We start from the raw sequence: 57,671 nt of genomic DNA on the forward strand, positions 1-57,671 counted from the left end.
TTCGCTATCTACGCCGTTAGGGACGCAGATCAGCTTTTGTTTCAGCTCCGGGTAAACGCCCAGGAGATAATTCCTGGCTTCTTCAGTCTCTACAGAGAACAGGTCCGTTAGCCTGAAATGAACTTGCGTCAGAACTTTGAGCAAATAATTTTTCAGAACGAATTTGGAATAAAAAAAGCTGTTGTAGTCCCGGAAGAAATTCAGATCAATATCCAGTTTTACATAAGCCTTGCCTTGCGGGTTAAGGATCTTGTAGAGCAAAAGGTACAGGATATTACCTTTTTTAAAATGGAAAAGATTCAGGACATCTATTCTTTTAGCGGCCGACCTAAGAAATTTAAGGACCCCTTTTTCAGCATAAAGGACCCTCCCGGTATTTTCGATGAATGAAAGTTTCAAGCCTTTAACCTCATCCTTAAGATAAGGATATTCCGGGCTGTTCCTATAGGTAACCAATTCTGCCTCATAAGCCCCGGCCCGGTACATAAAATAGGGGATCTGACCCACATCTTTTACCAGGTGAAAGTTTTCCGTATCCGTAAAGACTGTAACGAATGATTTTTTAGACTTCATGGAAATCCGGCGAAGACTTGTTTTAATTCTTAATTTTGGGACGATTTTAATCCGCTGCAATTTAGTTAATGCCGGACGTAACACAAGCCTTATATAAAAAAAACGAACGGTCAATGGATCATCAGACGCCTGGTATTACGCATCTCCCGCCTGTTTCGGTCGCCATGGCGACCTATAATGGTGCGAAATACCTGGAGGAACAGCTGGACTCTATTCTTGCTCAGAGCCTGCCGCCCCGCGAGATCATCGTGTGCGACGACCTTTCTTCGGACGGCACCCCTGAGATACTTGCGAGGTACCAGTCGGAAGGCTTGCTCCGCTATTATGTCAATGATAAACGGCTGGGCTATCTCGGGAATTTCAGGAAGGCTGTTTCGCTCGCCCGCCCAGGTCATTATGTTGCCCTTTCTGACCAGGATGATGTATGGCTTCCCGGGAAAATTGAAGCGGCGATGAAGATCATGCTCGGCCTGGAAGATGGCATCAGGCCAGCTATGGTTTACTCCGACCTGGTTTTGGTTGACGAGAACAAGCAGGTACTTAATCCCTCGTTCCGGAATGAACTGGGGCAGGACGGTTACAGGCATTGCCTGGAAACACTGCTGTTCGGCGGTTTTGTGAACGGCTGCACGATGCTGATGGATCCTTTAATGGCATCTTATTTTGCCACGATCCCCGAAGGTGAATTTATTACCCACGATACCTGGATAGCCCTGATCGCTAATACCTTCGGGAAGGCAGGAACTGTGCCTGAAGCGCTGATACATTACCGGAGTCATGGTAATAACACCACGGACCTGGCCGGCCTGAAAAAGAAGAGCAGATTCGAAAGGATCAGGGCTGAAGTGGCCGCTGCTTTTCAAAAGCCTGCCTTATTTGAAAAGGAGCTGGCTTGCGCAGAGAGTTTCTATCACACATTTGAGGAAAAACTGGACAAGAACCAAAAGGAGTTGATCCTTAAATTTTTGAGGCTAAAGAATAAGACCTACCTGGAGAAGAAAATTGGTTTGAGGTTGTTTTTCAGGGGGAAGTGGGTGTAGGTTTCTTCCCCGATTTAGTCCTACCGTGTGGACGCAAATTTATCTTATTTAAACACGGTAACCAACCGACCCCGAAGGTGGTCGCATATTTATAGCAAAACATTCATGAATTTTTCGACCCCGAAGGTGGTCGTATGTGTGGCTTTATTACATGCGACCACCTTCGGGGTCGGGATTTCGGACTAAAATGATGTTCTATAAACATTTGACCCGTTCCGGGTCATTACAATGCATTAAAAATAAAAAGACGTGAGTACCCGATAGGATCAACGGAAGAGTCCTGATTACTTCCTAACCAGCAACAAATACAAGGCATAAATAAAGCCCAATAGCAAACCACCCAAAACCATCGATTTCAGGTACCCCGTCCGGTTCTTTTTAAGCGGGAGCTCCGGTTCGTCTACGATCTGGAAGGTGGGGGTTTCCTGGATGAGCATGGTCCTGCTTATCTCGAGGTTTTTTACGATCTCCGCGTAGATGGTCTGGAGTACCATTTTATCCCGCTCCTTTAATTCAACGTTAACGTTAGCGGTCGGGTACGCCGGGTTTATGTCCAGCAATACATTGTTGGCTGCCGATGCGGAATAGGTTTTCCGGTTCAGCAATCTCTCAATGCTGTCGGCGCGTGCCTGGAGCCTGTTGACATTAGTCCGCTGCCTCAGGGTTTTAGTGTCGATATAGAAGCGCGTTGCCTGGTCGATAAGGCGGGTTGTGAAGAGTTGTGCAACCTCCTCGTCCGCCATAGTCACGGATGCCTCGAAGAAGCTTAGTTTCTTATCTGTTTTACCTACTGCAAGCTCAGACTCGGTGATGGTTTTCATCATTACCTGCAGCAAACTGTCCTGCAGCCGGTTGTATTTTCCCTCAGCAGGAAAACGGATGACCTTCCCATTATTATATTTTTCTGCCCAGGGCTTGCTCAGCTCCGATGTTTCCGCATACCTGTCGGCAAGAGTGAGGTTACTGTCTGCAGGATAAGGTGTGAGCAGCGTGTTTTTGATCATCTTATTACTACGCAGCAGCTCCTGGACGTTATCGCCGGCAAGTACACCCCCTGTGCCCGACATTCCTCCCAGGTCAAAGCCGAACTGCCCGGCCAGGCCTGACAGCAGCGAGCCGCCGCCGGCACCGCCTTCTTCGACAACAAAGGTGAGTTTAGACGTATAGGTTATAGGTCGTGTCCAGGCATATAAAGCCCCGAGGGCGGCGCCAATGATGCCAAGCACGATAAATTTGTAGCGGTGCTTCCAAAGCATCCGGAAATCCTCGCGGCGTTTGGCCAATAATTGCTTAAAAGAGAATTCAGGCTCGTAAGGATATTGTTCCTGCTTCATTTATTTTGAATTAAGAATAGCGATCAATCCTACAAGCGCTGTAATGGCCGAGGTAATGCCTGATATCTCCGCAAAGCCGAGCCTGAACCGGTTGTCCGGGTTCTTTTTCGGAACCATGATGGTGCTGCCGGGTTTTACGGCAGGGTAATTCCTGAAAACCAGGAAATTACGAACCGGTTTATTCAGGCCATTGGGATACTGAACATAAGCGCCTTTTATTCTTGCATCTTCCAGGGCGCCGCCTGCCGAGTTAATATAATATTTAAAGCGCCTTCCCTGGTAGCTGATGTACTGCGGGTTATTGACGGCGCCTGATACTTGTACAAAGGAGATCACTCTCGGTATAAAGATACTGTCGCCTGGCAGAAGCATCATACTCTTCCGGATCACCGGGTCAGTTCCTGCCCGGGTCAGGTCGAGGTCCACCCGGATATTATTCCGGTAGATCTGGGCGCTTTCCAGCGAGCCGTAAGGGCTCAGGCCGCCTGCCCGCTGTATAAAATCAAGCGCAGTCTCGTCCCTCTTCTGCACGGCATATTCGCCCGGGAATATAACCTCCCCGGTAACAGCAATATTCCCCAGGGGCTTGAAATTTACCAGCCGCGGGATGTTGATATAATCAAGGGGCTGGAGCTCGATATCCGGGCCGCCCTTAGTGATATCCACGTTGAATGTCTCGACAAGCTGGTTGGCCACGCTGTCTGTATTGTTCCTGATGATCCGGGATACCTCAACATGATGCCCTGCTGCCTGCTCATTCAGGCCGCCTGCGATTGCGATGAGGTCTGCTAACTTCATTCCCTTGCGGTAGATCACCGGCCCGGGGTTCCTGACATTCCCCCCGATGGTAACGTACTGATCTGTTATGAACTCAGCCCGGTTCTGAACCACGATGGAGTCCTCCCTCAACAGGGGAATGTCCGTTCTGCCATTCAGCACATCGGCCGGATTAAAAGATATCAGCTCTTTATCCAGGTTCGGCAGCGTCCGTTTAATGTATGCTCGCTCCATATAAGCTTCCGGCTTCAGGCCGTCGGCTTTTTTGAGTAAGCTGGACAGACTCAGCCCGGCGCTAAGCTCATAAGGCCCCGGCCGGTTCACCGCCCCCTCGAGTACAACGCGGTTGGCATACCTGTTTTGAATGGGACCTATCGTAACCTGGTCGCCGTTCCTAGGCAGGAAGTCGTCAAACATCCCGGACGGCACATCCTTTACCGCTCTTTCCAGCTCGGTAACCTGGTCAACCTTGGCGATGCTTTGATAGGCGATATCGGTAAAGCCGCCGGCATAGCGGATCAGGTCGGAAAGCCTTTCTTCCGCTTTAAGCTCATAGATCGCCGGGCGCTTAACTTCGCCGCTTATGGAAACGCGCTTGCGGTAGACCGGGAAGTTGATCACATCCTGGTCCTGAAGGCGGATGTTCCCCTCAAGAACGCCCTGCTGAAGGAACGTATAAAAATCGACCGTCCGGTATATTTTGTTATTACGGATGATCTCGATATTACGGAGCGTACCGTTAGGCGCCGGGCCTCCCGAAAGGTATAGGGCATTGAATAAAGTGGATAACGAGGAGATGGTATACGAGCCCGGGGTTTTCACTTCACCTACCAGCGTTACCTTAATGCTGCGCGTATTCCCTAAATTGACAGTGAGCTGGCTCTGGCCGCTGCCAAGCGCGGGGTAAATTCTCGCCATTTTATTCCGGATCAGCGAGGTTGCCTGTTCTATCGTGAACCCGTTCACGTATACAATCCCGGCATAAGGGATCTGAAGGTTACCCTCAGGGCTGACTCTGGACCGGACAGTACTTTCATTTAAGCCGGTCAACAAGATAATCAGCTCGTCACCGGGGCCAAGGACATATCCTTTTGGTGTGGCAACATTAAAGTCGGGATCAAATTTTATCGTGGTTTGGTTAAAAAACTCTGAGCCATAAATAGTCAGTGGGACTTCAGGGTTAACCTTATCAGGGGCTTTTGCAGCAGGTTTTTCTACCACGACGACGGTATCCCTTCTAAAGTCTATATCTTCTTTTTTAGCTGTTGCTGAAACTTTATTTCCGCCCTTGTTTAATCCCAGTAAATTTACCCTTTGCTTAAAAAGATTGACCTCTATGGGATCCATGCCCTTTTGCTCCATGAGCTTATAGGCGTCCTGCTCGGTTATACCCATATCCTGCATTTTTTTCCAGGCTTCCATGATCTGCGCGTCGGAAAGCTGGCTGACTTTAACATTCCGGATCTGGTCCAGGGAGAAGCTTTGGGCTGAAGCAGCCTGACCGGATAGAATCAGTGCGGCCAGAAGTATATATAGAACAAATTTGATGCGCATGAAAGCTATTCTAAGATAAGTGATAAATGCAAATATAAAGATTAAAAGGATATGAGAAATGAGATGTGAGAGATGAGATATGTTGTACTTATATGATGAAGATTAGCCTCTGCTTGCATTCCACTAAAACCCGTATGAGACTCCGATCCTGAATTCATTGGCGACTGCTTTCGGCTGAAGCGCCGGGCGGATTATGCCTGCTTGTTTCAGGTAAGATCCGGCTACCCGCAGCTGGTTGATAATTTCATATTTGACCTCGACAAGCATTTGCTTTTGGGTAGTTACACCGCCGTCGAGGAATGCGGGCTGGGGTTCGGCATAATATTGGTCTTCCAGGCTTCCGTCTTTGCCTTTCCGTGTGTAATTAAGCTGTATGCCTGTGCTTAAACGCGGTGCGGGATTGTAACGTATCCAGGCAGTCAGCCGGTCGGCGTTCTGGCCTATCCAGTCGCCAAGCGTATAGGTTTGATTTGTATAATTCTGTGCCGGGATCAGGTTCTGGTAAACAAAAGGATTTAGCCGGGTATATTCCAGTCCGAGGGTCAGGTAGGGGACGAAAACATCCGTAACCGATGCACCGAGGTTAAACCCGACCTGGTTGCGGCTCTTCGCCTTGTTAAAGACCTCCGACAAACGGATCTCGTCGATAAAAAGACTGCCATAAAGATGCGTGCGCGGAATATGGTTGCGTGAGCTTGCCTGTAAAAAGAACTGCCCGTTGGACCCGGAGTTTATTTTATACCTGCTGGCATACTGGTCGTACGCTTTGAAGAACATAACGGGAATAAGATAACCTACATCCAGTTCGTCGCTGTAGATCATTGATTCACCTATGCTCAGTGCCAGGCCCTTAACGGGAAAGAAATTAAAGCTGTGGGTGGCCATGAACTTCGGGATATAAATTTCGCGCTGATCGCCATATATGGTATTGCCTTTCGGATAAGTTGCAGCGGAGTCGATAATTGCGGACTGCAGCCAGGAATGTGCATAATGAAAGCGGAACCACTTTAAAGGCTGGTAGTCGAGGCGTATAAAGGGGTAAGCAGGGGACTTATCGGAGAGAATGATCCGGCCATTTTCACCATATCCCAATAGCAGCTGGTCATTGCCGAGGGTTACTGCTCCATTCCCCCAGTTATAGGCCACACTTCCCCTGAGGTCAGTATAATTAAGCGTTTTGGCATTTGCTTTTACGTTGGCTGTTCTTACGATCCCTGTCTCGTTACTGAACTGGCGTATTGTATCTATCCCGCTTCCTGACTCAGTGATATCGGAAAAGGATGCCTGGAAAGAGAATCGTTTCCCTACATGGCCCCAGAACCTGATGCCCGCCCTATTTTTCAGTATGCTCTTGTCTTTGCCCTGGATGGTTTCAAGACCGATAATTGGGTCACCCCTGACCAGGAAATCGGGATTGTCCACAGCCAGGAACCTCAGGCGCCCGGACTGGTCTTTTTTCAGAAAGGTGGTAGAGTCAACTAACTGCCCGTTAAACTCGGCGTATTCTTTCAGGTAAAACTGAAGTTCCTTTTGCTCGGTCACAGACAGCCGGTGAAGGGAGTCGTTCAGGATAGTAAGGTCCCGGGCTATTTCCTTGCGGCTTAGCGGAAGGATAAAATCGGTGATCTCAATATTGCCCTTTTGAGCCTGCCTGCTTAAAAATTGGTGAATTGAGTTCTTCGGATCTTCCCACACCACCTGGGCCTGGGATGCGGAGCTTAAAAGTTGAAATAGTCCGGTACAAACGCAAAGTATAAGTAGTTTACAGTTGTTCTTAATAAGCATTCGGATTTCCTTTGATAATATTAATAACTGTTTGAAGGATTATCTGGCAATCCAGGCGAAATGTCCAGTTATGTATATAATATAGATCATGATTGACTCGTTTCTGCATGTCGTTCGCGGTGAGCGTTTCGCCCCGGGCGCCGTTAACCTGTGCCCAGCCTGTAATTCCCGGCTTGACAAGGTGGCGCAGCATATACCGGTCCACCTTATGCATGGAGGAAAGATTCAGGGGCGTCACGTGCGGCCTTGGCCCTACAACCGACATATTTCCCAGTAATACGTTCCAGAACTGCGGTGTTTCGTCGAAATTCCATTTTCTGAGAAATTTGCCGATCGGTGTAACCCGTGTATCGTTTGGAGATGCTTGTATAAATTTACCATTAGTGTCTGTTTCAGGACTGTCGTGGTACATGCTTCTGAACTTATAGCAAACGATAAGCTTATTGTTAAGGCCCCAGCGTTCCTGTTTAAAGAAAACAGGGCCTTTGGAGCTCATCTTGATAAGCAGCGCAATAAGCGGGAACAGCCACCAGCCTGCTAAAAGAAAAAAGCATGCCGAAAATATAATATCGAAGCCCCGCTTAATGATCTTGTTCGCTTCACGGTCCTGGGGAAGCGAACGCAGGTTGATAACCGGCAGCATGCCAATATTATTGATCTGGATATTACTGGAGGCATAGGTATACAGATCGGGAATGATACGTACCCTTCGCCCGTACAGGTCGCAGGCTTCCATACATAGCCGCAGCTCCTGGTGCTTTGAATTAGGAAGGGCAATAATTACCTCGTCTACTGTATTCTCTTCCAGCACCTTATTAATGTCGTTTATTTCACCAAGGTAAGGGCAGCCATTCAGCTTGGTTACCTCGTTATCAAGGAAGCCAATACATTTATAACCGTAGTAGAAGTGGATATTGATCGTATCATAGAAATCCTTCGCGGCCTGTGTTGCCCCGATGAGCAGGATATTATCATTCAGCCTGCCGGTATATAGTATCTTGTGAAGGTGTTTCCTTAATATATACTTGTTAAAAATGACAAGCGAAGTCAGAACGGTAAAATACAGCAGCAGGAACTTATCCCTGATATAAAGCTGCTCCCTTAACATGAAGAGAAAGAAGCTTAAAAGGATGACGAACAGGAAAACGGTGAACAGGATATAAATGATCTCTTCCGAGAACTTCTTGGACCTGAGATCGGCATATACACCTGAAAATTGCGCTGCGATATACCAGGCAACCACGGAGAACAGGAAAACGATCGAAATGAAGGGCCTGCCGGGATAGATGAATTCCGGTTGGGGAAAATAATGATAGGCGATGTAGAGCGCGGCCAGGATGACGGGTACCTCGATCAGGCAGCGGACTACCCTGTATTTTAAATGTCTCTGATTCATTTATCTGGCGTCATTAACCTGGCAAATTCAGAAATATATTGCCCGGTAATACTATCCCAGTTATATTTCTGGCCCAGACCTGTCTGCACTTTTTGTCTTAGATCATTCAATTGGTCGGGCGCTTCCTCTATATCGTCAATCTTTTTAGCAAGGGATGCGCTGCTTTGTTCGAAAAACATCCCAAATTCTCCATCATTCAGCATTTCACGGTTAAAGGAAGTGTCAAGTGCAAGTATAGCACATTGATTTGACATCGCCTTCAACATTGCCGGGTTTGTGCCGCCGAACTGGTGGCCGTGCAAATATATGAAGCAGTGCTGGTATAGCGACATCAGGACTGTCTGGTCCCTGACGTACCCCGTAAATATGAGTCGCTCGCTGCCGAGGTTCTTCAGATTTTGCGCATAACTATCCTGGTAAGGTACATCGCCGACAATTACGAGTTTCCGGGCCGATGAGGAAGCCAGGAAGCCCCGGATCAGCAGGTCGGCATTATTGTCGGGTACAAGTCTTCCGATGATAAGGTAATAAGCGCCCTTTTCCAGGCCGAGATCTTTTAAGAGGTCCGGGCTAACCGGATTAAACGGCGGTGCGCCGTAGGCAATCACCGTGGATGGGGCATTAAACTCCTTTATATAGACCTTTTGCATCTCATCCGCGTCGGTTATGATCTTATCGTATAATTTTGTTGCGCACCATGCGCCGAAATAGAAATATTTTGCCCCCAGGCCTTTCCATTTTGGCCGGAGCCACTCCATACCATCGGTATTGATCATGGTTTTTTTGCCGGAGAGTTTCGGGATCCAGCCCATCGGGCCGGCGGCAAGGTTAAGCACGAGGACGATATCAGCCGCTGAAACGGCGACATGAAACAGTGACAGCAAACAATGAACGATCTGATTTAAGGACTTTCCCGGTAAGGTTGGAATGTAATGAAGATGGATGCCGTTTACCATGGCAGGCCTGTCTTTGAACAGGTTTCTCTGGCAGTAAACATGAACCTCCACATCCCGTTTTACAAGCCGCTCGCTAAGCTCCCTTACAAAGGTTTCGAACCCGCCATATACATACGGATAACCTCTTGTACCAATTATGGCTACTTTCATTGAATTGGGAGGGATCTGTTATTAACTATCAGGTGCGGCTTTGCAGATATCGGAAAGATGATGTACGGGGAAGTAAGCATTCAATTGTTTTGCTGATCCTGAAAGCCCGGTTTAGCTTTATTGCTGACAAAAGTATTTAAATAATTCATAATAAAGGAATGTTTGGTGTGCACTCTTCCCCGACTGGATCGGGGATCTCGTCAATGACACGCGGCTCCAGCCGCTGGTGTCGACGGGGACTAGTCGTCTGTTATAGATCCTGCAACCAAACTACAGCTCCGCCGGAGGCTCGAACCCGGTTGATTCGAAATTTCCAGAGGACGCGAGCTGCGCCGCGTCTGCAAGAGATCCCCGATCCAGTCGGGGAAGAGCCGGGCCGCTTATCTTAATTCAAAGAGACTTATACAATTCCAAAATCTTCCCCTCATGCAATTGCAAACTAAATAAATTCTCCATTCTTTCGGTTGACCGTCTTCCGAATTCCTTAAGCTTCTGAGGATCATCAAATAAAAGCTCAATCTTTGCGGCTAAGTCTATTGGATTTTTATTCTCGAATAAGTATCCATTCCATCCATCTTCAACCTGCTCGGGGGTACCTCCTAAGCTTGATCCTATGACGGGCAAGCCCATGCTCATAGCTTCCATCACAACACCGCCAAAGGGTTCAGGTTCGCCGGAGGGCAGTACAAATGCATCAAACAGGGAGTAGTAGGGTAAAGGATCATTCAGGTGACCCAGAAAATGAACCCTTTGTTCAAGCTTATATTTCTTAATAAGGCCCTCCAAAACTTCCTTCTGATACTCATACCCAGGCACATAATCACCTATTAAGACCAGATGTATCTTTTTTCCTGTTTGCTCAGTCAGCATCCCGATGGCTTCGATCAGGTATTCCTGCCCTTTTCTGACCAGCCTGATCCTCGAGGTACAGCCCAGTACGAGATCAGCCCCATCCAGGGTTTTTTGCAGCTCCCCGACAGCCGGCGGTATATCTCCGATTTCCGGGATGGGAAATCCATTGTAAATGGCAATTACATTCTTTTTATCACTGAACTGGGACGCCATTGTTTCAGATACACAGATGACCCTGTCCGAAAGGCTTGTCATGTAGCTTGAATAGTATGGCCAGAACTTTTTAAAGTCGCCGAACCATTCCCTGATATGCCACAGATGCTTTTTCCCGGTAAGCCTGGCTGCGAGCGCCCCCGCGGGGATCACTCCCGAATTGGTATGGACGATATCGATCTGCTCCTTCCGGATAATTCTCGTTATCGACCGTATATTCTTCAGGAACTGAAATAGGGTGCTAAACAGGTAGCGCAGCTTGAACGATCTTCTTGTGAAGATATACAGGTCCGGGTTCAATATTATCCTGCCCTGCGGGATAATCCCCTTTAATACATCGTAAAGCAAGCCCTCAGCGGGCAGCATTACGTATACCAGGTGATCTTTGTCCAGTATCCGGACTAACTTACTAAGGGAACGGCTGGCACCGTACATATCAGCACTGTGACCGATCAATAGGATACGTTTGCTCATGGTTTCAGGCCAAAATGATTGTTATGCTGCCTGTACCATTCCAGGAAACAGAAAATGTTCCATATAAGCCGGTTGTTCACCCCGGGTTTCTGTTTCCTGAAATCGTGCCATAGTCCAGCCACTTTTATATTATCAAGGCAGGGATTCTGCCGGAGATTCTCCTCTGAGAAAAGGAGCGAGGATAATTCCGACAGGTTAGTATTGAGCCATTTTACTTTAGGCGTTTCAAACCCCTGTTTGGGACGTCCCGCTATCGTCTCTGAAACTGAGGCGGGTAATTTCCTTTTTAAGAGCTGACGAAGATAATTTTTAGATTGAAACAGGTGCTTGTTAAAACTTCCGGATGACATCAGCACTTTCTCTACCAGTTTATGGTCAAGAAATGGGGTTCTTGCTTCAACACTGCAGGCCATCATCATCCTGTCGGTTTTTACAAGCAAATCGTCAGGAAGCCAGGTAAGCAGGTCCAGCATCAGGCTGGACTCTAATTTTCCCGCGTTTTTGCGGAACCCGGTAAGGTATCTATGAAATTGCTGCTCGTATGATTCCGCCGGCCTTTTGGCCCTGTGCATAAAGTCCCTGCTCAGTGCGGGACTTAAAATGGAGGTCCACCTGGATACGCCGGTATCTCTCTCAAAGGAGTTGATGCTCCGGAGCTTTTTCTTAACTTTTTCGAGCTTATTTATCCCGGCTTCCGGTACCATATCAAGCAGGCGCCCGGCGCTTTCGAAGGATATCTTTCCCAGCCCGTAGTAGTATTTTTCATAATTATAGTGGTCGTAACCATGGAACAGCTCGTCTGCTCCCTCTCCCGACAGGACAACCTTAACATGCTGCTTAATGGATTTGGCGATCAGGTAGGTCGGAATGATAGCCGAGTCGCCGAGGGGCTGGTCGGCATGGTAAACTGATTCGATGAAGTTGTCCGGACTTATTTCCTCTACGTTTAAAGTGACCAGGTCAAGCCCCAGTGATTCAGCAACCTGTTTCGCGTAGGCCGACTCATCCAGGGATCTGTCTGAAAAACCGACATTGAAAGCTTTTACCTGTTTCCCCGCTACCTCGTGCATGTATGCAGCCAGCAGGGACGAGTCTATCCCCCCGCTTAACAGCAGGCCGATATCAACGTTTGCAACAAGCCGGTATTTGATACTTTGTGTAAGCAGCTCGTCTATCTCCTCAATTTCAGGCATTCTTTGGTCCCTGCCAACATGATCGAGCATATTCCAGTAAAGGCTGCTTGTGCTTTTTTTGCTGTTAAGGTCGTGAATTAACAGTTCCGCGGGCTGCAGCTGCCGTATCTGATGATAGATCGTTGCAGGTCCGGGAATGTACTGAAGCGAGAGAAAATTGAGGACACTTTCCTCATTGATCTCCAGGGGAATATTAAATGCGTGAAAAAATTTAATCTCGGATGAGAAGATTATCACCTCGTCATTTTCAAAAATGAACAGCGGCTTTTTACCCAGTCTGTCACGGCTAAATACGATCAGGTTTTCTTTCCGGTCGAATATAACCACGGCGAACATGCCTCTTAGCCTGTTGCAAAAATCGCTGCCATATTCACAGTAAGCGGCTATGATAACTTCAGTATCGCTCTCTGTCCTGAATACATGGCCAAGTCTGACGAGGTCCGATCTTAACTCTTCAAAGTTGTAGATCTCTCCATTGAAAACAATAACATACCGCTCGTCCGCAGACTTGAAGGGCTGGTTCCCGTCGGGCGACAGATCAATTATTGACAGCCGCCTGTGACCCAGGCATATCCCGTTTTCACACCATACACCCCGGTTATCCGGGCCACGGTATTCCATCCGGTCTAAAGCGTATTTCAGCGGATCAAGGTAACTTGCTTCGAAATTCAGCTGCTCTTTTTTTGAAATGACACCGATCAGGCCGCACATGGTGAGTTAAATTATGAAATTACAGGGAGTAAGGAGCAAAGAACAAGGACCTGACCGCAAATGCTTTCCCTTACATATATCGTTTCCCATTTCCCATTTCCCATTTCCCATTTCCCACTTTTCGCTTCCCGCCTCTCGTTTCTCGCATCTCGTTTCTCGCATCTCGTCTCCCTATTTCCTACTCTTTATCACTTTTGCCGGAACCCCACCCACAATACTATAGGGCGGAACATCCTTAGTTACCACGCTTCCCGCAGCGATCACTGATCCTCGTCCTATAGTTACGCCGGCGAGGATTATTGTATTAGCTGCGATCCAGCAGTCGTCTTCTATCTTAACGAACTCTCTTTTGACACCCTGTTCCTTGATGCTGAGGTTGGGATCGTCAAACAAATGATTCTCTGCATAAATACTTACCCTGGGAGACATCATTACATTGTCGCCAATTTCTATATATCCCGAGCATCCAATATATGAATAAGGGCCGATGCTGGAGTTGTTCCCTATTTTCAGGCCCTCGCCGATCGCCGACCCGTAAATATTTGTAGGCCTTATTATGGCATGTTTTCCTATGGTTACGCGGTCGCCCACAACGATGCCGCGGTAGGTCATGCAGTTTACCTCGGCGTAGTCTTCGACGATAAAATCCCTGCCGGCGCTCAGATGCCGGGCGTAACGGATGGATGCGCCTTTGCCGACCAGTACCCAGCCGCTGGATCTTTTAAAGAATAACCGCTGAAACATACCGCGCAGGTAAAAGAAAGAAAGGCGGTAAAGTGTTGCCAGGATGTCCCGGCTTTTCCATTCACCGGGAAAGCGGTCAACGATAAATTTATAACTGTGTAAAAAGGAAGTGTCAGACCTCATAGATTATTTCAAAACTATGATATTTTTTTATTGTGCGAAGATATTTCTGCACAGGAAAGCGCAGGAACTGTATGCTAGCGGCGGAAACTTCCCTTGCCGGCAGCAAGATGAAATACTTTTACCAGCTCTTCAGCATTTTTTTGCCAGGAAAACATTTTCAGGCGCTCAGTACCTTTTTTTACCAGTGCTTCAGCAAGGCCGGGATCTTCAACTACCTTCCTGATCTTGTCGCAGATGTCATGGCTGTCAAAGGGGTCGAAGCACAGTACGGCATCACCGCCGATTTCCGGCAGGCAAGTATTGCCGGCCACGAGTACAGGCAGCTTGTAATGAAATGCTTCGAGCACCGGGAGGCCGAAGCCTTCGTTCAGTGAAGGAAATACATACAGGGAAGCAGTCCTGTAAAGCTGCGACAGTTCCTCATCGCTCGCATATCCATACATCATAACGAAATCCTCCAGGTTTTCCCTCTTAATGGCGGCCTTTAATTCTGCAGACCCGTCGAGCTCATCTTTTGAGCTTGATTGCCCGACGATTACCAGGGAATACCCGGTATGCCCGGCCTGGTGCAAAGCCTTAACAGCCTCGACGAGCTTTACCAGGTTTTTTCTTTTTTCAAGCACCCCGACATGTAAAATAAATTTAGAAGTAGGTGTGGTGATGACGGGGCCAGGCTCATCAGGGGGTCTGGCCGGAGACTTTTTAACGCCGTTGTATATAGAAATGATTTTCTGCGGCTGGATGCCGGTGAAATGGGCAAGCCTGGTTTTGGAGTATTCGGATATGGTCACCAGGTAAGGCGCCCTTTTTGCTGCGCTTACCCCGAGAGTACGGAACATTTTTAGCCACAGGGGGTTAACTTGTTCAGGATATTCGTAAAAGAAGGCATCGTGGAACAGCGGTATAGGCTGATAGCCCAGGTGTATATATGGAACAAAATAATCCGGGCAGAAAAGAACGTCACAGTTATTAAGGTAAGCCTTTACAGGCAATACTGCCTGTTTCCAAAAAAAAAAGCGAACATGCTCTGCTAGTTTCAGAACTTTATTCCTGCCCCCGTACACGGGGAAGGGAGAGTCGAAGAACTTTATTTCGCAGCCGTGATCATTATTTTTAAACTCCCTGAGTATTTCTTCCAGGTAAGTCCTGGCGCCGGTTTTCGCCACCCTTAGATCCCTTATGTCTATACCGACTACCAGTTTGTTTGCCATAGCATGCAAATATAATAAATGCCGAACCGGCGACGGGGATTATAGATTAATTATCGCTGCAGGCTTTCGCTGGATCCGATAGCTATCGGATGACAGAGCTTTTTTGGGAATGGGGAATTCCAGCCATAGTGTTGTCATCTGAAAAACAAATCTTTTTCCCGGACACTATTGATTAATTATATCTTTGCGGCTTTAGTATTTGCCTCAATAGCGGACCTCCAATGTCTATAAACGATATATTTGATTCTTCCGATAAGCCGCAATCCTGGGGCAACAGGTTCAGAAACAGGAGATTCGGTTTTTTGAAAGAAAAACTAGACAGGTTACCCAAGCCTGTACGGATCCTGGATATCGGCGGACTTGAGTCGTTCTGGACCAACCGGGGCTTCGGAGAGGATCCGGATTACCAGATCACTATCCTAAATCTTGAAAAAGCGAAGACCGGCTGTTCAAATTTCAGCAGTTTAGCGGGTGATGCTACTGATCTTGGTGCGATAGGCGATAAGGAGTACGATGTCGCTTTTTCAAATTCGGTGATCGAACACCTCTATACTTTTGAGAATCAAATGCTCATGGCCCGCGAGGTTCAGCGTGTCGGGAAATATCACTTTATCCAGACGCCGAACAAGTACTTTCCAGTAGAGCCTCACTATGTGCTTCCCTTTTTTGATCTGTTACCGGCATCATCGAAGTATGGCATACTGACTAAAACCAAACTCAGCAGGCTGAAAAAATGGAGTCACCAGGATGCCCGGCAGTATGTTGATGAGATCCGGCTGATATCTTATTCGGAGTTTAAGCGCCTTTTTCCTCAAAGCCGGATGTATAAGGAAATGTTCATGGGGCTGGTAAAATCATTTACGGCTCATAATTTCTAACAGGGGCATCGTCGCCCGGCGGTTGCTTATGCATGATCATATTGACAAGCACGCCGGTCAGGAACCAATTGATATAAGTGATGTAGGAGTATGAGTCTAAGTTTGCGGTGAACAAAGGCAGAGAGATCCCGATCTTTAGCAGGAATACGGTCAGCGCTACCATCCGCTCCTTACCTTCAAGATGAGGGAACCACTTATAGGCATATATTATTGTCGTCAGATGGATGAAAATATACAGCATGACGCCAATTATGCCTATCTGGACACCCAAAATAATAAACTGGTTCTCTCCGCCGATACTGGTGCCGAGGCTGCCTGAGACTCTTCCTGAAGCTCCGAGGCCAAGTCCCAGCGGGTTGCTTACCATTGCTTCCAACCCAGCTAACCATGCCACCACGTGGCCCAGTCCCGATGCATCCTGTAGAGTCAGCGTTGACAGGATATATTCGTACAGGCCTTTATCAGCTACGACATATCCCAAATAGATAAAGCCGGCGGCAATAAGTATATGGCATCCGTGCAGGATGTATTTTTTATCGGTGATAAAAGCATAAACATAGATCACCAGGAAATAGCTTGCCATGGATGAACGCGAGATGGAGAACATTACCGACGTAAGTGAAGCCATAATAGCAAGCATTCCCAGCTTACTCGGGTTGAACAGGTTATTTTTCTGTGTAAATAATCCCGCGATCACAGAGATAGAAAGCAGGGCTGCGGAAGCATGCTCCAAAGGATCGGAGAAAAAACTTGCAAAGCGCTTAAGTCCGCTTTCCGCGCGTTCAAAGGTCCACGTGAGGCCATAGTTTCCCTCGGGCTCCTGGCCAAAGAAGTCGTAGATATAGTCTGAATAGCCGGTCAGCGATTGAAAGTGTGTATCGATAACGCTTTCGTAGAGTACGAGGATCGCTGCCGCAATAGCCAGAACGAGAATAAAATGAAAGTATTTCTTTATTTCTAAGGTCCGGATGTCTATAAGCCGGCCTGCACAATAGATAAGCGCGAAAAAAGAGGTGCTTTTGAAAGCAAGAAGGCGTGCGGAGAATCCAAATTCACCGATCGGAAGCAGAACATACAACCCGGTATAGACCAGGTATGCCACCACCGCGTAGTCGATCACATGAGGCCGGATCCTTTCCTTCAGATGCCAGACCATCGTACCGAGCATGGCCAGAATGATGATCTCCTTAAAGGGCTGAAACAGGAATATAAACGACCGGTAGCCCGCCTGGTACAGGATTGATAATGTGGTATTATAAATTGATAATCCAAAGATCAGGAAGATGAACCCTCCCTGCGGGTTTTTATTGAAAATATCTTTTAATGCAGACAGGAAAGCAGAAATATAAAGCAGCGGAAAGATCAACATACCGGTACATCATAAATGATCCCTGCACGGTGGAGTAGGAAAGGGACTGGGGGTAAATAATGCATATGCTTCTCAAAGGTAATTATTCTTCTATTTTTGCAGGGATATATGAATGCAATTTATACAACCTTCCCAATAAAACATTTCCTGTGCGAATTTTTCCCGGTGAACTTACAGAAGGCCCTTAATTGCAGGGAATTACAAATCAGGGTCGGATGATAGATAAGAATATAATAATTGCGGCTCTTGCGAGGGATTGCGAAGATTCTTTGAGGAATAATATCCCGGTGATCGAGGATCTGAGGAGCCGGTTCTTATGGTCGCAGGTTGTGGTTGTTGAGAACGATAGTAAAGACGGAACCAAGGGTTTGCTAGATCATTGGAAGGCAAATTCGACTAACGTTACTATTGTTTCCAACGATTTCGGGACAAAGACAATTCCGGATAAAAGTGACCTGATAGCAGACCCCTGGACGTGTTACCAGCGAATTGATAAGATGGTTGCCTACAGGAATATTTACCTGGATTATATCAGCGAGGTCGACCACCCGATCGACCTGGTGATCGTGATCGATATCGATGTGGTAGAAATTTCTTTAAGCGGTTTACTTAATGTAGTGAACTCTTTTGATAATAAGACCGGGGCAATTTTTTCAAATGGGGTAAGTATAAAGAAAACCCTTTTTGGCTTATCGGAAATTTATTATGACACGTTCGCTGTGTGGGAATACCCTTTGCTGGATGAATTCAGCCATTCGCCTGACTCCCTGGCAAGAACATTTAAATCCATTAATAAAAATGTTAGAAAATCACCCCTTTATAAGGTTATTTCTGCTTTTGGCGGGGTGGGTGTATACAATTATCAGGCAATTAAGGGCCTGCGATACCGAACTGTCTTGAATCCTTTAAATCAGCGGGAAGCTATTTGTGAGCACATCCCCTTTCATCAGGAAATGATTAACCGCGGATTCGACAATTATATAGCCCGGGATTTCCAGGTTGTCTACCAGAAACATAATTGGATCCTGATATTAAAACTGGTGCTGCCTGTAAAGGTTTTTAACATTCTGCACCCTCTTCTTCTGAAAATTAAAAAGTAAATATCACTCTTCTGCCGAATACCTGAAACCCCGATAGGAGGCAAGCAGCTCCTTATCACTCAACAGGTAGCCTTTCTCCTTTCTGCCCAAGAAATAAAATCCGCTGGCCGCATCAATACTGCCCCTGGTTTTATTCAGGATAAGATCAAAGTATTTCACCCAGAAGAACAGGAAGGTTCCCCCATAGCTTAAAACACGATCTACTTTCTTGCTATTTGCGAAGCTGGTTAGGAAATATTTTAACGACCATACCAAAGCAGATCCCGCTCCGGCAATCACGCCGCTGTTAATTTCATTGAAGTTACGGAACATGCGCCGGTGACCGAGATGGGTAAATCTCATAAAATCATACTTTCCCCCGTGTACCTGCTGCATGAAAGGAGTTTCGGCGTAGATGAGGCCATTTTCCTTAAGAACACGGTTCATCTCGCGGACGCATAAGAAGGGGTCTAACACGTGCTCCAGTACAGCCTGGGCTATCACCAGGTCGAAGCTCTCATCAGCAAACGGAATTTCATGAGCGTCACATATTACGGTCGTATTGGGGCCGTATGAAACATCGGTTTCTACGAGGAGGTCCTCTTCCTTGAGAATGTTCTTCAAATGTGTAATACCAACGCCATCAACACTGCCGCCCAGTACCAGGATACGGATAGGCTTTTCTCCCTTTAGCAGGGAAGCAATATCTGCGTAGTTTCTCTCGCTGACATTATTATAAGTAATGTCAGGCTGAATGCGTTTCAGAAAGCGTATCCCGGGGTTAGAGTAAGTCTTAAAAAATATATCTCCCTCGGTTTCAAAATCCTTCTGTTCGAAAAGATCATTGTGAGGATTTATCAGGATCGGTATCCCGTTAAATACGGGATAAGTAGAATTACATCCTTCACTTGTGCATTTATAATGGCCTCCATCTTTTGTCAGCTTGTTTTTGCAGCATGGGCAAACTATGATTTGCTCTAAGGAGGAAAGATTCATTGTAAACTTATAAGGGTGATTTAAGATACGCCTGTTGAAAAGGTTGTCGGGGAAAAAATAACGCTGTGAAGCAAGAGATCAGGATGCTATAGTTTTGGTTGCCCGGGGTACAGCTAGTTTTTCCACAGCTTTAGCTATCCCCTTTGCATCGTACCCGCATTCAGCCCATAGCTCGGGCTGTTCGCCATGTTCAATTATCTTATCGGGGATCCCAAGCCGGGTGACATTACAGGCGTAATTATTATCGGCCATAAATTCGAGTACGGCGCTTCCCATTCCGCCCTGGATGCAGCCATCCTCGACAGTTATCACATATTTGAACTTTCTAAACACCTGGTGGAGAACCGCCTCGTCCAGAGGTTTGGCAAAACGCATATCATAATGTGCCGGATGGATACCTTCGGCATTCAATTCCATGCATGCTTTAACAGCTTCGTTTCCAATGTGCCCGATACTTAAAATGGCCACGTCTTCACCATCGCAGATCATCCGGGCTTTTCCGACTTCAATTGCTTTCATGGGCCGGCGCCAATCGGTCATGACACCATTCCCCCGCGGATAGCGGATACTGAAAGGGCCCATATTCTCCTGCTGGGCAGTGAACATCAGGTTCCTGAGCTCCTCTTCATTCATCGGCGCTGAGACGATCATGTTTGGAATACAGCGCATGTAGGCAAGGTCGTAAGCTCCATGATGAGTGGCGCCATCTGACCCGGCGAAGCCTGCGCGGTCAAGGCAGAAAACTACGTTCAGCTTCTGAATAGCAACATCGTGTATAACCTGATCATAAGCCCTCTGCATAAAGGTGGAGTAGATATTGCAAAAAGGTATCATGCCCTGTGTGGCAAGGCCCGCGGAGAAGGTAACCGCATGCTGCTCGGCAATTCCGACGTCAAACGCACGGTCGGGCATTGCTTTCATCATAATATTTAAAGAAGATCCCGAGGGCATTGCCGGGGTAACTCCCATGATCTTCGAATTTTGCTCTGCAAGCTCGACAATGGTGTTCCCGAAGACGTCCTGGTATTTCGGCGCCAGGGGCTTGTCGGTAACAGTTTTCTTTATTTCGCCGGTAATTTTATCAAAAAGGCCTGGTGAGTGCCATTTTGTTTGATCTTTTTCGGCCAGCGCATATCCTTTGCCTTTAACGGTAACGCAATGCAGCAGCTTCGGGCCGGGAATATCCTTCAGGTCGTTGAGTACCTTCACCAGGTGTTTCACATCATGGCCGTCGATAGGTCCGAAATACCTGAACTTCAAAGCTTCGAAGAAATTACTGCGTTTCAGCAACCCGCCTTTGATGGTCTTCTCAACCTTCTTAATTATTTCATGGGCGTTAGGGCCAAGCTCGGAGATCTTGCTTAATACATGGGAGATATCATCCCGGAAACGGTTATAAGGTTTGGAGGTTGTAATGTCTGTGAGGTATTCTTTTAAGGCGCCTACATTGGGGTCTATCGACATGCAGTTATCATTCAGGATGACCAGGATGTTGGAGTTTTCAATTCCGGCATGGTTCAGAGCTTCGAAGGCCATTCCTCCTGTCATCGCCCCGTCGCCGATAACTGCGACGTGCTGGCGGTCTTTTTCTCCCTTATAATTAGAGGCTACGGCCATACCTAATGCTGCAGAGATCGAGGTCGATGAGTGGCCTACGCCAAACGTATCATATTCACTTTCAGCCCTTTTTGGAAATCCGCTGATGCCTTTGTAGATCCGGTTGGTATGAAAGGAATGTCTTCTTCCGGTGAGTATCTTATGGCCGTAAGCCTGGTGGCCCACATCCCATACCAGCTGGTCGTAGGGCGCATTAAGTACATAGTGAAGGGCGACGGTGAGCTCTACCACGCCGAGGCTTGATCCAAAGTGACCTCCGTTAACGGAAACAGTATCAACAATGAATTGTCTCAGTTCATCACAGATCTGAACCAGATCGGTGTCTTTGAATTGTTTCAGATCAGCAGGATAGTTTATCTGCTCCAGAAATTCGCCCGCCTTAACTTCCATGTAGGGTTTGTGATAAATGATCATGCAAAAATAACTTATTTATGAAACTTTTGGTTAATGATTTACGAAATTGAGGTTTGAAGTCGAGGTCGGGGGCGGACGTCAGAGGTCGGAGATCAGAGGTCGGATGTCTGAAGTCGGAGATCAGAAGTCGTGGGTATGAGCTGGGCGGAGAGACTCTTCCCCGATTTAGTCGGGGATCTCGTCAAACGGCACGCGGCTATAGCCGCATGTGGCGCCAGTTTCCTATCGTCTTCACGGCAATTAACATCTATGCACGCTGAATGTCCCGGTAATACCTGCGGCGGAAGCCGCGGTATCATAACGAGATCCCCGATCCAGTCGGGGAAGAGTCTCTCCGCCAAGCACCCGGTTATGATCGAAATACCTCATACCTCCAATTACCGAAATTCCCGTAACTTTACTTCACATCATGTTATCAACCGACAATTTCGAAATCCGCCTTCCGCAGTTTGAAGGCCCCTTCGACCTGCTTTTATTTTTCATCGAGCGGGATGAGCTCGACATACAGGATGTTCCTATAGCCAGGATAACGGATGATTTCCTGGATTATCTCCATCATTTGAATTCCCTGAACATAGAAGTTGCCAGTGAGTTTATTTTTGTAGCGGCCACCCTGATGCGGATCAAGGCTAAGATGCTTTTGCCGCGGCCCGACCTTGATGAAGAGGGGAACGAGGTTGATCTTAAACGGGACCTCATCCGGAAACTGATCGAGTACAAGAAGATAAAAGAAGTAACGGAAGAGTTCAAGTTACTTGAACACGAGCGCTTTCAGTTGGAGAAGCGGGGCAATATCAGTTTCGATATGCAACAGATCGCTCTTACGTCGGAGCCCGGGGAAGAACTTGAGTCGTTCGATCTGTATAAATTAATGATGACCTATGCCAGGGTCATTAAAAGGAGTCAGCAGCGCGACGATAAACAGGAACATATTGTTGAGAAGTATCCTTATAATATAGAAGATCAGAAGACTGTGATCCGGCAGCTTCTTGAAATAAATAAAAGGCTGGACTTTAAGGGTTTGTTATCGACCTCCGATAATAAGGTCCATTTTGTTTACAATTTCCTGGCCTTGCTTGAGATGCTTCAGCAGGACCTGGTCACTATTCAGACCGGCCTTGGATTTAATAATTTTTGGATTGAAAGTAAAGTGCTGAGGGAAGCTTAAACGCAGAATGTTGAAGGAAGCTTAAACGCAGAGTGCGAAGGAAACTTAAACGCAGAGGACGCAAAGTACAACGCAGAGTTCGCAAAGGTTTGCGCCCGCTGGCCGCAAATCCCCCCCCCCCCCACCACAGACACTAAAATATCGTTGTCATCCCACGAAAGTGGGGACCTACCATTTATTCTTTGAGATCGCAAATGCTTTTGTCGAAACTTTGCGTCCTTTGCGCGCACTTTGTGTTCTTTGCGTTTAACCCCTGCGTAGGTAGTATACCATACGGATCTTAATTTGTATTTTTGTCTGCAACATTTTTAATTTACATCCAAACACCCTAATAATTCATGAAGAGAGATAAACTTATATTCAACCTGATCGATGAGGAACAAGAACGTCAGGAAACCGGCCTGGAGTTAATTGCGTCAGAAAATTTTGTAAGCAGGCAGGTAATGGAAGCTGCAGGTTCAGTGCTGACCAACAAATACGCAGAGGGTTTGCCGGGGAAGAGATATTATGGCGGGTGTGAGGTTGTTGATGAAGTTGAAAATATTGCTATTGAGCGTGCCAAGGAGTTATTTAATGCCGTGTGGGTTAATGTTCAGCCGCACTCCGGGGCACAGGCGAATGCTGCGGTGCTGCTGGCGGTGTTAAATGCGGGGGATAAAATATTAGGTTTCGATCTTTCGCACGGCGGGCACCTGACCCATGGCTCACCTGTAAACTTTTCGGGTAAGTTATACCAGCCTTTCTTTTATGGGGTGGATCGTGAAACAGGACTTATAGATTATAAGAAACTTGAGAAGGTAGCTTTAAAAGAGAAACCGAAGCTGATCATTTGCGGGGCGTCGGCCTATTCAAGGGATTGGGATTATAAATTTATCCGTTCGGTTGCTGATAAGATCGGCGCCCTGGTAATGGCTGATATTTCACATCCTGCGGGCCTTATTGCCCGTGGCTTGCTGAATGACCCGCTTCCGCATTGTCATGTTGTTACAACAACCACTCATAAAACCCTCAGGGGCCCGCGCGGCGGGATGATCATGATGGGCCAGGATTTTGAGAACCCTATGGGCCACAAGACTCCTAAGGGCGAGATCAGGATGATGTCGTCGGTACTGGATATGGCCGTATTCCCGGGCACCCAGGGCGGACCCCTGGAGCATATCATTGCCGCGAAGGCGATCGCTTTCGGCGAAGCTCTTAGTGAAAGCTACATGAAGTATATTATCCAGGTAAAGAAAAATGCAGAGGCTATGGCAGAAGCATTTGTAGCCCGCGGATACCAGCTTATTTCGGGCGGAACGGATAATCATATGATGCTTATCGACCTTCGTAATAAAAATATCACCGGAAAAGATGCCGAGAACGCATTGGGTGAAGCATCGATCACCGTAAATAAGAACATGGTGCCTTTTGACGATAAATCTCCGTTCGTGACATCCGGGATACGTGTAGGAACAGCTGCTGTAACTACCAGGGGTCTCAAGGAGAAACAAATGGTAAAAATTGTTGAGCTGATCGATGAAGTGATCTCTAAACCAGGTAACTCTGCACACTTTAAAAAGGTGAGCAAAAAGGTGAACGAGATGATGGAAAAGTTCCCGCTCTATGCAAAATAGGTTCCTGATCTAAACAATGTCTGAAACACTGGCTGGGGAGATAGAAAATGCCCGGTTGCTCGCCCTTAAGAGTTACCGGATCGTAGATTCTTTGCCAGAGGCTGAGTACGACCGTATTACGCGGCTGGCTGCATATATCTTTAAGAAGCCGGTCGCGCTGATCTCTTTTGTTGATCGCGATAATGTATTCATTAAGTCACAATACGGTATTCAGGTAGAACATACCCTCAGAGAAGAGTCGATATGCAAGTTGATCGTTGAGGAAAGCAGCTTAATTATAATTGAAGATACAACCCGGGATACCCGCACGGCAAGTCTGTCCAATGTGTTGGGAGGCGCAAAAATACGGTTCTATGCAGGCACTCCCCTGATATCTCCGGATGGAAAAGTCCTGGGGTCACTGAGTGTGATGGATTTTGTGCCGGGCACGCTTAACGAGGAGGAGAAGCAGGCTTTAGAAGATCTCGCTTTTGAAGTAGTTGCCCACCTGGAGGTAAGGAAGAAAAACCTGGAGCTGAAAGACCTTATTACCAAGCACGAGGAGATCAGTACGATGTTTAATAACTCTGCTGAGCTCCAGTGCATTACGGACAGGAATGGGATTATCCTCGTCGTAAACAAAGCTGTTGAGAATTTGCTGGGTTACACTCCCCAGGAAGGTGAAGGCCGGCCTATATGGGACTTTTTTCCTGAAGAGGATAAAATGAGCCTGCTCCCGGTATTTTCCCAGGGGCTCTCGGCGGGTAAAAAGAATTTCGAGGTTGAAGTTCGCATCAGGTCAAAAGATGGTACCCTGAAATGGATGGGCTGGTCGCTCGCTGTTAAGAACAACAAGTGGTATGCGAACGGGAGGGATATTACCGAGAGAAAGGCTGCCGAGGAGCAGTTGCTGCTTGTTTCGCTTGTAGCCAGCAAAACGATTAACGGGGTTGCTATCAGTAACAGTGAAGGCAAGATCAAATGGGTAAATGATGCGCTGGAAAACCTGACGGGCTACACACTCGAGGATTTTAAGAATACACGCCCGGGAGATCTGCTGGCAGGCGAAGGGACTGACAAGGTTCTTCTCGAAGCCGCGCGGCGCCAGGCTTCCGAATGCAAACCTTCCAATATTGAATTATTAAGTTATAAGAAAGACGGCTCCCCGATCTGGCTCTCGATCTCGAACACACCAACCTTTAATAAAGATGGCAGCCTGGATCAGCAGGTTGAGATCATCAACGACATTTCTGAGCGTAAGCTTGCCGAAGCCGAGCTGATTAAGACCCGTGAGGAAGCGCTTCAGTTAAGCAAGGCAAAAGAAACCTTTCTTTCAGTAATGAGCCACGAGATCCGGACGCCCTTAAATGCGGTAATAGGAATGTCGCATATCCTGATGGATGATAATCCCACAGAATCGCAGAAAGAGAATTTGAAGATCCTTGGATTTTCTGCTCAAAACTTGCTGAAACTGATCAATGATATACTGGATTTTACCAAGATCGAGACCGGGCATATGGTGCTTGAAAGTGCCAATGTGAATCTGAAAGAACTGGTTTCTCAAACTCTTAATTCTCTTCAGTTTAAAACGGCAGACCGGCCGGTGGCATTGAGATCGGAGATAGATCACCGGATCCCCACCTTTGTTAAAGGGGATAATATCCGTTTATACCAGATATTAATGAACCTTTTGGGTAATGCTGTAAAATTTACCGAAGAGGGGGAAGTGAAGTTGAAGCTGGACCTCCTGCAGGAAACAAAGCAATCGGTAAAAGTGAGGTTCGAGGTTTCGGATACGGGGATAGGCATTGAGCCTGAAAAAATAGATTACATCTTTGACTCTTATACACAGGCGAACTCGGATACGACGAGAAAATATGGCGGAACCGGTTTGGGACTTGCCATCACCAAGAGCCTGGTTTCCCTTCACAACTCTGATATGGTAGTGGAAAGCGAAATTGGAAAGGGATCTAAATTCAGCTTTATTATTGATTTTGCGCTCTCGGAGGGGTCTTCTGCTGCGGTCGAAAACAAAACAATGGAACAATTGTCAGCATCGATCCTTATAGTTGACGATAATGAGATCAACAGGATACTTGCCAGCAAAGTGCTCTCCAAATGGGGAGTCAAGGTAGATTTCGCTGAGAATGGTAAGGTAGCGGTGGATAAGGTGCAGCAATCGGTATTTGATCTTGTGCTGATGGACCTGCATATGCCCGTGATGAACGGAATGGAGGCAACAAGAACTATCCGCAGCTTAGGAAGGGAATATAGCAAGCTTCCTATTGTCGCGCTCACGGCATCTCTTTTTGCGCATGAACTGGAAACGATAAATGAGTGTGGGATGGATGGCTATGTAATGAAACCCTTTATACCGGGTGAGCTTTACGCCAAGATAAAGAGCCTTCTGACTAATCGCTAATTATAAAGAAGAAAAAGCCGGCACCCGGGAGGGTGTCCAGCTCTTTCTATCTAAATTAACGCTCTCGATATATTATACGCCTAAAACGCAATTATGTTTCATCCGGCGTGAATTATATTTTCAATTAATCTTAAAATTCTGAGTGTCACTATATTAATTTTCGCAGTTATTATTCTGTGAAGGCTAAAGTGATGATGCTTATGCTTAGGCCATCGATCCCGGCTAATGCCAAACAGCAGGATTCAAGGGTTGCGCCGGTTGTCATGACATCATCTACGATCAGGACATGTTTGTTTACAAGTGGTTTTTTATCGGGACAGGAGAAGGCATCGCGGAGGTTTTCATACCGTCCGAATCTTGATCTTTTTGTTTGAGTTTGCGTGTTTTCTGTCCGCACCAGGCTGCCGGGCGCAACCGGAACCTGAAGAACAGAAGCCAGTCCTTCAGCAATCCGCTCGCTCTGGTTATACCCTCTTTGCCTTAGCCTTGAGGGGTGAAGGGGCACCGGAATTATAAGATCGGGTTTCTGCCAGGTTTCGCTGTTGTTTAATGCGATGGCGTATAATTCCCCCATTCTGAAACCGGCTTTAGGGCGTTTATTGTACTTGAGCTGGTGTATTATATTCTGAACCCTGCCGCCTTTTCTGAAAAACACGAAGGACGAAGCCTGCTTGAAATTGAAACGCCCCCAAAGCTGTTTGGCAAGTTCATTAGAAGGGTCTTTATGGAAATTAGTTACCGGGAGATGATAGATGCAGCTGGTGCAGATCTCACGTTCATTTGAAAACAGGCTGGCTCCGCAGCCGGCGCACAGTTCGGGGAAGAAGAGGGAGAGGAGGTCTTGGAGGAGGTTTGCCAGGGATTTCATGTCGGTATTTTTTAAACGCAGAGGGCGCAAAGTGCGTCGCAAAGGTCGCTGAGTGTAAAGCGTGTTACCATGCGCTTTATCTATTTTTAAACGCAAAGTAGGAAATAGGGCAGTCCTATGTTGTATACTTTAAGAACTGGCCAGGCGCCTGTTTTTAACGCAAAGGCCGCAAAGTTCCGCGCAAAGGACGCGGAATATGGCTTAAAACGAAGTTTCAGGGCGAGCGCATTTTTGCAAACCTTTGCGAACTCTGCCTGTCCGAACGATTCAGCCGGGCGGGCGTTGTACTTTGCATCCTCTGCGTTTAAACTTCGGTTGATACGTAAAATGAGTTCAATAGTATGCGCAACGCAAAGTGCCTCGCCAAGGTCGCTAAGTGTAAAGTCTGTTAACTACGCGTTTTATCCCATTTTTTAAATGGAGTTCATTAAAGTTGATAAGCAAACCGAGCCTGTAATTGCCCAACTTTAAATAGGTAAGGGTTTGAGCGAAATAGATATCGTTCATTTCTAAAACGCTTTTGATTTCAACAACTACTTTATTTTCTACTAATAAATCAATTCTATATCCACATTCCAGTCTAACGTCCTCGAATATCAAGGGCATAGCTTTCTGCTTTTCGACAATAATACCTTCTTTACATAATTTATAGTGTAAGCATTCCTCGTAGGAACGTTCCAATAAACCCGGCCCCAAAGCACTATGTACTTCAATTGCCAGCCCTATAATTACATGGGATAATTCATTTTCTTTTAGCATTGCTTTGCGTCCTTCGCGCGGTTCTTTGCGCACTTTGCGTTAAGTCAGCCGCTAGAGATAAGTTGCTAAAGTATTTGAAATCTTACTAGTTAATGTAAGACGGACGAGATTTTCGAGGTAACGGTAATCTAATTCTTAACCGCCAGTTGCCCGCAGGCTGCGTCAATGTCTTTTCCCCTGCTTCTTCTGATATTGGTATTAATGCCTTTTCTCCTCAGATACTCTGCGAATGCGTCGATGCGGTCGGTTCCGGCGTTCTGGAAATCAGCGAAACTGATCGGGTTGTACTCAATGATATTTACCTTGCATGGAATATGCCGGCAAAATTTTGCAAGTTGCTCGGCATCGCGCAATGAGTCGTTGAAATCGTTAAAAACGATGTATTCGTAAGTAACCGGGTTCCTGGTCTTAGAATAATAATACTTGAGTGCGTCAGCCAATGCTTCTAATGAGTTTTGCTCATTTATCGGCATTATGGTATTGCGCTTTTCATCATCTGCAGCATGCAGTGAGAGTGCGAGATTGAAGCGGACTTCATCATCGCCCAGCTTGCGGATCATTTTTGCTATGCCCGCAGTGGATACGGTAATGCGCTTTGCCGCCATATTCAGGCCGTCTTTCGCGGTTATGCGCTCTATGGATTTCAGGACATTAGCATAATTAAGCAAAGGTTCGCCCATGCCCATGTACACGATATTAGTTAGGGGGGCCTGGTAGTTCTGCTTTGCCTGGCGGTCAATTAATACCACCTGGTCGTAGATCTCATCCGGGTTGAGGTTCCGTTTCCTTTCCATATAACCGGTTGCGCAAAACTTACAGGTCAGGCTGCAGCCTACCTGCGAACTGACGCACGCTGTCATACGATCGGCAGCGGGTATAAGAACTCCTTCAATAATATTGCTGTCGTATAACTTGAAGGTGCTTTTTATTGTTTTATCAGCGCTGAACTGCGATTGGTGAACATTCAGGTTATTTATTACAAAGAGCTCCTTCAGTTTCTCCCGCAATGGTTTGGAAAGATTGCTCATCTCGTCAAAATCGGTACAGGATTTCTCCCATAGCCACTCATATACCTGCTTGGCGCGGAATGCAGGCTCTTTAAGTAGGGCGAACTGCTCTTTAAGCTTATCAACCGACAAGCTCCTGATATCTATTCTGGTATGTTCCATTGCAATCCGCAAAGTTACCATTTCAGAAGCTCAAATAAGTATTAACCTTTTTACAATGATTTTCGTATGACGTTAAAGTAATCTTAAGTTATATTTATTACCTAATAAGCTATGATAATGCTAATTTCTGAATATGGGGTATGATCAGACACATTAGCGCTGACTTCATCGTTCCCATTCATGGTGAGCCTGTAAAAAATGGGGTGGTTTCCTTTAATGAACAGGGTGAGATAGTTGACCTGTCTGATAAAAGCAGCGCCCGTGTTGATGGATCTGTTGAAAGTCTGAAAGGTATAATTGTTCCGGGTTTTGTAAACTCTCACTGCCATCTTGAGCTATCGCACATGCTGGGGAAGATACCGGGTGGCGAAGGGCTTATTCCATTTATCAGCAAAATAATCGGAAGACGCCATGCGGATGAAAGCCTCGTTGCGGACGCGATGCAGGAGGCCGACAAACGGATGCTTGAAAACGGTATAGTTGCCGTGGGGGATATTTCGAACAATATACTTTCCAGGGAAGTGAAGTTGAACAGTGCTTTATACTATCACACTTTCGTGGAATTTATGGGCTTTGACCCACAGAAAGCCGCGGCTATTTACCGTAAAGCCCTTGAACTTTTAGAAGATTTTTCGCCTTTGCCGGCATCGCTTGCCCCGCATGCCCCATATTCTGTTTCGAAGGAGCTTTTGAAGCTTTTTCAGAAAAATAAGGCTGGCAAGTATGGGATCACATCTATTCACAACCAGGAAAGTGATAATGAGAATGAGTTTTACAGGTATAAAACCGGCAGATTTGTGGATTTCTACAAGCAGATGGGCATTGCCATCGATTTCTTTAAACCCCAGGCGCGTAATTCAATTCAGTCTGTCGTTCCGTTATTTTCGCCGGGGCAACGTGTATTACTGGTTCATAATACCTATACAAGTCTAAAGGACGTCTATTTTGCAAACCGCTTTAACAGGGATATTCATTGGTGTTTTTGTCCGAAGGCCAACCTGTATATAGAAGGCAGGCTCCCAAAAATCGACATGTTTCAATCCCACGATTTTAACATTACTGTGGGCACCGACAGCCTGGCCTCAAATGATAAGCTTTGTATACTCGAGGAGTTAAAAACCATTAAAGCGCATTTTCCGCTGTTGCCCCTTGTTAAGACGATACGGTGGGCAACCATAAACGGCGCGAAGTTTTTAGGTATCGACAATAGGTACGGTTCAATTGAAGTCGGGAAGTTTCCGGGCTTAAACCTGATCACTAATACGGATGGGCTGGAGTTGACTCCGGCATCGGAAGTAAGGAAGATTGTTTGAGTAACGAGCCTGACCCCGAAGGTGTCCGCCCGGATGAACACCCTTCGGGGTCGTTTTGTCGGAAATATCGATTACTATAAACGTGCGACCGCCTTCGGGGTCGAAACGCAAAATCTCCTAACCGGAACCAGTGGTTACAGGATTGTCGCCATACTTATTTTCAACGGTCCACTTTGCACTGTCCTCCACATTTGTGGTTATGACCTTAAAACTCCAACTTTACGCGGATGAACGCTATAAAAAAGCTTTTCGATATCGAATTTCCTATTATTCAGGCGGGTATGGTATGGTGCAGCGGCTGGCGTTTAGCTTCCGCGGTTTCCAATGCCGGGGGACTGGGATTAATCGGTGCCGGTTCTATGTATCCCGATGTTTTAAGGGAACATATTAAAAAGTGCAGGCTGGCAACGTCAAAGCCTTTTGGCGTTAATGTGCCGCTGTTGTATCCGGATATCGATCAGGTCTTTGAAATCCTCGCAGAAGAAAGGATTCAGATCGTTTTCACTTCAGCAGGTGACCCGTCAAAATGGACTCCTTCGCTGAAGGAAAATAAAATGAAAGTTGTACATGTTATTGCAAACAAAAAATTCGCGTTGAAGGCTGAGCAAAGTGGGGTGGACGCCATTGTTGCGGAAGGGTTTGAAGCAGGCGGTCACAATGGCCGTGAGGAAACGACAACGCTCTGCTTGGTTCCTGAGATCTGCGAAACGGTGGGTATACCGGTAATTGCGGCCGGCGGGATAGGAAGCGGCAAGGCTATGCTGGCAGCTATGGCCCTTGGTGCGGAAGGTGTTCAGGTTGGATCGGCTTTTGCGGCATCTGTAGAGTCATCGGCACATGAAAATTTCAAAAAGGCGATCTTAAATTCGGGAGAGGGTGATACCAAATTAAGTATGAAGACATTGATCCCGGTAAGGCTGATGAAGAATGATTTTTTTCACCGGGTAGAGAAGGCCGAGGCCGGGGGCGCCACACGGGCAGAGCTGCTGGAATTATTGGGGCGCGGCCGGGCAAAAAAGGGTATGTTTGAAGGCGACCTGAGCGAAGGCGAGCTGGAGATCGGCCAGGTTGCCTCGGGCATACGCGAGATAAAGCCTGCCGCTATTATTTTACAGGGAATGTGGCAGGAGTTTATTGCGGAGAAGGAACGGATCAGTAATTTATCTTTTTAAGATCAATATGAAGCATTTAGATATTATAATAAGCGGAAGGGTCCAGGGGGTGTTTTTCAGGGCTACAAGCAAAGCTGTAGCCGACCAGCTTGGAGTGAAAGGAACGGCGCGAAACCTGGCAGACGGCACTGTATTCATCGAAGCCGAGGGGGATGATTTTTCACTTGACCTGTTTCTGGAATTTTGTCACAAGGGTTCAGACCGGTCTGCCGTGGAAAAAGTGGAGGTTAGCGAAGGTGAACTGAAAAACTATCGTAATTTTGAGGTCGTAAAGAAATAACGTTAATCACGTACCTCATTGTCAGCACTTAAGAAATTTGCAGGCCAGACGGCTATCTATGGTATAAGCACCGTTATTTCCAGGTTTCTCGGATTCATCTTAACGCCTTTTTATATCCGGATCTATTCTGCCAAGGTGTACGGGATTTTTACGGTTATGTTCAGCTGGGCATCGATGCTCAACGCTGTCCTTTCCTTTGGGATGGAAACCACGTTCTTCAGGTATCTCAGTAAATATGAGAACGACAAGCAAAAGGTATACGACAATACCTTTCTGACGATCTTTGCATTATCTGCTGTATTTCTGACCTTCTCTAGTCTTTTTGCAGGTGATATTGCAGCATGGATGCAGGAGGGCAAAAGATATAATGAAAATTATGCCACTTATATCCGGTACTTTACCTGGATCATCGTTGCCGATGCGCTCGCTGTTATTCCTTTCGCCAAACTGCGTGCTGACGGCAAGCCTATCCGCTACAGCGTTATCAAATTCGCCAATATTTTAATGTTCATCGGCCTTAATTTCTTTTTCATACTTGTAGTTCCCGCGATCATTACAAACCAGCTGCCCGGCGAAAGCCTGGTTTCAGGGTGGTACCGTGAAAATTGGGTCGGTTATGTCTTTTTTTCTAACCTTATAGCCAGCCTGTTAACGCTGGTCTTGCTAATTCCTGAGCTGTTGCAGGTGAGGCTTAAATATGACGGAAAGCTTTTAAAGGAAATGTTCTATTACAGCCTTCCCGTTCTCGTTGCCAACATGTCTTTTATAATTAACGAAAATTTAGATAAGGTGTTTCTTGGAAAGCTGCTGCCGCCGGATATTTCAGAAACCCATGTTGGTATTTACGGCGCCTGCGCGAAATTAGCCGTCTTCCTGAGCATTTTCATCCAGGCATTTCGATTAGGCGCCGAACCCTTCTTCTTCAGTTATTCGAAAAATAAAAATTCGGGTGAAACTTATGCCCGGATAATGAACTATTTTGTGATTGCCGTCTGCCTGATCTTTGTGATGCTGGTAGCCAATATCGAGCTCCTTAAGCATTTTATCAAGGCAGGCGACGATATCCAGCGGACACTTTACTGGTCCGGTTTAAAAGTTGTGCCTGTTTTACTGTTTGGCTATGTCAGCCTGGGGATTTACGTTAATTTATCCATTTGGTATAAATTATCAGATCAGACACGCTATGGATTATATATTTCCGGGATCGGGGCATTACTAACCATTGTACTGAATCTTATTTTCATTCCTGAATACAGTTATATGGCTTCTGCATGGATCTCATTAACTGTGTATAGCATTATGATGGTGTTTTCTTATGTCTGGGGGCAAAAGAATTATCCGATACCGTATAATCTGAAAAAGAATATCTCCTATCTTCTTGCTTCCGCTGCTATCGTATTTGTATCATTTGTAGTATTTAACCGTAATTTGATCATTGGAAATACCCTGTTTATTATATTTACGTTAGTAACTCTTTATATAGAACGCAAAGAAATAATCGCCTTGCTTGGATCCCAAAGCTCAAAGCCCCAAGCCCAAAGCCCCGACGATGAACATTAAAATAATAAACAGATCTCCTCATGCACTGCCGGCCTATGAAACCGAAGCCTCAGCTGGGATGGACCTTCGTGCCCACCTTTCCGCACCGGTAATAATTGCGCCGATGCAGCGTATGTTAATTCCGACGGGGCTTTTTATTGAGCTGCCGGTTGGCTTTGAGGCACAAATAAGGCCAAGAAGCGGGCTGGCCTTAAAATATGGGATCAGCATACTGAATTCGCCGGGAACGATCGATGCGGACTACCGGGGGGAGTTGAAAATTTTGCTTATTAACTTCTCTGATGTCAATTTCGAGGTTGCTGACGGCGATCGCATTGCGCAAATGATCATATCGCGGCATGAACAGGTACGTTGGGATGAGGTTGATATTCTGACAGAAACTATTCGTGGTGAAGGCGGATACGGGCACACAGGACTATAATATGATTAAAAAACTGGCTTTGACATTCATCCTGGCGATTTCATCTATGATCGCTAATGCTCAGAAAAACCAGGGGCCGGTTATAGTGGTGGGCAAGGTTTTAAGCCAGCGCGACAGCCTGCAGGTCAGGGAGATCTATTTCGAAGGGCTGCATCAAAAGCTTATGGAGAATTATCCCCAGGCGGCTTTGTCTTTTCAAAAAGTGCTCGAGATCGATGCTGCCAATGACGCGGCGATGTATGAGCTTGCCAATATGAGCTTTGCCCAAAATAAACAGACGGAAGCTGAGCAGCTGATAAGAAATGCGGTCACTGTTAATCCGGATAATGAGTGGTACTGGTCTTTTCTTGCGGGGGTCTATAAGAAGACCAATAATATTTCTGAATTGGTTCTTGTTCTCGACGAACTTATCCGGCTCGCACCCGAAAAAGAGGAATACTACTACGACCGGGCAAATTCCTTTATGATCCTTAAAAAAACTGACCTGGCTATCAGCGCCTATGATGAAATTGAGGCCAGGTTCGGGCCGTCGGAAGACCTGTCATCGGCAAAGCAACGCATTTTGATGCGACAGGGCAAATCAGACATTGTTGAACAGGAGCTGGAAAAGCAGATCAAAGATAAGCCGGATGATATTCGTAATTATCTGTACCTCAGCGAGGTTTATGCCAAATCTGGCGACAGGGATAAAGCAGTCGGGATACTCAATAAGGCAAAGGCGGTGGAACCGGCAAATGCCCTGATCCGCCTCGCCCTGGCAGATAATTATAAAGCTTTAAAACGCTTCGATGATTCTTTTATTGAGCTGAAGGTCGCTTTTGCCGATCCCAACCTTAACGTGGACGAGAAGGTGAGAATAGTCCTTTCCTTTTTCCCGATGTTTGCGGATTTTAAAGCGAGGGCCTACGCCAGTGAGCTGGCTTCGATCATGACGAAGACGCATCCTGATGAAGCAAAAGCGTTTGCTATATATGGCGATGTCTTGTTCCAGGAGAAAAAATATAAGGAGGCGCGTGATTCCTATAAGACCGCCCTGAAGCTGAATGACCAGATCTATCAGATCTGGGAGCAATTGCTGCGGATTGAAGTTAGCCAGGGCGATTTTCAGCAGGCTATCGTTGATGGAGAGGAGAGCCTTACAGTTTTCCCGAATCAGGCCGAACTTTATCTGTACACAGGTATTGCATATTCGCAAACAAGAAAACATGATAAAGCGGTGTCTTACCTGAAAAGCGCTTTAGACCTGGAAACTGAAGATGAAGAGGTTCGGGCTCAAATATTTTCAACGCTTGGCGATTCATATAATGCCCTGAAGAGATTTAAGGAATCCGACCAGTCTTACGAGAAGGCCCTTGAGATCAATCCGGATAATAGTTATGTGCTGAACAATTATGCTTATTATTTATCCCTGAGAGGAGAAAACCTTGATAAGGCGGAAAAAATGTCTAAACGGGCTGTTCAGCTAAATCCGGATAATTCTGCCTCGGAGGATACTTATGCCTGGGTTCTGTTTAAACTTAAAAAGTATCCGGAAGCGCGTACCTGGATTGAAAGAGCTTTGCGAAACGGTGCAACGAATAGTTCTACGCAGGTGGAGCACTATGGCGATATTCTCTTTTTATTAGGGGAAAAAGACCTGGCTTTGCAGCAGTGGTTAAAAGCCAGGGAGCTGGGAACAGGTTCAGAAAACTTGAACAAAAAAATTGATGAGAAGAAATATGTGGAATAGGGCTGTTTATATAGTGATGATAGCCGGAATTTTAGGAGGATGTAAGGCTAAGAAGGCAGTTGTGACCCCATCCCCTGCGGCTTCGGTGGCAGATACGACGCCGGGCACTCCGTCTGTGGACGTTTTGAATGCTGCGAGAGTTGCTAAAATCGAGGCTTTAAATGCAAAGCGGGCAAATTTCAGTACCTTATCCGGAAAGGCAAAAGCCTCTCTTGTTATAGGAACGAATTCCAATGATGTCACAATGAATATCCGGATAAAAAACAATGAGGTTATTTGGGTATCTGTAACAGCCCTGGCGGGCCTGGAGGTTGCGCGGGCGTTAATAACACCAGACAGCGTTAAAGTGATCAACCGTCTTGAGAATGAATATATACGGAAGCCATTTAGTTATCTTCACGAATTTACGAACGACCAGGTGAATTTTGGAACGCTGCAATCGGTGTTGCTGGGTAATGCAATCCCGGAATTTATGTCGGGCTCAACTGAACTGAATATTAAAGGTACCCAGACTGAATTAAGCAGTGCTGTCGGGTCTTTGCTCTACAGGCTGCTCTCAAATGACCGGGATAAAGTTATTCAGACGGACCTTAGTGATGAATCTGCAGGCCGTTCGCTGATAGTTGCTTATGATGAATTTCAAACGATCGCTGGCCAGGAGGTTCCGCACTCGGTTGTGCTGCGTTCGCGTGTAAAGAATAAGAACATCAGCCTTGATCTTAAGTTTGCAAAGATCGAGTTAGATATGCCGGTAGATATACCATTTAGGGTTCCGGATCGTTTTACCATCAAAAATTAGATAGATTTGTTTAAATGAAGTTATTACGGTATTTCCTGGTCATTTCAGTGCTGCTCTTTAGTCCCGCAGTCTTCGGGCAAAGCAGTTCTGAGCTGAAAAGACGTAAAGAGGCGCTCACCCGCGAGATAGAATCACTTAATAAAAGCTTGAATCGAACTTCTTCTAATAAGAATCTCTCCCTCAAACAGATCCGGGCACTTAACGCACAAATTCGCCTTCGCGAGGAAAAGATCAGTACCATAAATTCTGAAGTACGGTTACTTGATAACCAGATCTCTGATAATACTAACACCGTCCGCTCGCTGCAGTCTCAGTTGAATAAACTTAAAAAGGAATACGCCGGTATGGTCCTTTTTGCATTCAGGAACCAGAGCTCGTATAGTAAGCTGATGTTCATTTTTGCTTCCCAGAATTTTAACCAGGCTTACAAGCGATTAAAGTACCTGCAGCAGTTTAGTGAATACCGGAAGAAGCAGGCTAAGTACATTGAAGGTACATCCAGGGACCTTAATATAAAGATCGGGGAACTGGATCGTAACAAGCAGGAAAAAAATCACCTGTTAAGTGACCAGGAAAAGGAGAAGCGTACACTGGGGGTGCAAAAAAGCAGCAAATCAAAAGTTCTGACGGGGCTTAACCGTGAGGAGAAGAAATTAAAACAAGAACTTTCAAAGAAGCAGCGGGAATCCGCGACCCTGAACCGGGCAATTGCAAATGCGATTAACAGGGAAATTGAGGAGGCGCGGAGAAGAGCTGAGGCGGAGGCCAGGGCAGCGGCCGCGAAGGCGAAAGCTGAAAATAAGGAAGCTCCTGACGCCAAGCCGATCTCCAGGGGCTCGAGTATCCTTGCCGCCACACCAGAATCGGCAAAGCTGTCCTCAGATTTCCTGGGCAGCAGGGGTAGCCTTCCATGGCCGGTGACGAACGGGATCATTATTGAAGGTTTTGGGAACCATACATACGGCCGTAACGTTACGACAGAAAATAATGGCGTGGATATAAAGACTGCGCAAGGTTCGGCTGTACGGGCTGTGTTCGGAGGCGAAGTGGCGGCAGTTCAGAACTTTGCAGGTTCCTATGCAGTTTTGATCCGTCATGGTGAATATTTCACAGTTTATTCAAATTTGCGGACGGTTAGTGTATCAAGAGGCCAGAAAGTAACGTTAAAGCAGAATATAGGTACTGTTATTACAGATCCGGTAGATGGTACGACGGAGGTCCATTTTGAAGTAAGGAAAGGCGCTGAGCCTATGAATCCTGCCGGCTGGCTTGCAAATTAATTTTAGTTAATTAGGTTGTTTAATTGCCTATATTTGTATATTGATTTTTTTAAGAAATGTATAGTTCAATCTTGTTGTTTATGAATATCGGGGGGCCGGAGATGATCCTGATATTTCTTGTGGTTCTGCTGCTGTTTGGCGGAAAGAAGCTTCCTGAGCTTGCCCGTGGCTTAGGGAAAGGCCTAAGAGAGTTTAAAGATGCTTCTGACGGTATTAAAAGGGAGATCCATAATAATATTAATACTGTAACTGAGGCTACTGCCGACATGGACAAGGATATAGCTCAAGCCACATATAATGTGGATCCCGAGTCTCCTGATTATGCACATGGAACTGAACCGGAAGGAAGTTTTAAGGTCGATCCGGAGGCGCCGGCTGTAACTGAATCCGGGCTTTCTGACAAGGTTAGCGGTGAAGAAACTAAAATTGCACACTAAATAAGATATTATGTTAAATTCAACTTTGTTGGTAGCAGGACTTGGAGCTACTGAGATCATTCTGATTGTTGTGGTCGTCCTGTTATTATTTGGAGGTAAGAAGATCCCGGAACTTATGCGCGGACTTGGAAGAGGAATCAAAGAATTTAAGACCGCACAAAACGGGGAAGGCGATTCAGCTTCGCCGGCATCCAAAGATCAGGATAACAAATAATTACTATCTGGAATGATCCTGTATACCCCATTTATATGGAGGTATAGGGATCATTTTATATTTTGTCCGGCGGAACTTCTTTAGAGACGATGAAGAACCTACTCCCCGGACAGGCAGCCCTTAGCTCTGATGAGTTAGTCTTAGCTGTTTAATCAATAATACCTCATTCCATTTATGGAAGGTTTTCCATCTCTCAAACAAATTCAAACCTTGTTGACCGGCCGGGAAATGTACCTGCCGGATGTAGTCGCTGATTATTTACAGCGTATTGAAGAACGAAAGGAGCTGAATGCTTTTCTGGAAGTGTTTTCGGACGAGGCCCGGTCAGCTGCTTTACGTATCCAGGACAAGATCGATAGGGGTACGGCAGGGAGGCTTGCGGGGATGGTTATTGGTATCAAAGATAACATCTGCTACGCCGGCCATAAGGTGTCCGCATCTTCAAAAATACTTGATAATTATACTTCCCCATTTTCGGCGACTGTGGTCGACCGGCTTTTGGAGGAGGATGCCATAATCATAGGGAGGCTGAATTGCGACGAATTTGCCATGGGTGCTTCAAATGAGTCTTCTTATTATGGCCCTGTTCGTAACGATGCTGATGTCACCAAAGTATCCGGAGGATCATCTGGCGGGGCTGCTGTAGCGGTTCAGGCGAGGCTTTGCCACGCCGCCCTGGGTACAGATACGGGAGGTTCCGTTCGTCAGCCGGCGTCTTTCTGTGGAGTAGTGGGCTTGAAACCAACGTATGCACGTGTGTCAAGACATGGGATCATTTCTTATGCATCTTCTTTTGACCAGGTTGGACCGATCACAGGTTCTGTACAGGATGCTGCCTTATTGCTCGAAGTGATTGCCGGGCCTGACAAATATGACAGTACCGTTTCCAGCCATGCAGTCCCAGCTTATTCTGATTTCCAGCATGCAAAAGGACCCAAAAAAATAGCGTATTTATCTGAAGCCCTCCACTCCGAGGGCCTGGATCCTGAGGTTAAAGCTATGTTCGAAAGGAATATCCTTAACCTGAAGGCAGCAGGTCATCTTGTCGAGCCGGTTTCGTTTGATTTGCTTGAGTATGTAGTCCCGGCATACTACATACTGACAATGGCGGAAGCTTCATCTAATCTTGCCAGGTACGACGGCGTTCATTACGGATACCGCAGCGCAGAGGCTACGGATCTTGAAACAACTTATAAGCGATCGCGCTCCGAGGGTTTTGGTTCAGAGGTGAAACGGCGGATAGTATTGGGGACTTTTGTTTTAAGTGCAGGGTATTATGACGCTTATTATGCAAAGGCACAGAAAGTCAGGCGACTGATCCGGGACAAGACTGACGAGATCTTAGCGGAGTATGATTTCATTATGACGCCCACAGCACCGGCGCCGGCATTTACCATTGGTGAAGCAAGTGATGACCCCGTTGTGAATTACCTGGCCGATATCTTTACGGTTCAGGCATCTCTTGCCGGGATACCAGCAATATCTTTACCCTCGGGCAATAACACAGCCGGACTCCCGTTAGGTATTCAGTTTTTGGGGAAACGTTTCGAAGAGGGTGAGCTGTTGTCTTTTTCAAAAAATATAGAGGAACTACTGAGAGGTAATTTAAATAACGTTGTTTAACTGACGGTCGCGGCCGTACTTAATTAACTCGTATGATAAGAACTTTTACTTTTGTCACGGTTATATTATTATGTTCGGCTGTAGTCCAGGCTAAGGCAACTGTGACCTTCGTCGCATCTTCGATCGAAGATATTAATAGCAAACTAGGCTCAAACTTTCCAAATGATACTCTGGCTGATCCTTCTGAGGATAAGCTTCTCGCTTTTCAGGGTTCGATGTACGAAGGCAGGCTCGACTCGCTGGAAAGAACGGTACCTTTAAATTACAATGAGTTTGTACAGCATTATATCGACATCTATGTTCAAAGAAAAGAACAGATCGGCAAAATGCTGGGTTTATCCAAATATTATTTCCCCATTTTCGAAAAGGCTCTGATGGAAGCCGGCTTACCAGACGAACTGAAGTTTATTACTGTAATAGAATCGGCTTTAAACCCTCATGCCGTTTCACGGTCGGGAGCTGTTGGCCCCTGGCAGTTCATGTATACCACGGCAAAAGGTTATGGCCTGGTTATGGATAACTATGTGGATGAACGTAAGGATCCGGTTAAATCAAGCTATGCGGCGACTCACTATTTTCTCGATGCGTATAAGCGGATAGGCGACTGGCTGCTTACGATCGCTGCTTTTAATTGCGGTACCGGAGCAGTAACAAGAGCTATTGAACGTTCGGGCGGGATAGCCGACTTCTGGAAAGTACGAGCTTTCCTGCCGAAGGAAACTCAGAACTATGTGCCGGCGTTTATTGCCACCGTCTATGCGATGAACCATTACCGCGATCATGATATCAAAGTGAGGCCTGCGGATTTTGGTGTGGTAACAAATGTAATCCCGGTTGACAAAAGGGTCTCGATCGGCAATGTGGCTAAAGCCGCAAACCTGGACATTAAAGAGCTCTTAATTCTGAATCCTTCATATAAAAGGCAAATCATAAATGGGTCTCCCGGAAATCCCAGGGCGCTGGTAATTCCGGATGTCGATAATAGGATGTATGCTTCGCTTTATGAAGTATTGAACAGCGAGGCGGGCAGGTCACAGTTAATTCTTGCATCCGTTAAAAAGCCGGAAACAGAAAATGACCCTGCTCCTCAGTATCATAAAGTCAAGGCAGGCCAGAATCTGAGTTCGATAGCTCAGATGTATGACATGACCGTTCAGGATCTTAAAGTATGGAATAACCTGAAGGTATCAACCATAGTTCCGGGTCAAAATATTCGCCTCTCACCACCTGCCAAAAGTTCGTCTGAATCTACCGTACGGGGATATATGAACTACATAGTAAAAGCGGGCGACACGCTTTCGGGAATTGCTGAGAAGTTCAACGGAATGACCGTGTCAAAGCTCAAAGCACTCAATGGGCTGAACGGATCGGCCATTGTTCCTGGTATGAGGTTAATTATAAATCAATTGTAGTTTCGGAAACAGTTTTTTCAGAACCATTACAGGCTTTTTAAAAGTTGTATAAGAGAAAAGAATTGTAATTTTAGCGGCACTAACCAAAACTACTTTAATGGCTAAGATTAATCGCAAACAAGACGCACTGGACTACCATTCTCAGGGTCGCCCCGGAAAGATCCAGGTAGTTCCAACCAAACCCACCAATTCTCAACGTGACCTGTCACTGGCCTATTCGCCCGGCGTGGCAGAGCCATGTCTGAAAATTGCAGATAACAAAGATGATGTTTATAAATATACAGCAAAGGGCAATCTTGTTGCCGTCATCAGCAACGGCTCAGCAGTCCTCGGACTTGGAGATATAGGCCCTGAGGCGGGAAAGCCGGTTATGGAGGGCAAGGGCCTGCTTTTTAAGATCTTTGCCGACATTGACGTATTCGACCTGGAGCTTGACACCAAAAACATTGATGAGTTTGTTACTATAGTCAAAGCTTTGGAGCCGACTTTCGGCGGAGTTAATCTGGAAGATATCAAGGCACCCGAGTGTTTTGAAATCGAAAGAAGGCTGAAAGAGGCTATGTCCATCCCGGTAATGCACGATGACCAGCATGGCACAGCGATTATTTCTGCGGCAGCGCTTATCAATGCTTGTGAAATACAAAAGAAAAAAATTGAGAAGGTAAAGATCGTGGTGAACGGAGCCGGTGCCGCGGCGATATCGTGTACCCGCCTGTATGTAAGCCTGGGAGCGAAAAAGGAAAATATTGTCATGCTCGACCGGTCGGGTGTCATCCGCTCAGACCGTGATAAGCTGGAAGGTACCAAGGCAGAATTTGCAACGTCCAGAAAGATCAGTACCCTTGAGGAAGCGGTTAAGGATTCGGACGTATTTATTGGCCTGTCCTCACCTGATGTACTTACAGCGGACATGCTGAAGACGATGGCTAAGAATCCAATCGTTTTCGCAATGGCTAACCCCAACCCGGAAATTGCCTACGAGCTGGCAATTCAAACGCGAAAAGATATTATCATGGCGACGGGCCGCTCAGATTACCCCAACCAGGTAAATAATGTTCTGGGCTTCCCATATATCTTCCGGGGGGCACTGGATGTAAGAGCAACGGCGATAAACGAAGAGATGAAGAAGGCGGCGGTTCTCGCTATCGCTGACCTGGCAAAGAAGTCGGTGCCCGAAGCCGTAAATCTTGCCTATAATTCCAGGAATCTGAAATTTGGCAAGGACTATATTATTCCCAAGCCCATAGACTTCAGATTGATCACGTCGGTATCACCGGCTGTAGCGAAGGCTGCTATCGATTCAGGCGTTGCGCGTAAGATCATTACCGACTGGGAGGCGTATAATGATGAGCTGAAAAATCGTCTGGGCATGGACGATAAGTTGATGAGAGCCATTACTAATAAGGCAAAATCATCGCCTAAGCGCGTCGTATTTGCAGAGGCCGACAATTACAAAATTCTGAAATCAGCGCAGATCGTTAAAGATGAAGGTATCGCTATCCCGATCTTATTAGGCAATAAAGAAAGGATTAAGCAAATCATCGCCGATCATGAACTTGAGCTTGAGGGGGTAGAGATCATTAATCCCCTGGAAGAAAAAAATATCTGCGCACAATATGCCGACTTCCTTTATAAGAAACGCCAGCGTAGGGGTATAACTGTTTATGAGGCTAAGAAGCTCATGCGCGACCGCAATTATTACGGTGCAACAATGGTTCAATTTGGCCAGGCGGATGCACTTATATCAGGCCTTACTAAAGATTACGCCACAACCATCAAACCTGCGCTCCAGGTAATTGGGATAGAGGATGATGTTAACCGCGTTGCCGGGATGTACATGATGCTTACCAAGAAAGGGCCGGTATTTTTTGGCGATACAACGGTTAACGAAAACCCGTCTGTAGAGGAGTTGGTCGATATTACAATTCTTATTGACCGGTCGGTGAAGAAATTCAATATTCAACCCAGAATTGCGATGCTGTCTTATTCTAATTTTGGATCTAATGACGGACTCGTTCCGGAGAAAGTACGCCAGGCGGTTAAAATATTGCACCAGAAGCATCCGGAGATTGTAGTTGACGGCGAAATGCAGGCTAATTTTGCGATGAACCCTGATCTGTTGAAAGATAATTATCCATTTAGTACCCTGGTTGGCGCTGCGGCAAACGTATTGATGTTTCCGAACCTCGAATCGGGGAATATTGCGTATAAATTACTACAGGAGCTGGGCGGGGCTGAAGCGGTAGGGCCTATCCTTCTGGGACTTAGAAAACCGGTGCATGTATTGCAGCTGGATAGTTCGGTCAGGGAAATTGTGAATATGGTCACTATAGCCGTGCTGGACGCCCAGACCAAGGAGGAGCAGAAGGAATCTGCTTCCCGCAGGAAAAGCATATTTAGTCGTGTTTCAAAAGCACAGAAGTAAAAAAGAATGTACGCTTACATTGATGGTAAACTTGTTTTTAAGTGTCCTACGTATGTAGTAATAGACGCCGGTGGTGTAGGGTATCATATTAATATCTCCCTGAATACCTACGGGGCTTTAAATGATTCGGAGAGATGTAAGCTTTTCACCTGGCTTCACGTTAAGGAGGACGCGCATACCCTGTATGGTTTTTTGGATGAGGGGGAAAGAAGGTTGTTCCTGCATCTCATTTCGGTATCGGGAATAGGACCGAATACCGGAAGGATGATATTATCTTCTATTACACCCGCGGAAATACAGACAGCTATTGTTAAGGGGGATGTTCCCCTGATCCAGAGAATTAAAGGAATCGGACCCAAGTCTGCGCAGCGGATGATCCTGGAGCTGCAGGACAAGCTGAAAAAGGAAGGGCCGGATTCATTGATTTCTATGCCGGATAATGTTACGGCTAAAGACGAGGCGCTGTCTGCATTGGTTATGCTTGGTTTTAATAAAAGCACTGCTGACAAGGCTTTAGATGCTGTTATAAGATCGGAAGGAGAAAGTTTGACAGTGGAGCAATTGATAAAAATTGCGCTTAAAAGCTTATAATTACTATCAATATCAAAGGAAATTGAAAAGTGTTGCTTTTTATATAAGTGGGATTTGCTTTTTCTTCTTAGTCCTCCTAGGCAGCCATGCTATCGCACAAAATCCAGCCGCCGGGAAAGACACTTCAAAGCTCACTTATCCCTTTGAGGATTCGAAATATATCCAGCTAAAACGTACTCCGGGTATAACACTGCCAAACCCGTCAAACATCCGGCGTAGTGTTGAATTCGATCCTGTTTCAAAGCGATATATTATCCGTGAAAAGATCGGTGACCGTTTTTATCGTACTCCTCAGTACCTGAGCATCGAGGAGTATCAGAAGTATGAAAATGAGTTGATAAAAAAGAACTACTGGAAGGAACTTGCCGACCTGCCCCTTGCTGAAGCGAGGGAGCCGGGCTTTATTCCACCTGTAAAGATCAACAGCAAGTCTTTCGAAAAGATATTTGGTGGGTCGACCATAGATATCCGCCCCCAGGGTTCAGCTGATCTGACGCTTTCCGGACGGTTCAACCGGAATGAAAATCCCCTGTTTAACGAACGTCAGCGCAGCCAGGGCAACTTTGATTTTGAGCAGCGGATCCAGATGAATGTTGTCGGCCAGATAGGGGAGAAGCTCAGGATTACAACAAACTATAATACTGAAGCACAGTTTGATTTTGAGAACCAGGTAAAGCTTGATTATACCGGCAAAGATGACGAGATCATCAGGAAGATCGAAGCTGGTAACGTGAGTCTCCCCCTGAGCTCTACGTTAATATCAGGCAGTCAGGCTCTTTTTGGCCTGAAAACGCAGCTCCAGTTTGGGCGTCTAAACGTAACTACGGTATTTTCCCAGCAGAAATCGCAGCAACGGGAGATAACTATCACCAACGGATCCCAGCAAAATGAGTTCAGTATCTCTGCCGACAATTATGAGCCGAATAAACATTACTTCCTGGCGCAGTATTTCCGGAATAATTATAACAGGGCCCTTGAGAATATACCGGTTATTAACTCAAACGTTAACATCACGAAGATCGAAGTCTGGATAACAAACCGTTCAAACAGTACGGTCAATTCCAGGGATGTGCTTGGTCTCATCGACCTGGGTGAAAATAACGTTTACAACAGAGCCCAGATACAGGGCGGCGCTGGTTTTTCAGCTTTGCCTGCAGGGTTTAACGGTCCGGGCTTTACCCAGCAATCAAATAACCTTCTACAGGTTTTGCCTCCCGGTGCAAGGCTGACAAACAGCAATGACGCTAATGCTTTCTTCCAGGCAAACGGGGCCACAGACAATTTCGCAAAACTGACTTTCGCACGGAGCCTGACCGATAAGGAATACACTCTGAATCCCAGATTGGGATATATCTCACTTAACACATCATTAAATGCAGATGAGGTACTTGCTGTTGCCTTCCGGTATACGCTTAATGGTGTGGAGTACCAGGTAGGGGAGTTCTCTACAGACGTAGCTGTCAACAATACTACACCTGAGGTTCTATTCGTAAAGCTTTTAAAGAATGAAACCTTAAAGACCAGCCTTCCAACCTGGGACCTGATGATGAAAAATATCTATTCGTTGGGAGCTTACCAGGTAAGCAGGACCGATTTCAGGCTGAATATTTTCAGGCTTGGTGAGGATACCGGTGTTGAAACCCCGCAGATAACAGAAGGGCAAAATACCAATGGTAAACTGTGGCTGCAGTTAACTAATCTGGATAATTTAAATCAGCAAAATGACAGGAGGCCTGATGGATTCTTTGACTTTATTGAAGGGATAACCATAGATCCCCAGAACGGACGGATAACCTTCCCGCTGATAGAGCCATTCGGCTCAGACCTGGCCCGGCGGTTTGACCCCATTGCCGAAAGGAACCTGATCGATAAATATGTCTACCAGCCCCTGTATGATTCGACGAAGGTTTTAGCGCAGCAGTTATTCCAGCGACTCAACAGGTACCAGATAAGAGGAACCTATCAGTCGCAGTCGAGTTCTGAATTTCAGTTAAATGCCATTAACATACCCCAGGGGTCTGTCCAGGTAGTTGCGGGTACACTGCCCCTGCAGGAAGGGGTTGACTTTACTGTCGATTATAACGGTGGTATGGTCCGCATCCTGAACCAGGCTTTGTTGAACTCGGGCCAACCGATACGGATCAAGATGGAGAACAATGAGCTGTTCGGCTTGCAGCAGCGCTCCCTCACGGGTTCCAGATTTGATTACCGGGTGAACGACAAGCTGAACCTTGGGGGTACTTTTATGAATCTTACCGAGAAGCCTCTTACGGAGAAAGTTAATATCGGGGAGGAGTCTATTTCAAATACGATCTGGGGCCTCGATGCGAACTATAGTTCGGGCTCGCGATGGCTTACCAGGATGGTAGATAAGATCCCATTTATAAATACCAAAGAAGCATCATCTATAACGTTTAGCGGCGAGTATGCAAATCTTATCCCGGGTCATCCCAGGGCATTAAATTTTGCCGGAAGCCGCAATGGGGCGAGTTATCTGGATGACTTTGAAGCAAGCAGGTCACTGATAGATATCAAAAGCGCTATTGCGTGGCAGATATCCGGAACCCCCCAGATGTTTCCTGAGTCGCGGCTTAATAATGATCTCTCGTATGGCTATAACCGTGCGCGGCTCGCCTTTTACAATATTGACCCGATATTCTTTGTGAACGGGAATTCACTTACTCCCGACAATATAAAGAAAGATAAGAATGAACTGTCCAACCATTATGTGAGGCAGGTCTTTGAAAGGGAGGTTTTCCCATTTAAAGAATCTCCGACCGGACAGGCTATTATATTGCCAACATTTGATCTGGCTTATTACCCGCGGATCCGGGGGCCATATAACTTTTCGTCAACTGGCTTGAATCCGGATGGAAGCCTGACCAATCCCAGAAGCCGGTGGGGAGGGATCTTCAGGAAGTTGGAGACAAATGACTTTGAAGCGCTCAATATTGAGTTCATTGAAATGTGGATGCTCGATCCTTTTATTTACAATAGAACAAGTCCGGGCGGCGATATATACTTCAATCTCGGAAATATTACCGAAGACATCCTGAAAGATGGAAGGAAAAGTCTCGAGAACGGCTTGCCTATTGACGGCAATCCTGCAAAAACTGATGCAACAGCCTGGGGGCGTGTTCCCAAGCTCCAGCCGGTTATCCAGGCATTTGATAATAATCCGGATGCACGGGCTTTTCAGGATGTTGGGATCGATGGACTTGGAAGCTCTGACGAAAGGCAGCAGTTCGCGACATTTTTAAACCAGGCTAAAGCGTCATTGAGTCCTCAGGCTGGTATCGCACTCGAGGAAGATCCGGCATCAGATGATTATCAATATTACCGGGGTTCAAATCTTGATCAGCAGAATGCCGGTATTCTGAAACGTTATGAGAGGTATAATAATCCTGAGGGCAATTCCAAAACCCCTCAGCAGTCGTTAGCTGAGACCGGTATTGAAAATTCTGCAGCGACTTCTTTACCTGATGGAGAGGATATTAACCGTGATAATAATTCAACCCAGGCAGATGAATACTATCAATATAAGGTTTCGATCCGTCCGCAGGATCTGGCAACTGTAGGATCTAACTACATTACAGATATAGTTCCTGCTACCGTAAAGCTTGTAAATGGCAGGACGGAAACTGTACGGTGGATACAGTTTAAGATCCCGGTAAATGACTACATTCAGAAAGTAGGGAACATTGAGGATTTCAAATCGATTCGGTTTATACGGATGTTCATGACCGATTTCGCTGATACAACTGTGATGCGGTTTGCCAAGCTGCAACTGGTGCGCGGGGAATGGAGAAGATACAATGCTGAGAATAATCCAGCCAAGGTGCTTGTTGACCCGGGGCTGATAAATCCAGGGCTTGACAATTCGTCAATTGATGTGTCAACGGTAAATATTGAAGAAAACGGGCGGCGTACTCCCATTCCATATGTGTTGCCACCGGGGATCAAACGTGAACAGGATATTACAAATTTTCGCGGGCAGTCGCAGCAAAACGAGCAATCGCTGGCACTGACTGTGAAGGATCTTCGTGACGGTTATGCCCGGGCTTCTTTCAGGACCGCGTACAATGATTTTCGCTCTTACAAAAGGATGGAAATGTTTATTCATGCAGAAGGGAATCAATTAAGGGATAATGATTTGAGTGCGTTTCTTAGAGTGGGAACGGACAACCAGGATAACTACTACGATTATAATATTCCACTTAAGATAACAAACCCCGGTTCGAGCGACCCCGCGGCTATCTGGCCTGAACAGAATAAGCTTGACGTACAGCTGAGCTTGTTTCAGGCTGCAAAAACCGCACGGAATAATGCGATCTTTAATGGACAGCCCTGGCCAATTAATCGCCCGTTCGTTTACCAGGATGGTGCAAATACCATTACGGTTAAAGGTCAGCCGGATTTAAGCAAGGTGAGGGTTTATATGCTAGGAGTAAGAAACCCGCTTAGAAACCCGGCAAGCCCGGCCGGCGATGATGGCCTGGATAAATCGGCTCAGGTGTGGTTCAACGAACTTCGTCTGACTGATTTCGATGAGCGGGGCGGCTGGGCTGCGACGGCAAGGCTGAACGCCAAGTTAGCTGATTTTGCCGACATCACCGTCTCGGGAAGCAGGAGTACAATAGGCTTCGGGTCTATTGACAAAAGGGTCAGTGAGCGTAATCGTGAGGATGATATATTATTTGACATTTCGGGAAGCATGGAACTTGGAAAGTTCTTCCCTGAACGGGCGGGGATTAAGGTCCCCATGTACGTTAATTTTTCATCCCAGATAGGTAGCCCGCAATATGACCCGCGTAACCAGGATACCGAGTTTAAAACGGTCTTAAAAAATTCACCGCGGGCAATAAGAGATTCGCTCAGGTTTATTACTGAAGATTACAGCTCCCGGAAAAGCATCAACTTCACGAATGTCCGCAAAGTTAAAACCAACCCGGAAAGCAAGGTTCATTTATGGGATATTGAAAATATCAGCGCAACGTACGCATTCAACGAGTTTAATCACCGGGATTATATTAATGAAAGTACGATCCAAAGGACTTATCGGGCCGGCCTCCAGTACAATTACGCAAAGCAAGCAAAATCGATAACACCTTTTGAAAAGCTTATTAAATCGAAAGCTCTTTCACTGGTGCGTGATTTTAACTTCACATTGCTGCCGTCTGTCATTAATTTTAACATAAATGTCGATCGGCTGTATTCTGAAAACACGCTGAGAGATAACGATCCGAATAATTTCCTGCCGATAAACACGAACTTCAATAAGAACTTTCAGATGTCGCGGCTTTATGGGATAAGCTGGAACTTAACGCGTTCCTTACAGCTGGACTTTAATGCGACTAATTTCTCTGTCATAGATGAGCCGGACGGACGGATAAATGGTTTGAAGCGCGATACCTTATGGCAGAACCTTAAGAAATTGGGGCGGACGACGGACTACGGACATACGATGAACCTGACTTACAACGTACCGATAAATAAAATTCCGGGACTCGATTTCATCACTCTCGGTACGCAGTACCAGGCAGGTTTTAACTGGCAGACTGAACCGTTGATAACTCTGCGGGATCCATTGATTAACGTCGGAAACACGATCCAGAATTCACGGGCGGTTAAAGTTAACCCGGCACTTAACCTGATACAGTTATATAATAAGTTTGGTTTTGTGCGTAGTGCATCGCAAGAGGCAAAAGGGGCGGGGCGATTCTTTGTTAATTTGCTGACCAGTGTAAAGACTGTTGGAGCGGCTTATTCAAGGACTCAGGGTACTTTCCTTCCGGGTTACCTTCCGTCAACAGACTTTATCGGTCAGGACCTGGATGCCAAAGCTCCCGGTTATGATTTTCTGCTCGGAAGCCAAAGGGACATCCGCGGGCGGGCTCTCAGCAACGGCTGGATCACGCGGGACTCATTGCTGAACCAATTGTATATTAATACTGACCGCGAGGATATGAATTTCCGTGCAAGGGTTGAACCTTTTCCGGAGATGATCATTGACCTTACGGCCTTGAAGAGTCAGAACTTCAATTACTCAACTAATTTTAAATACCTCCCTTCTTCGGGTAATTTTGAAAATCTTAGCCCGGTTACAACCGGGGATTACCTGATTTCATATATTTCATTGAGGACTGCTTTTAAAAAGGAGAACGGGAATAATAATTCCTCAAGCCTTTTTGAACGGTTTGAAGAAAACCGTGCAATTATTTCGAGGCGCCTGGGGGCTAATAATCCAAATTCTGCAGGAACAAGCGGCGGTTTTGCCGATGGATACAATAAGAGTTCACAGGATGTTCTGATCGCTTCTTTCATTGCAGCTTATACCGGGAAGGATGCCAGCAAGATATCGTTAAACCGGTTCCCTAAGATCCCTATCCCTAACTGGAGGGTAAATTATAATGGCCTGAGTAAGTTCAGTTTTTTCAATGATATATTTACTTCGATCTCCCTTAATCATGGGTACCGGTCATCATACGCAGTTAATGGATTCAATTCGCTTGTGCGGTACCAGGAAGCTAACGGAGCGGTAAATATCAGGGACGCCAATAATAACTTTCTCCCGTTCTACCAGTTCTCGCAGGTAACGATGTTCGAGCAGTTTCAGCCGCTTCTGGGCGTGGATGTCAGGCTGAAGAATAACCTGACAATCAATATGGAGTACCGTAAATCACGTGAACTCAGATTCAGCCTTTCGAACAGCCAGCTGGGGCAGCAAAAACAAGATAATGCCGTATTTGGTTTAGGGTACCGAACAAATCAGTTCCGCTTCCCATTCGGATTATTCAAGGGGCTCAAAATGGATAATGATATGTCGTTCAAGCTTGATTTTGCTCTGAGTGATACCAAGACGGTGATCTATAGGGCAGATGTTGTAGACGCAGAGGTTTCTTCAGGCGCTAAAGACATTACCATACGGCCTAATATCGATTACGTGCTCGATCAGCGGTTCACGCTTCGTTTATTCTACAATGGTAAGATCACAAAGCCTTACACATCGCAAACATTTAATACTTCATTTAATGATTTTGGAGTGAATTTGAGGTTTACGTTGTAAGGAATAAGGAGCAAGGAGCAAAGAACAAGGATCTGACCCCGGGGATATTGATTAAAGTACCCCACTCCTGGTGAACAGCGATATATCTTTATTCTTTGCTCCTTGTTCCTTAATCCTCCTTGCAAGTCTGCCGTACTTAAGCTACTTTTGAAATATTTAAAACCAGACAAAATGAATTTTCCAGAAGAATTGAAATATACAAGTGATCACGAATGGATCCGGGTTGAAGGCAACGTTGCTTATGTCGGCATCACAGACTTTGCTCAGCACGAGCTGGGCGACATTGTTTATATCGAAATAGACACCCTTGGTAAAGAGGTGGCGCAGGAAAGTCAGTTCGGTACTGTAGAAGCTGTAAAAACGGTTTCAGATCTGCTGATGCCCGTTTCAGGCAAGATTTCGGAATTAAACAAAAAGCTCGATGCAAATCCGGAGCTGGTGAACAATGATCCTTATGGAGACGGCTGGATGGTAAAAATCGAGATCTCAGACGAGTCCCAGCTTAGTAAGCTATTATCGGCTTCAGAATATAAGAACCTGGTAGGCGCCTAGAATGCTGACAGCGTTGCGATATCAATATTTGTCCATTCTGTGGGCAATATTTGTTGTTGTAATTTGCGATATGCCTCTGTCTGATACCTCAGCCTTAGGCGTCAGTTTTTTCGAGGGCTTTGATAAACTCGCTCATACAGGTTTCTTTTTCGTACTTACAGTACTGCTATTCCACGGAAAAATTAAGCAGCAGGCCAGTTATTCGTACAGGGGAATGACCTTGCTGAAAATATTGCTGATAACAACATGCCTGGGAGGTTTAATTGAACTTCTCCAGCTTTACGTTTTTACTTACCGGTCGGCAGACTGGTGGGATTTTTTTGCAGACATGACCGGTGTGGGAATGGGCATTTTTAGCTATATATTTTTACATAGGACGAGGTTCAATGAAAAGCTATTATAAAATATTCGCGGTTTTGATCATGTTAAGTTTAGGGTCTTGCAGCATCTTTAAAAAGGGCTGCAAGTGTCCGAAAATTAGTAAGCATCAATCTGTCTCGCTCCGGGGAAATTAGAGTCCTCCCTGCGTTATGGCATTGTGAAAGAAATGTGACCGAACCCTGTTCAATTAGATCTTTCGTTATTTGGAATTAATTCAAATAAGGTCTACTTTTGTTTAGATTTAATAACTATGAAGCTTTCACAACTAGAGCCGGGTCAAACAGGGATAATTAAAGAATTTACTGATTTGGAAATGTCTATCAAGCTGATGGAAATGGGTTGTTTGCCGGGCGAATCCATACTTGTCGAACGTATAGCCCCCCTTGGCGATCCAATCGCAATCACTGTGTCAGGCTATTCGCTAAGCCTGCGTAAAAGGGAAGCTTCAACAATCATAATGCAATAGGTGATTAAGGAGTTAAAGGTTGCGCTGGTTGGAAATCCCAACTCTGGAAAATCTACGCTTTTTAACGTACTCACAGGTTTAAGCCAAAAGATCGGGAATTTTCCCGGGGTAACCGTTGAGAAGAAAGAGGGTTTTTCAAAACTTCCTGATAGCCGTATCGCGCGAATCATTGATCTTCCGGGCACTTATAGTTTTTATCCTAAAAGCAGGGACGAGCGTATCGTTATGGACGCGCTTGCCGATAAGAGCAACCCGGTACATCCTGACCTTATCGTATTTGTTGCAGATGCTTCGAATCTAAAAAGAAACCTCCTGCTTTTCTCGCAGGTGGCTGATCTCCGCATTCCCATTATTATTGCATTGAACATGATGGATCTGGCAGGCCAGGCCGGTATTGAGATTGCAGTTGATGAGCTTGCTTTAAAGCTGGGCGTTCAGATAGTTCCAATTTCCGCCAGGAAAGGCGAAGGCATAGAACAATTGAAGACTGCGATCAGCCAGAGCAGCTCTATACCTACACAATTCTCGTCGATAGATGTGCGTGCTTTAGCACCGGATCTGATACATGCAATAAGCAGAGACCTGAACATTAGCCACCCATATGTTGCTCTTCAGCTTGCACACCAGCACGAACAGCTTTCGTTTCTGTCGGATGAGCAGAATACGAGGATCGAAGAGATAAAAAAGGAGTTTTCTTTTCACTCCCAAAAATCCCAGGCGACCGAAACTATAGGGCGATACAATTTTATTAACGATGTTCTTTTTGATACCGTTAAACTGAATTCAGACCCTGGTAAGGAAACCATGAGCAACAGGATAGACAATATACTGACTCATCGCGTTTTTGGTTTCATTATATTCTTTGCTATCCTGTTCCTGATCTTTCAGTCAATATTCGCATGGTCAGAATATCCGATGTCGCTTATCGAAGGCCTGTTTATCGCCATGGCCAACCTCGGACATCAGTATTTACCTCCGGGAGTTTTTTCGGACCTGCTGATCGATGGTGTGCTCGCCGGCCTAAGCGGTGTCCTGATATTTATACCTCAAATAGCCATTCTGTTTGCATTTATATCCATTCTTGAAGATACAGGGTACATGTCGAGAGTGACTTTCATGATGGACAAGATCATGCGTAAGGTTGGGCTCAGCGGTAAATCGATAGTCCCAATGATTGGGGGATTTGCCTGCGCGGTACCGTCGATTATGAGTACCAGGAATATTGAAAACTGGAAAGACCGGATGATAACGATTATGGTCACTCCGTTAATCGCTTGTTCGGCCCGTTTGCCTGTCTATACTCTTCTGATATCTATGGTTGTGCCTGATCAGAGGGTTTGGGGCTTTATTAATATGCAGGGTATAGCTTTAATGGCTTTATATATTTTAAGTATTATCAGTGCGATCGTCGTTGCCTGGGCGATGAAGATGATTATCAAATCGCGCGAAAGGGGATACTTTATCATGGAGCTTCCTGTATACCGGATGCCGCGGTGGAACAATGTACTCCTCACCATGTATAAGAGTGTGAAGGCCTTTGTGCTTGAAGCCGGGAAGATCATAATTGCAGTGTCAGTTGTTTTGTGGGTGCTCTCATCCTACGGACCCTCAGGCCGGTTTGATGCTATCGAGGCAAAGTATGAAGCGGTGACATATGCAGAGAGATACCCACCACAGGAGATCGACCGGATGGTATCGTCGGAGAAACTGGAAAGTTCATACGCGGGTATTTTGGGTAAATCTATAGAGCCCGTTATCAAACCGCTGGGTTTTGACTGGAAGATAGGAATTGCCCTGATCACCTCTTTCGCCGCCCGGGAGGTGTTTGTCGGAACGATGGCCACCATCTATAGTGTCGAGGCCGACGACTCCAATATGGCTTCGGTCCGGGATAAAATGCTGTCTGCTGAAAATCCTGAAACAGGCTTACCTGTCTTTACTGTTGCCGTCGCCTTCTCCCTGATGGTTTTCTACGCCTTTGCAATGCAGTGTATAAGCACAATAGCGATCGTGTACAGGGAAACAAAAAGCTGGACCTGGCCCGCCATCCAATTTGCTTACATGACATCTCTGGCTTATATTGCGAGCTTCATAGTATACCAGCTATTAAAGTAAGATTGGATAAGGTTAATGTACTTCGTAATTATCTGCCGGAAGGTGCTGCGCCGGTCATAGCCAGGTGGATCGATTATTTTAAATGTGAATTCAAAATATCAAGGGGGCGGAGTACAAAATATGGCGACTACCGGCATCCTTTTAAAGACGAAGGACATCGGATCTCAGTTAACTACAATCTTAATCCGTATGCTTTCCTGATCACTACAGTCCACGAGTTCGCTCACTTACTGACCTGGAATGAATATAAGCGCAGAGCGAAGCCTCACGGAATGGAGTGGAAAAACAACTTTAAGCGAATGATGAAGCCATTCTTTGAACAGGCAATATTTCCGGCTGATGTGAAACAGGCAATTATAAGTTACCTGGAAAATCCATCCGCTTCAAGCTGTACAGACCTTAATTTGTTCCGGGTGCTGAACCGTTACGACAAAAAGCCCGAAGGTGTAGTGCATGTTGAAAAGCTTCCTTTCAATAGTCTTTTCGTTATAAAAAATAACCGTGTTTTCCGGAAAGGCGAACTGATTAGAAAACGGTACAAGTGCGTTGAAGTGAAGACAGGAGCTGTATATTTATTTAACCCGCTTTCTGAAGTGACCTTAGTGCCTCAGTCTGCCGGAAACATATAGAGCCTGATTTTTTTCCTCAAGCTTCCAATCCAGATCAACCTTCCTTCCTCTATACTTTTCAGGATCGGCGATAACTGATTTTATCAGGGCATCCTCTTTTTTAATAAGCAAGGCGGCACGGTAGGAATTGACTTTATTGCTGCTTAGGATGAGGTATTTAGCTCCGGGGTACTGTGTAATTCCCTCCAATGACAAGTTGAAAGCGCCACGCTGGTAAACGGCCTCATTTAGCGTCCTTATATCAGTATTTCTATCAGTTCGTCTTGCGATACGACGTACAAATGCTGTTGAATCGAGTTCATCAGCGGTTTTTGCAGTCTTATGATCTGAAAGCAGCAACTCGCCGGCGTCGTAAAATTCACGCACCAATTTATAGGGGACGAGGCTCTGCGGATTGTTTACGTGGTGTGAATACAATACCACCTTGCCATTTTTAAGGTAGTATCTGTTTTCGACCCGCCCCGAGCTGGCACTGTAACCGTGCTCTATATAAAGCGATACGTCTGAACCCCTGACGTATCTGGTTACATGAAACGAGTAATCATTGATGGTATAGATCAGGCTCTCCTGTTCAATGCTGCCTTTTACCAGCGTATTTATGCTGTCGGAAAATGCGATGATCTGCTCCTTGATTACTGCTATTTTCTCCCGCCCAGGATATGTTTGCGCTTCGTCTGTATTTTTAGTACAGGAAGCGGCTATGAGTAAGATCAATATGAGACCGTGCCTGATCATGGATAAATCTATTGTTCTACACAATAGAAAATTCCATGCCATTAATATTTGAGGAGACTGTCGACCTGCGCGTGCAACCTGGATTTAGCAAGAAAATTATCTTCGAGCGCTTTGTTCATTGGTATTGCTGTGTCAAGACTCGCGCAGCGTTTTATTGGGGCGTCCAGAAATTCAAAACAATGTTCGGCGATATGGGCGCTTATTTCGCCGCCGAATCCGCTTGTTAAAGTATCTTCGTGTAAGATGAGAACTCTCCCGGTCTTTTTCACGGAATTTTCTACAGATTCCTTATCCCAGGGTTGCAAGGTTCTGAGGTCTATGAGATCGGCCGATATCTGAGGATGCGCATTCAAGTATTCAAGTGCCCAATGAACTCCAAGGCCATAGGTGACTATGCTTATTTGCCCGCCCGTGCGTACAAGTCTTGCTTTTCCGATCCCGCAGGTGTAGTAATCATCGTGAACAGGTTCAGCAATGGCGCGGTAAAGATATTTGTGCTCAAAATAGATGACCGGGTTAGGATCGTCGATCGCTGCTGCTAAAAGTCCTTTAGCATCGGATGGAAAGGCGGGATATACGATCTTAAGCCCCGGGGTTTTAGTGAACCAGGCTTCGTTGCTTTGAGAGTGAAAGGGCCCCGCACCAGTCCCTGCGCCTGTGGGCATACGGATCACAACATCGGCCTTCTCCGCCCACCGGTAATGTGTCTTCGCCAGGTTATTTATGATCTGGTTAAACCCGCAGGTTACAAAATCTGCAAACTGCATCTCTACAATTGCTTTATACCCATTGATCGATAAACCCAGCGCTGTACCTACGATGGCTGATTCGCAGATTGGCGTGTTGCGTACCCTGCCTTTACCGAATTCTTCCACAAAACCCTGCGTAATTTTGAATGCGCCACCATATTCGGCGATATCCTGGCCCATTATAACAAGCTTTGGATATTTCTGCATGGATTGTCTTAACCCATCGGTAATGGCGTCTATATAACGCCTCTCGCTTTTTAAAGAGCTTACAACCTCCACCGGCTCCGCCGTAGAAGGAGCATACA

Annotated in this window: 44 protein-coding genes (2 of these 44 cut by a window edge); 26 read left to right on the top strand and 18 right to left on the bottom strand. The window is 46.1% G+C overall.

The features are described from left to right. Window positions 1-573, bottom strand: the start of a protein-coding gene (locus P2W76_RS15155) for a glycosyltransferase (protein WP_276348742.1). It extends 600 nt beyond the left edge of the window; the window shows 573 of its 1,173 coding nt (coding positions 1-573); its start codon is at window positions 571-573; its stop codon lies beyond the left edge, outside the window. A gap of 113 nt (window positions 574-686) precedes the next feature. Here P2W76_RS15155 and P2W76_RS15160 point away from each other — a divergent pair, with 113 nt between their 5' ends. Further along, window positions 687-1,613, top strand: coding sequence for a glycosyltransferase family 2 protein (locus P2W76_RS15160; protein WP_276348743.1), 927 nt, complete (start codon window positions 687-689; stop codon window positions 1,611-1,613). 284 nt (window positions 1,614-1,897) lie between these two features. On the opposite strand, the gene P2W76_RS15165 is transcribed toward P2W76_RS15160, so the two are convergent. The 9 genes from P2W76_RS15165 to P2W76_RS15205 all read right to left on the bottom strand — a co-directional run bounded on the left by P2W76_RS15165 (window position 1,898) and on the right by P2W76_RS15205 (window position 15,086). After that, a complete protein-coding gene (locus P2W76_RS15165) occupies window positions 1,898-2,947 on the bottom strand; it encodes a hypothetical protein (RefSeq protein WP_276348744.1) in 1,050 nt (349 codons plus the stop codon). Continuing rightward, window positions 2,948-5,278: an SLBB domain-containing protein gene (locus P2W76_RS15170; RefSeq protein ID WP_276348745.1), complete on the bottom strand. Its 2,331-nt coding sequence runs from the start codon at window positions 5,276-5,278 to the stop codon at window positions 2,948-2,950. It abuts the gene before it with no gap. Window positions 5,279-5,401: 123 nt separating this feature from the next. After that, window positions 5,402-7,063: a capsule assembly Wzi family protein gene (locus P2W76_RS15175; protein WP_276348746.1), complete on the bottom strand. Its 1,662-nt coding sequence runs from the start codon at window positions 7,061-7,063 to the stop codon at window positions 5,402-5,404. Continuing rightward, window positions 7,053-8,459 carry an undecaprenyl-phosphate glucose phosphotransferase gene (locus tag P2W76_RS15180; protein WP_276348747.1) on the bottom strand — a complete coding sequence of 469 codons (1,407 nt, stop codon included), beginning with the start codon at window positions 8,457-8,459 and terminating at the stop codon, window positions 7,053-7,055. Before P2W76_RS15180 ends, P2W76_RS15175 begins: the two co-directional genes overlap by 11 nt. Then, on the bottom strand, window positions 8,456-9,565 hold the full coding sequence (locus tag P2W76_RS15185; RefSeq protein WP_276348748.1) for a DUF1972 domain-containing protein: 1,110 nt from the start codon (window positions 9,563-9,565) through the stop codon (window positions 8,456-8,458). The genes P2W76_RS15180 and P2W76_RS15185 overlap by 4 nt, the downstream gene beginning before the upstream one ends. Before the next feature lie 390 nt (window positions 9,566-9,955). After that, window positions 9,956-11,104: a glycosyltransferase family 4 protein gene (locus P2W76_RS15190; protein WP_276348749.1), complete on the bottom strand. Its 1,149-nt coding sequence runs from the start codon at window positions 11,102-11,104 to the stop codon at window positions 9,956-9,958. Beyond that, window positions 11,101-13,008 carry an asparagine synthase (glutamine-hydrolyzing) gene (gene asnB / locus P2W76_RS15195; RefSeq protein WP_276348750.1) on the bottom strand — a complete coding sequence of 636 codons (1,908 nt, stop codon included), beginning with the start codon at window positions 13,006-13,008 and terminating at the stop codon, window positions 11,101-11,103. The genes P2W76_RS15190 and asnB overlap by 4 nt, the downstream gene beginning before the upstream one ends. A 171-nt stretch (window positions 13,009-13,179) precedes the next feature. Next, entirely contained in the window at window positions 13,180-13,875 is a 696-nt protein-coding gene (locus P2W76_RS15200; protein WP_276348751.1) for an acyltransferase, read from the bottom strand. 74 nt (window positions 13,876-13,949) lie between these two features. Beyond that, window positions 13,950-15,086 (bottom strand): glycosyltransferase family 1 protein, encoded by a 1,137-nt coding sequence (locus P2W76_RS15205; protein WP_276348752.1) that lies wholly within the window; start codon window positions 15,084-15,086, stop codon window positions 13,950-13,952. A 221-nt stretch (window positions 15,087-15,307) separates the two neighbouring features. Here P2W76_RS15205 and P2W76_RS15210 point away from each other — a divergent pair, with 221 nt between their 5' ends. Beyond that, window positions 15,308-15,964, top strand: coding sequence for a methyltransferase domain-containing protein (locus P2W76_RS15210; protein ID WP_276348753.1), 657 nt, complete (start codon window positions 15,308-15,310; stop codon window positions 15,962-15,964). Here P2W76_RS15210 and P2W76_RS15215 read toward each other — a convergent pair. Beyond that, entirely contained in the window at window positions 15,945-17,333 is a 1,389-nt protein-coding gene (locus tag P2W76_RS15215; RefSeq protein ID WP_276348754.1) for a hypothetical protein, read from the bottom strand. The two genes, P2W76_RS15210 and P2W76_RS15215, sit on opposite strands and share 20 nt — an antisense overlap. Window positions 17,334-17,548: 215 nt before the next feature. Here P2W76_RS15215 and P2W76_RS15220 point away from each other — a divergent pair, with 215 nt between their 5' ends. Continuing rightward, window positions 17,549-18,433 (top strand): hypothetical protein, encoded by an 885-nt coding sequence (locus P2W76_RS15220; RefSeq protein WP_276348755.1) that lies wholly within the window; start codon window positions 17,549-17,551, stop codon window positions 18,431-18,433. A gap of 3 nt (window positions 18,434-18,436) precedes the next feature. On the opposite strand, the gene P2W76_RS15225 is transcribed toward P2W76_RS15220, so the two are convergent. Together P2W76_RS15225 and dxs are read right to left on the bottom strand one after the other, a co-directional pair. Further along, on the bottom strand, window positions 18,437-19,408 hold the full coding sequence (locus P2W76_RS15225; protein ID WP_276348756.1) for a methyltransferase domain-containing protein: 972 nt from the start codon (window positions 19,406-19,408) through the stop codon (window positions 18,437-18,439). 78 nt (window positions 19,409-19,486) lie between these two features. Continuing rightward, entirely contained in the window at window positions 19,487-21,415 is a 1,929-nt protein-coding gene (gene dxs, locus P2W76_RS15230) for a 1-deoxy-D-xylulose-5-phosphate synthase (RefSeq protein ID WP_276349279.1), read from the bottom strand. A 433-nt stretch (window positions 21,416-21,848) separates the two neighbouring features. On the opposite strand from dxs, the gene P2W76_RS15235 reads away from it, so the two are divergent. The 3 genes from P2W76_RS15235 to P2W76_RS15245 all read left to right on the top strand — a co-directional run bounded on the left by P2W76_RS15235 (window position 21,849) and on the right by P2W76_RS15245 (window position 26,621). After that, window positions 21,849-22,607 (top strand): segregation/condensation protein A, encoded by a 759-nt coding sequence (locus tag P2W76_RS15235; protein WP_276348757.1) that lies wholly within the window; start codon window positions 21,849-21,851, stop codon window positions 22,605-22,607. 338 nt (window positions 22,608-22,945) lie between these two features. Continuing rightward, window positions 22,946-24,220, top strand: a complete 1,275-nt coding sequence (gene glyA / locus P2W76_RS15240; RefSeq protein WP_276348758.1) for a serine hydroxymethyltransferase — start codon at window positions 22,946-22,948, stop codon at window positions 24,218-24,220. Between the two features lie 16 nt (window positions 24,221-24,236). Then, on the top strand, window positions 24,237-26,621 hold the full coding sequence (locus P2W76_RS15245; protein ID WP_276348759.1) for a PAS domain S-box protein: 2,385 nt from the start codon (window positions 24,237-24,239) through the stop codon (window positions 26,619-26,621). A 169-nt stretch (window positions 26,622-26,790) separates the two neighbouring features. Here the strand turns inward: P2W76_RS15245 and P2W76_RS15250 are convergent, their stop codons facing one another. The 3 genes from P2W76_RS15250 to rlmN form a co-directional block, all read right to left on the bottom strand. Then, window positions 26,791-27,489 (bottom strand): ComF family protein, encoded by a 699-nt coding sequence (locus tag P2W76_RS15250; protein WP_276348760.1) that lies wholly within the window; start codon window positions 27,487-27,489, stop codon window positions 26,791-26,793. Between the two features lie 372 nt (window positions 27,490-27,861). Next, entirely contained in the window at window positions 27,862-28,281 is a 420-nt protein-coding gene (locus P2W76_RS15255; RefSeq protein WP_276348761.1) for a GxxExxY protein, read from the bottom strand. 95 nt (window positions 28,282-28,376) lie between these two features. Beyond that, window positions 28,377-29,417 (bottom strand): 23S rRNA (adenine(2503)-C(2))-methyltransferase RlmN, encoded by a 1,041-nt coding sequence (gene rlmN, locus P2W76_RS15260; protein ID WP_276348762.1) that lies wholly within the window; start codon window positions 29,415-29,417, stop codon window positions 28,377-28,379. A gap of 140 nt (window positions 29,418-29,557) precedes the next feature. Here rlmN and P2W76_RS15265 point away from each other — a divergent pair, with 140 nt between their 5' ends. From P2W76_RS15265 to P2W76_RS15360, 20 genes are all read left to right on the top strand, one after another. Continuing rightward, on the top strand, window positions 29,558-30,730 hold the full coding sequence (locus P2W76_RS15265) for an amidohydrolase family protein (RefSeq protein ID WP_276348763.1): 1,173 nt from the start codon (window positions 29,558-29,560) through the stop codon (window positions 30,728-30,730). Between the two features lie 227 nt (window positions 30,731-30,957). Further along, complete coding sequence (locus tag P2W76_RS15270) at window positions 30,958-31,902, top strand: nitronate monooxygenase (RefSeq protein ID WP_276348764.1); 945 nt, start codon at window positions 30,958-30,960, stop codon at window positions 31,900-31,902. A 7-nt stretch (window positions 31,903-31,909) separates the two neighbouring features. Continuing rightward, window positions 31,910-32,182 carry an acylphosphatase gene (locus tag P2W76_RS15275; protein WP_276348765.1) on the top strand — a complete coding sequence of 91 codons (273 nt, stop codon included), beginning with the start codon at window positions 31,910-31,912 and terminating at the stop codon, window positions 32,180-32,182. An 18-nt stretch (window positions 32,183-32,200) separates the two neighbouring features. Then, entirely contained in the window at window positions 32,201-33,742 is a 1,542-nt protein-coding gene (locus tag P2W76_RS15280; RefSeq protein ID WP_276348766.1) for an oligosaccharide flippase family protein, read from the top strand. Next, window positions 33,732-34,163: a dUTP diphosphatase gene (dut, locus tag P2W76_RS15285; RefSeq protein ID WP_276348767.1), complete on the top strand. Its 432-nt coding sequence runs from the start codon at window positions 33,732-33,734 to the stop codon at window positions 34,161-34,163. Before P2W76_RS15280 ends, dut begins: the two co-directional genes overlap by 11 nt. A 1-nt stretch (window position 34,164) precedes the next feature. Beyond that, complete coding sequence (locus P2W76_RS15290) at window positions 34,165-35,892, top strand: tetratricopeptide repeat protein (RefSeq protein ID WP_276348768.1); 1,728 nt, start codon at window positions 34,165-34,167, stop codon at window positions 35,890-35,892. Beyond that, on the top strand, window positions 35,870-36,691 hold the full coding sequence (locus P2W76_RS15295; RefSeq protein WP_276348769.1) for a DUF4292 domain-containing protein: 822 nt from the start codon (window positions 35,870-35,872) through the stop codon (window positions 36,689-36,691). The genes P2W76_RS15290 and P2W76_RS15295 overlap by 23 nt, the downstream gene beginning before the upstream one ends. 14 nt (window positions 36,692-36,705) lie before the next feature. Next, window positions 36,706-37,971, top strand: a complete 1,266-nt coding sequence (locus P2W76_RS15300) for a peptidoglycan DD-metalloendopeptidase family protein (RefSeq protein ID WP_276348770.1) — start codon at window positions 36,706-36,708, stop codon at window positions 37,969-37,971. A gap of 56 nt (window positions 37,972-38,027) precedes the next feature. Then, entirely contained in the window at window positions 38,028-38,408 is a 381-nt protein-coding gene (tatA, locus tag P2W76_RS15305; RefSeq protein ID WP_276348771.1) for a twin-arginine translocase TatA/TatE family subunit, read from the top strand. Window positions 38,409-38,418: 10 nt separating this feature from the next. Continuing rightward, window positions 38,419-38,622 carry a twin-arginine translocase TatA/TatE family subunit gene (tatA, locus tag P2W76_RS15310; RefSeq protein WP_276348772.1) on the top strand — a complete coding sequence of 68 codons (204 nt, stop codon included), beginning with the start codon at window positions 38,419-38,421 and terminating at the stop codon, window positions 38,620-38,622. A 174-nt stretch (window positions 38,623-38,796) separates the two neighbouring features. Next, window positions 38,797-40,245, top strand: a complete 1,449-nt coding sequence (gene gatA, locus P2W76_RS15315) for an Asp-tRNA(Asn)/Glu-tRNA(Gln) amidotransferase subunit GatA (RefSeq protein ID WP_276348773.1) — start codon at window positions 38,797-38,799, stop codon at window positions 40,243-40,245. Window positions 40,246-40,277: 32 nt separating this feature from the next. Continuing rightward, window positions 40,278-41,657, top strand: a complete 1,380-nt coding sequence (locus tag P2W76_RS15320; protein ID WP_276348774.1) for a lytic transglycosylase domain-containing protein — start codon at window positions 40,278-40,280, stop codon at window positions 41,655-41,657. 97 nt (window positions 41,658-41,754) lie between these two features. Continuing rightward, entirely contained in the window at window positions 41,755-44,082 is a 2,328-nt protein-coding gene (locus P2W76_RS15325; protein WP_276348775.1) for an NADP-dependent malic enzyme, read from the top strand. 6 nt (window positions 44,083-44,088) lie between these two features. Continuing rightward, window positions 44,089-44,673: a Holliday junction branch migration protein RuvA gene (gene ruvA, locus P2W76_RS15330; protein WP_276348776.1), complete on the top strand. Its 585-nt coding sequence runs from the start codon at window positions 44,089-44,091 to the stop codon at window positions 44,671-44,673. 22 nt (window positions 44,674-44,695) lie between these two features. Beyond that, window positions 44,696-51,739 carry a cell surface protein SprA gene (gene sprA / locus P2W76_RS15335; RefSeq protein ID WP_276348777.1) on the top strand — a complete coding sequence of 2,348 codons (7,044 nt, stop codon included), beginning with the start codon at window positions 44,696-44,698 and terminating at the stop codon, window positions 51,737-51,739. A 171-nt stretch (window positions 51,740-51,910) separates the two neighbouring features. Further along, window positions 51,911-52,291 (top strand): glycine cleavage system protein GcvH, encoded by a 381-nt coding sequence (gene gcvH / locus P2W76_RS15340; RefSeq protein WP_276348778.1) that lies wholly within the window; start codon window positions 51,911-51,913, stop codon window positions 52,289-52,291. Window positions 52,292-52,361: 70 nt separating this feature from the next. Next, window positions 52,362-52,694, top strand: a complete 333-nt coding sequence (locus P2W76_RS15345) for a VanZ family protein (RefSeq protein ID WP_276348779.1) — start codon at window positions 52,362-52,364, stop codon at window positions 52,692-52,694. Window positions 52,695-52,922: 228 nt separating this feature from the next. After that, window positions 52,923-53,138 carry a ferrous iron transport protein A gene (locus P2W76_RS15350; protein WP_276348780.1) on the top strand — a complete coding sequence of 72 codons (216 nt, stop codon included), beginning with the start codon at window positions 52,923-52,925 and terminating at the stop codon, window positions 53,136-53,138. Then, complete coding sequence (gene feoB, locus P2W76_RS15355; RefSeq protein ID WP_276348781.1) at window positions 53,139-55,253, top strand: ferrous iron transport protein B; 2,115 nt, start codon at window positions 53,139-53,141, stop codon at window positions 55,251-55,253. 2 nt (window positions 55,254-55,255) lie between these two features. Continuing rightward, a complete protein-coding gene (locus P2W76_RS15360) occupies window positions 55,256-55,882 on the top strand; it encodes a sprT domain-containing protein (RefSeq protein WP_276348782.1) in 627 nt (208 codons plus the stop codon). Here the strand turns inward: P2W76_RS15360 and P2W76_RS15365 are convergent. Both P2W76_RS15365 and P2W76_RS15370 read right to left on the bottom strand, forming a co-directional pair. Further along, entirely contained in the window at window positions 55,853-56,617 is a 765-nt protein-coding gene (locus P2W76_RS15365) for a hypothetical protein (protein ID WP_276348783.1), read from the bottom strand. The two genes, P2W76_RS15360 and P2W76_RS15365, sit on opposite strands and share 30 nt — an antisense overlap. 41 nt (window positions 56,618-56,658) lie before the next feature. Then, on the bottom strand, window positions 56,659-57,671 hold the 3' portion of the coding sequence (locus P2W76_RS15370) for a dehydrogenase E1 component subunit alpha/beta (RefSeq protein WP_276348784.1). Its footprint extends 967 nt past the window's final position; only the last 1,013 of its 1,980 coding nucleotides appear in the window; its start codon lies off the right edge, out of view; the stop codon is at window positions 56,659-56,661.

The sequence above is a fragment of the Daejeonella sp. JGW-45 genome (genome assembly GCF_029360805.1).
Lineage (GTDB): Bacteria > Bacteroidota > Bacteroidia > Sphingobacteriales > Sphingobacteriaceae > Daejeonella.

What these genes read in the sequence shown, in the direction of transcription:
- P2W76_RS15160 (WP_276348743.1), top strand. Translation starts at nt 687, where the DNA reads ATGGATCATCAGACGCCTGGTATTACGCATCTCCCGCCTGTTTCGGTC.
- P2W76_RS15165 (WP_276348744.1), bottom strand. Translation starts at nt 2,947, where the DNA reads ATGAAGCAGGAACAATATCCTTACGAGCCTGAATTCTCTTTTAAGCAA.
- P2W76_RS15170 (WP_276348745.1), bottom strand. Translation starts at nt 5,278, where the DNA reads ATGCGCATCAAATTTGTTCTATATATACTTCTGGCCGCACTGATTCTA.
- P2W76_RS15175 (WP_276348746.1), bottom strand. Translation starts at nt 7,063, where the DNA reads ATGCTTATTAAGAACAACTGTAAACTACTTATACTTTGCGTTTGTACC.
- P2W76_RS15180 (WP_276348747.1), bottom strand. Translation starts at nt 8,459, where the DNA reads ATGAATCAGAGACATTTAAAATACAGGGTAGTCCGCTGCCTGATCGAG.
- P2W76_RS15185 (WP_276348748.1), bottom strand. Translation starts at nt 9,565, where the DNA reads ATGAAAGTAGCCATAATTGGTACAAGAGGTTATCCGTATGTATATGGC.
- P2W76_RS15190 (WP_276348749.1), bottom strand. Translation starts at nt 11,104, where the DNA reads ATGAGCAAACGTATCCTATTGATCGGTCACAGTGCTGATATGTACGGT.
- asnB (WP_276348750.1), bottom strand. Translation starts at nt 13,008, where the DNA reads ATGTGCGGCCTGATCGGTGTCATTTCAAAAAAAGAGCAGCTGAATTTC.
- P2W76_RS15200 (WP_276348751.1), bottom strand. Translation starts at nt 13,875, where the DNA reads ATGAGGTCTGACACTTCCTTTTTACACAGTTATAAATTTATCGTTGAC.
- P2W76_RS15205 (WP_276348752.1), bottom strand. Translation starts at nt 15,086, where the DNA reads ATGGCAAACAAACTGGTAGTCGGTATAGACATAAGGGATCTAAGGGTG.
- P2W76_RS15210 (WP_276348753.1), top strand. Translation starts at nt 15,308, where the DNA reads ATGTCTATAAACGATATATTTGATTCTTCCGATAAGCCGCAATCCTGG.
- P2W76_RS15215 (WP_276348754.1), bottom strand. Translation starts at nt 17,333, where the DNA reads ATGTTGATCTTTCCGCTGCTTTATATTTCTGCTTTCCTGTCTGCATTA.
- P2W76_RS15220 (WP_276348755.1), top strand. Translation starts at nt 17,549, where the DNA reads ATGATAGATAAGAATATAATAATTGCGGCTCTTGCGAGGGATTGCGAA.
- P2W76_RS15225 (WP_276348756.1), bottom strand. Translation starts at nt 19,408, where the DNA reads ATGAATCTTTCCTCCTTAGAGCAAATCATAGTTTGCCCATGCTGCAAA.
- dxs (WP_276349279.1), bottom strand. Translation starts at nt 21,415, where the DNA reads ATGGAAGTTAAGGCGGGCGAATTTCTGGAGCAGATAAACTATCCTGCT.
- P2W76_RS15235 (WP_276348757.1), top strand. Translation starts at nt 21,849, where the DNA reads ATGTTATCAACCGACAATTTCGAAATCCGCCTTCCGCAGTTTGAAGGC.
- glyA (WP_276348758.1), top strand. Translation starts at nt 22,946, where the DNA reads ATGAAGAGAGATAAACTTATATTCAACCTGATCGATGAGGAACAAGAA.
- P2W76_RS15245 (WP_276348759.1), top strand. Translation starts at nt 24,237, where the DNA reads ATGTCTGAAACACTGGCTGGGGAGATAGAAAATGCCCGGTTGCTCGCC.
- P2W76_RS15250 (WP_276348760.1), bottom strand. Translation starts at nt 27,489, where the DNA reads ATGAAATCCCTGGCAAACCTCCTCCAAGACCTCCTCTCCCTCTTCTTC.
- rlmN (WP_276348762.1), bottom strand. Translation starts at nt 29,417, where the DNA reads ATGGAACATACCAGAATAGATATCAGGAGCTTGTCGGTTGATAAGCTT.
- P2W76_RS15265 (WP_276348763.1), top strand. Translation starts at nt 29,558, where the DNA reads ATGATCAGACACATTAGCGCTGACTTCATCGTTCCCATTCATGGTGAG.
- P2W76_RS15270 (WP_276348764.1), top strand. Translation starts at nt 30,958, where the DNA reads ATGAACGCTATAAAAAAGCTTTTCGATATCGAATTTCCTATTATTCAG.
- P2W76_RS15275 (WP_276348765.1), top strand. Translation starts at nt 31,910, where the DNA reads ATGAAGCATTTAGATATTATAATAAGCGGAAGGGTCCAGGGGGTGTTT.
- dut (WP_276348767.1), top strand. Translation starts at nt 33,732, where the DNA reads ATGAACATTAAAATAATAAACAGATCTCCTCATGCACTGCCGGCCTAT.
- P2W76_RS15290 (WP_276348768.1), top strand. Translation starts at nt 34,165, where the DNA reads ATGATTAAAAAACTGGCTTTGACATTCATCCTGGCGATTTCATCTATG.
- P2W76_RS15295 (WP_276348769.1), top strand. Translation starts at nt 35,870, where the DNA reads ATGAGAAGAAATATGTGGAATAGGGCTGTTTATATAGTGATGATAGCC.
- P2W76_RS15300 (WP_276348770.1), top strand. Translation starts at nt 36,706, where the DNA reads ATGAAGTTATTACGGTATTTCCTGGTCATTTCAGTGCTGCTCTTTAGT.
- tatA (WP_276348771.1), top strand. Translation starts at nt 38,028, where the DNA reads ATGTATAGTTCAATCTTGTTGTTTATGAATATCGGGGGGCCGGAGATG.
- tatA (WP_276348772.1), top strand. Translation starts at nt 38,419, where the DNA reads ATGTTAAATTCAACTTTGTTGGTAGCAGGACTTGGAGCTACTGAGATC.
- gatA (WP_276348773.1), top strand. Translation starts at nt 38,797, where the DNA reads ATGGAAGGTTTTCCATCTCTCAAACAAATTCAAACCTTGTTGACCGGC.
- P2W76_RS15320 (WP_276348774.1), top strand. Translation starts at nt 40,278, where the DNA reads ATGATAAGAACTTTTACTTTTGTCACGGTTATATTATTATGTTCGGCT.
- P2W76_RS15325 (WP_276348775.1), top strand. Translation starts at nt 41,755, where the DNA reads ATGGCTAAGATTAATCGCAAACAAGACGCACTGGACTACCATTCTCAG.
- ruvA (WP_276348776.1), top strand. Translation starts at nt 44,089, where the DNA reads ATGTACGCTTACATTGATGGTAAACTTGTTTTTAAGTGTCCTACGTAT.
- gcvH (WP_276348778.1), top strand. Translation starts at nt 51,911, where the DNA reads ATGAATTTTCCAGAAGAATTGAAATATACAAGTGATCACGAATGGATC.
- P2W76_RS15345 (WP_276348779.1), top strand. Translation starts at nt 52,362, where the DNA reads ATGCCTCTGTCTGATACCTCAGCCTTAGGCGTCAGTTTTTTCGAGGGC.
- P2W76_RS15350 (WP_276348780.1), top strand. Translation starts at nt 52,923, where the DNA reads ATGAAGCTTTCACAACTAGAGCCGGGTCAAACAGGGATAATTAAAGAA.
- P2W76_RS15365 (WP_276348783.1), bottom strand. Translation starts at nt 56,617, where the DNA reads ATGATCAGGCACGGTCTCATATTGATCTTACTCATAGCCGCTTCCTGT.